The sequence below is a fragment of the Halodurantibacterium daqingense genome, from assembly GCF_042666235.1.
Taxonomy (GTDB): domain Bacteria; phylum Pseudomonadota; class Alphaproteobacteria; order Rhodobacterales; family Rhodobacteraceae; genus Halodurantibacterium; species Halodurantibacterium daqingensis.
On the sequence record NZ_JBHTFQ010000007.1, the window covers coordinates 164972 to 221961 of the forward strand.

The 56990-nt window shown below is 64.8% G+C and carries 51 protein-coding genes (2 of these 51 running past the window's edge); 25 read left to right on the plus strand and 26 right to left on the minus strand.

Features of this window, described 5'->3' with window-relative positions:
• The 5 genes from parE to ACFQXB_RS14110 form a co-directional block, all read left to right on the plus strand.
• Positions 1 to 476: the 3' end of a DNA topoisomerase IV subunit B gene (gene parE, locus ACFQXB_RS14090; protein ID WP_377405043.1), read on the plus strand. 1486 nt of this gene lie to the left of the window's left edge; the window shows 476 of its 1962 coding nt (coding positions 1487-1962); the start codon falls outside the window, past its left edge; its stop codon occupies positions 474 to 476.
• 152 nt (positions 477 to 628) lie between these two features.
• Positions 629 to 1249 (plus strand): 30S ribosomal protein S4, encoded by a 621-nt coding sequence (gene rpsD, locus ACFQXB_RS14095; protein WP_377405045.1) that lies wholly within the window; start codon positions 629 to 631, stop codon positions 1247 to 1249.
• A 125-nt stretch (positions 1250 to 1374) separates the two neighbouring features.
• The gene (gene hisC, locus ACFQXB_RS14100) at positions 1375 to 2460 is read left to right on the plus strand and encodes a histidinol-phosphate transaminase (RefSeq protein ID WP_377405048.1); all 1086 of its coding nucleotides are present in this window, start codon (positions 1375 to 1377) and stop codon (positions 2458 to 2460) included.
• The gene (locus ACFQXB_RS14105) at positions 2460 to 3380 is read left to right on the plus strand and encodes a prephenate/arogenate dehydrogenase family protein (RefSeq protein WP_377405051.1); all 921 of its coding nucleotides are present in this window, start codon (positions 2460 to 2462) and stop codon (positions 3378 to 3380) included. Before hisC ends, ACFQXB_RS14105 begins: the two co-directional genes overlap by 1 nt.
• Positions 3377 to 4309, plus strand: coding sequence for an extensin-like domain-containing protein (locus tag ACFQXB_RS14110; protein ID WP_377405054.1), 933 nt, complete (start codon positions 3377 to 3379; stop codon positions 4307 to 4309). The genes ACFQXB_RS14105 and ACFQXB_RS14110 overlap by 4 nt, the downstream gene beginning before the upstream one ends.
• 3 nt (positions 4310 to 4312) lie before the next feature.
• Here ACFQXB_RS14110 and ACFQXB_RS14115 read toward each other — a convergent pair whose 3' ends face one another.
• Positions 4313 to 5233, minus strand: coding sequence for a DUF2125 domain-containing protein (locus ACFQXB_RS14115; RefSeq protein WP_377405057.1), 921 nt, complete (start codon positions 5231 to 5233; stop codon positions 4313 to 4315).
• Positions 5234 to 5321: 88 nt separating this feature from the next.
• On the opposite strand from ACFQXB_RS14115, the gene ACFQXB_RS14120 reads away from it, so the two are divergent.
• The 3 genes from ACFQXB_RS14120 to ACFQXB_RS14130 all read left to right on the plus strand — a co-directional run bounded on the left by ACFQXB_RS14120 (position 5322) and on the right by ACFQXB_RS14130 (position 8595).
• Positions 5322 to 5864: a gamma-glutamylcyclotransferase gene (locus ACFQXB_RS14120; RefSeq protein ID WP_377405243.1), complete on the plus strand. Its 543-nt coding sequence runs from the start codon at positions 5322 to 5324 to the stop codon at positions 5862 to 5864.
• Positions 5865 to 5947: 83 nt separating this feature from the next.
• Positions 5948 to 7138, plus strand: coding sequence for a biopolymer transporter ExbB (locus ACFQXB_RS14125; protein WP_377405060.1), 1191 nt, complete (start codon positions 5948 to 5950; stop codon positions 7136 to 7138).
• A 2-nt stretch (positions 7139 to 7140) separates the two neighbouring features.
• Positions 7141 to 8595, plus strand: a complete 1455-nt coding sequence (locus ACFQXB_RS14130) for a peptidoglycan -binding protein (protein ID WP_377405063.1) — start codon at positions 7141 to 7143, stop codon at positions 8593 to 8595.
• Between the two features lie 258 nt (positions 8596 to 8853).
• Here ACFQXB_RS14130 and clpA read toward each other — a convergent pair whose 3' ends face one another.
• Together clpA and gloB are read right to left on the minus strand one after the other, a co-directional pair.
• Positions 8854 to 11175 carry an ATP-dependent Clp protease ATP-binding subunit ClpA gene (gene clpA / locus ACFQXB_RS14135; protein WP_377405066.1) on the minus strand — a complete coding sequence of 774 codons (2322 nt, stop codon included), beginning with the start codon at positions 11173 to 11175 and terminating at the stop codon, positions 8854 to 8856.
• A gap of 202 nt (positions 11176 to 11377) precedes the next feature.
• Positions 11378 to 12145 (minus strand): hydroxyacylglutathione hydrolase, encoded by a 768-nt coding sequence (gloB, locus tag ACFQXB_RS14140; protein ID WP_377405069.1) that lies wholly within the window; start codon positions 12143 to 12145, stop codon positions 11378 to 11380.
• 61 nt (positions 12146 to 12206) lie between these two features.
• Between gloB and ACFQXB_RS14145 the strand changes: the two genes are divergently transcribed.
• From ACFQXB_RS14145 to ACFQXB_RS14175, 7 genes are all read left to right on the plus strand, one after another.
• The gene (locus ACFQXB_RS14145) at positions 12207 to 12953 is read left to right on the plus strand and encodes a class I SAM-dependent methyltransferase (RefSeq protein ID WP_377405072.1); all 747 of its coding nucleotides are present in this window, start codon (positions 12207 to 12209) and stop codon (positions 12951 to 12953) included.
• A gap of 245 nt (positions 12954 to 13198) precedes the next feature.
• Positions 13199 to 13759: a F0F1 ATP synthase subunit delta gene (locus ACFQXB_RS14150; RefSeq protein ID WP_377405246.1), complete on the plus strand. Its 561-nt coding sequence runs from the start codon at positions 13199 to 13201 to the stop codon at positions 13757 to 13759.
• Positions 13760 to 15298: a F0F1 ATP synthase subunit alpha gene (gene atpA / locus ACFQXB_RS14155; protein WP_377405075.1), complete on the plus strand. Its 1539-nt coding sequence runs from the start codon at positions 13760 to 13762 to the stop codon at positions 15296 to 15298.
• A 24-nt stretch (positions 15299 to 15322) separates the two neighbouring features.
• The gene (locus tag ACFQXB_RS14160) at positions 15323 to 16198 is read left to right on the plus strand and encodes a F0F1 ATP synthase subunit gamma (RefSeq protein ID WP_377405078.1); all 876 of its coding nucleotides are present in this window, start codon (positions 15323 to 15325) and stop codon (positions 16196 to 16198) included.
• 17 nt (positions 16199 to 16215) lie between these two features.
• On the plus strand, positions 16216 to 17643 hold the full coding sequence (gene atpD, locus ACFQXB_RS14165; protein WP_377405081.1) for a F0F1 ATP synthase subunit beta: 1428 nt from the start codon (positions 16216 to 16218) through the stop codon (positions 17641 to 17643).
• A 9-nt stretch (positions 17644 to 17652) separates the two neighbouring features.
• On the plus strand, positions 17653 to 18051 hold the full coding sequence (locus ACFQXB_RS14170) for a F0F1 ATP synthase subunit epsilon (protein ID WP_377405084.1): 399 nt from the start codon (positions 17653 to 17655) through the stop codon (positions 18049 to 18051).
• A gap of 95 nt (positions 18052 to 18146) precedes the next feature.
• Complete coding sequence (locus tag ACFQXB_RS14175) at positions 18147 to 18497, plus strand: H-type lectin domain-containing protein (RefSeq protein WP_377405087.1); 351 nt, start codon at positions 18147 to 18149, stop codon at positions 18495 to 18497.
• Between the two features lie 49 nt (positions 18498 to 18546).
• Here ACFQXB_RS14175 and ACFQXB_RS14180 read toward each other — a convergent pair whose 3' ends face one another.
• Positions 18547 to 19563 (minus strand): ribose-phosphate pyrophosphokinase, encoded by a 1017-nt coding sequence (locus tag ACFQXB_RS14180; RefSeq protein WP_377405090.1) that lies wholly within the window; start codon positions 19561 to 19563, stop codon positions 18547 to 18549.
• 101 nt (positions 19564 to 19664) lie between these two features.
• On the opposite strand from ACFQXB_RS14180, the gene ACFQXB_RS14185 reads away from it, so the two are divergent.
• The gene (locus ACFQXB_RS14185; RefSeq protein WP_377405093.1) at positions 19665 to 20261 is read left to right on the plus strand and encodes a 2-hydroxychromene-2-carboxylate isomerase; all 597 of its coding nucleotides are present in this window, start codon (positions 19665 to 19667) and stop codon (positions 20259 to 20261) included.
• On the opposite strand, the gene ACFQXB_RS14190 is transcribed toward ACFQXB_RS14185, so the two are convergent.
• The 5 genes from ACFQXB_RS14190 to ACFQXB_RS14210 form a co-directional block, all read right to left on the minus strand.
• A complete protein-coding gene (locus ACFQXB_RS14190) occupies positions 20258 to 21310 on the minus strand; it encodes a threonine aldolase family protein (protein WP_377405095.1) in 1053 nt (350 codons plus the stop codon). The two genes, ACFQXB_RS14185 and ACFQXB_RS14190, sit on opposite strands and share 4 nt — an antisense overlap.
• On the minus strand, positions 21310 to 21768 hold the full coding sequence (locus ACFQXB_RS14195) for a YcgN family cysteine cluster protein (protein ID WP_377405098.1): 459 nt from the start codon (positions 21766 to 21768) through the stop codon (positions 21310 to 21312). Before ACFQXB_RS14195 ends, ACFQXB_RS14190 begins: the two co-directional genes overlap by 1 nt.
• A 48-nt stretch (positions 21769 to 21816) precedes the next feature.
• On the minus strand, positions 21817 to 22746 hold the full coding sequence (locus ACFQXB_RS14200) for a bifunctional riboflavin kinase/FAD synthetase (RefSeq protein WP_377405101.1): 930 nt from the start codon (positions 22744 to 22746) through the stop codon (positions 21817 to 21819).
• 268 nt (positions 22747 to 23014) lie between these two features.
• Positions 23015 to 23896: a TIGR01459 family HAD-type hydrolase gene (locus ACFQXB_RS14205; RefSeq protein ID WP_377405105.1), complete on the minus strand. Its 882-nt coding sequence runs from the start codon at positions 23894 to 23896 to the stop codon at positions 23015 to 23017.
• A gap of 95 nt (positions 23897 to 23991) precedes the next feature.
• Positions 23992 to 24909: a manganese-dependent inorganic pyrophosphatase gene (locus tag ACFQXB_RS14210; protein WP_377405108.1), complete on the minus strand. Its 918-nt coding sequence runs from the start codon at positions 24907 to 24909 to the stop codon at positions 23992 to 23994.
• A 212-nt stretch (positions 24910 to 25121) separates the two neighbouring features.
• Between ACFQXB_RS14210 and groES the strand changes: the two genes are divergently transcribed.
• The 4 genes from groES to parA all read left to right on the plus strand — a co-directional run bounded on the left by groES (position 25122) and on the right by parA (position 30234).
• A complete protein-coding gene (groES, locus tag ACFQXB_RS14215) occupies positions 25122 to 25409 on the plus strand; it encodes a co-chaperone GroES (RefSeq protein WP_377405111.1) in 288 nt (95 codons plus the stop codon).
• A gap of 42 nt (positions 25410 to 25451) precedes the next feature.
• On the plus strand, positions 25452 to 27089 hold the full coding sequence (groL, locus tag ACFQXB_RS14220; protein ID WP_377405114.1) for a chaperonin GroEL: 1638 nt from the start codon (positions 25452 to 25454) through the stop codon (positions 27087 to 27089).
• A gap of 1071 nt (positions 27090 to 28160) precedes the next feature.
• On the plus strand, positions 28161 to 29405 hold the full coding sequence (locus ACFQXB_RS14225) for a PRC-barrel domain-containing protein (RefSeq protein WP_377405117.1): 1245 nt from the start codon (positions 28161 to 28163) through the stop codon (positions 29403 to 29405).
• Positions 29406 to 29589: 184 nt separating this feature from the next.
• A complete protein-coding gene (gene parA, locus ACFQXB_RS14230; protein WP_377405121.1) occupies positions 29590 to 30234 on the plus strand; it encodes a ParA family partition ATPase in 645 nt (214 codons plus the stop codon).
• Here the strand turns inward: parA and ACFQXB_RS14235 are convergent.
• Both ACFQXB_RS14235 and ACFQXB_RS14240 read right to left on the minus strand, forming a co-directional pair.
• The gene (locus ACFQXB_RS14235; RefSeq protein WP_377405124.1) at positions 30219 to 30404 is read right to left on the minus strand and encodes a hypothetical protein; all 186 of its coding nucleotides are present in this window, start codon (positions 30402 to 30404) and stop codon (positions 30219 to 30221) included. The two genes, parA and ACFQXB_RS14235, sit on opposite strands and share 16 nt — an antisense overlap.
• 448 nt (positions 30405 to 30852) lie before the next feature.
• Positions 30853 to 31164, minus strand: coding sequence for an ETC complex I subunit (locus tag ACFQXB_RS14240; RefSeq protein WP_377405127.1), 312 nt, complete (start codon positions 31162 to 31164; stop codon positions 30853 to 30855).
• 169 nt (positions 31165 to 31333) lie between these two features.
• Between ACFQXB_RS14240 and uvrB the strand changes: the two genes are divergently transcribed.
• Entirely contained in the window at positions 31334 to 33499 is a 2166-nt protein-coding gene (gene uvrB / locus ACFQXB_RS14245) for an excinuclease ABC subunit UvrB (RefSeq protein WP_377405130.1), read from the plus strand.
• 281 nt (positions 33500 to 33780) lie between these two features.
• Here the strand turns inward: uvrB and ACFQXB_RS14250 are convergent, their stop codons facing one another.
• From ACFQXB_RS14250 to ACFQXB_RS14285, 8 genes are all read right to left on the minus strand, one after another.
• The gene (locus tag ACFQXB_RS14250) at positions 33781 to 34854 is read right to left on the minus strand and encodes an NAD(P)/FAD-dependent oxidoreductase (protein ID WP_377405132.1); all 1074 of its coding nucleotides are present in this window, start codon (positions 34852 to 34854) and stop codon (positions 33781 to 33783) included.
• 125 nt (positions 34855 to 34979) lie between these two features.
• Entirely contained in the window at positions 34980 to 36056 is a 1077-nt protein-coding gene (locus ACFQXB_RS14255; protein ID WP_377405135.1) for a BMP family ABC transporter substrate-binding protein, read from the minus strand.
• 47 nt (positions 36057 to 36103) lie between these two features.
• Entirely contained in the window at positions 36104 to 37036 is a 933-nt protein-coding gene (locus tag ACFQXB_RS14260) for an ABC transporter permease (protein WP_377405138.1), read from the minus strand.
• The gene (locus ACFQXB_RS14265; RefSeq protein WP_377405141.1) at positions 37036 to 38121 is read right to left on the minus strand and encodes an ABC transporter permease; all 1086 of its coding nucleotides are present in this window, start codon (positions 38119 to 38121) and stop codon (positions 37036 to 37038) included. Before ACFQXB_RS14265 ends, ACFQXB_RS14260 begins: the two co-directional genes overlap by 1 nt.
• Before the next feature lie 9 nt (positions 38122 to 38130).
• The gene (locus ACFQXB_RS14270) at positions 38131 to 39648 is read right to left on the minus strand and encodes an ABC transporter ATP-binding protein (RefSeq protein WP_377405144.1); all 1518 of its coding nucleotides are present in this window, start codon (positions 39646 to 39648) and stop codon (positions 38131 to 38133) included.
• A complete protein-coding gene (gene xdhC, locus ACFQXB_RS14275) occupies positions 39645 to 40616 on the minus strand; it encodes a xanthine dehydrogenase accessory protein XdhC (RefSeq protein WP_377405147.1) in 972 nt (323 codons plus the stop codon). Before xdhC ends, ACFQXB_RS14270 begins: the two co-directional genes overlap by 4 nt.
• Positions 40613 to 42892, minus strand: coding sequence for a xanthine dehydrogenase molybdopterin binding subunit (gene xdhB / locus ACFQXB_RS14280; RefSeq protein ID WP_377405150.1), 2280 nt, complete (start codon positions 42890 to 42892; stop codon positions 40613 to 40615). Before xdhB ends, xdhC begins: the two co-directional genes overlap by 4 nt.
• Positions 42889 to 44238 carry a xanthine dehydrogenase small subunit gene (locus ACFQXB_RS14285; protein WP_377405153.1) on the minus strand — a complete coding sequence of 450 codons (1350 nt, stop codon included), beginning with the start codon at positions 44236 to 44238 and terminating at the stop codon, positions 42889 to 42891. Before ACFQXB_RS14285 ends, xdhB begins: the two co-directional genes overlap by 4 nt.
• A 162-nt stretch (positions 44239 to 44400) precedes the next feature.
• Here ACFQXB_RS14285 and dnaE point away from each other — a divergent pair, with 162 nt between their 5' ends.
• Positions 44401 to 47841, plus strand: a complete 3441-nt coding sequence (dnaE, locus tag ACFQXB_RS14290) for a DNA polymerase III subunit alpha (RefSeq protein ID WP_377405156.1) — start codon at positions 44401 to 44403, stop codon at positions 47839 to 47841.
• On the opposite strand, the gene ACFQXB_RS14295 is transcribed toward dnaE, so the two are convergent.
• Positions 47838 to 48914 carry an AbrB family transcriptional regulator gene (locus ACFQXB_RS14295; protein WP_377405159.1) on the minus strand — a complete coding sequence of 359 codons (1077 nt, stop codon included), beginning with the start codon at positions 48912 to 48914 and terminating at the stop codon, positions 47838 to 47840. The two genes, dnaE and ACFQXB_RS14295, sit on opposite strands and share 4 nt — an antisense overlap.
• Positions 48915 to 49078: 164 nt before the next feature.
• Positions 49079 to 49285: a SlyX family protein gene (locus ACFQXB_RS14300; RefSeq protein ID WP_377405162.1), complete on the minus strand. Its 207-nt coding sequence runs from the start codon at positions 49283 to 49285 to the stop codon at positions 49079 to 49081.
• Between the two features lie 86 nt (positions 49286 to 49371).
• Between ACFQXB_RS14300 and hisS the strand changes: the two genes are divergently transcribed.
• From hisS to hisG, 3 genes are read left to right on the plus strand one after another with little or no spacing between them, the layout of a single operon-like run.
• On the plus strand, positions 49372 to 50997 hold the full coding sequence (gene hisS / locus ACFQXB_RS14305) for a histidine--tRNA ligase (RefSeq protein WP_377405165.1): 1626 nt from the start codon (positions 49372 to 49374) through the stop codon (positions 50995 to 50997).
• 4 nt (positions 50998 to 51001) lie between these two features.
• Positions 51002 to 52126 carry an ATP phosphoribosyltransferase regulatory subunit gene (locus ACFQXB_RS14310; RefSeq protein WP_377405168.1) on the plus strand — a complete coding sequence of 375 codons (1125 nt, stop codon included), beginning with the start codon at positions 51002 to 51004 and terminating at the stop codon, positions 52124 to 52126.
• A complete protein-coding gene (hisG, locus tag ACFQXB_RS14315) occupies positions 52120 to 52839 on the plus strand; it encodes an ATP phosphoribosyltransferase (RefSeq protein WP_377405170.1) in 720 nt (239 codons plus the stop codon). The genes ACFQXB_RS14310 and hisG overlap by 7 nt, the downstream gene beginning before the upstream one ends.
• A 455-nt stretch (positions 52840 to 53294) precedes the next feature.
• Here the strand turns inward: hisG and ACFQXB_RS14320 are convergent, their stop codons facing one another.
• The 5 genes from ACFQXB_RS14320 to pcaG all read right to left on the minus strand — a co-directional run.
• Entirely contained in the window at positions 53295 to 53726 is a 432-nt protein-coding gene (locus ACFQXB_RS14320; RefSeq protein ID WP_377405173.1) for a DUF1489 family protein, read from the minus strand.
• Positions 53727 to 53808: 82 nt separating this feature from the next.
• Entirely contained in the window at positions 53809 to 55140 is a 1332-nt protein-coding gene (locus ACFQXB_RS14325) for a lyase family protein (protein WP_377405175.1), read from the minus strand.
• Positions 55140 to 55970 (minus strand): BKACE family enzyme, encoded by an 831-nt coding sequence (locus tag ACFQXB_RS14330; RefSeq protein WP_377405178.1) that lies wholly within the window; start codon positions 55968 to 55970, stop codon positions 55140 to 55142. Before ACFQXB_RS14330 ends, ACFQXB_RS14325 begins: the two co-directional genes overlap by 1 nt.
• Positions 55967 to 56677: an alpha/beta fold hydrolase gene (locus ACFQXB_RS14335; RefSeq protein WP_377405181.1), complete on the minus strand. Its 711-nt coding sequence runs from the start codon at positions 56675 to 56677 to the stop codon at positions 55967 to 55969. The genes ACFQXB_RS14330 and ACFQXB_RS14335 overlap by 4 nt, the downstream gene beginning before the upstream one ends.
• Positions 56677 to 56990: the 3' portion of a protocatechuate 3,4-dioxygenase subunit alpha gene (pcaG, locus tag ACFQXB_RS14340; protein ID WP_377405183.1), read on the minus strand. The gene runs 301 nt beyond the window's last position; 314 of the gene's 615 nt are visible here — the last part of the coding sequence; the start codon falls outside the window, past its right edge; it ends in the stop codon at positions 56677 to 56679. The genes ACFQXB_RS14335 and pcaG overlap by 1 nt, the downstream gene beginning before the upstream one ends.

Genomic DNA, 56990 nt, shown 5'->3' on the forward strand with positions numbered 1-56990 from the left:
CGAAGTTCAACATCGACGACCTGCGCTACGAAAAGGTCATCATCATGACCGACGCCGATGTGGACGGGGCCCATATTGCCGCGCTGTTGATGACCTTCTTCTACACCTACATGCGCCCGATGATCGACAAGGGGCATCTTTACCTTGCCTGTCCGCCGCTGTTCCGTCTGACCCAGGGCGCGCATCGCGTCTATGCGCTGGACGAGGTGGAGAAGAACATCCACCTTGCCAAGGGTCTTGGCGGACGCGGCAAGATCGACGTGAGCCGCTTCAAGGGGCTGGGCGAGATGGACGCCAAGGATCTGCGCGAAACCACGATGAACCCGGCGACGCGCAAGCTGATCCGCGTCAGCATCGACGAGGACGAGCCCGGCGAAACCGGCGATCTGGTCGAGCGCCTGATGGGCAAGCGCCCCGAGATGCGGTTCCAGTACATCCAGGAAAACGCCCGTTTCGTCGAGGAACTGGACGTCTGACGTTGACACCGGGGCAGGGCGGTATATAAGCCCCCGGTCCGGGGATTCCCCCGGTTTGGTGTTGGTGGCCCCCGCAAGGGGATGCCTGTCGGCCGAAGGCACATGCCGGGTGCAAAGGACAACGCCCTTCACATGAACGAAGGAGATCAGCCGTGACGAAACGCACGTCTGCCAAGTACAAGATCGACCGCCGCATGGGCGAAAACATCTGGGGCCGCGCCAAGTCCCCGGTGAACAAGCGTGAATACGGTCCCGGCCAGCACGGCCAGCGCCGCAAGAACAAGCTGTCCGACTTCGGCACGCAGCTGCGCGCCAAGCAGAAGCTCAAGGGCTACTATGGCGACCTGACCGAGAAGCAGTTCCGCCGCATCTATGCGGAAGCCGAGCGGATCAAGGGCGACACCGGTGAAAACCTGATCGGCCTTCTGGAGCGTCGTCTGGATGCGGTCGTGTTCCGCGCCAAGTTCGTGCCGACCATCTGGGCCGCACGTCAGTTCGTGAACCACGGTCACGTGACCGTGAACGGCAAGCGCGTCAACATCGGTTCCTACCGCGTCAAGGAAGGCGATGTGATCGCTGTTCGTGACCGGTCCCGGCAGCTCGCGATCGTGCTGGAAGCCGTTGCGCTGACCGAGCGTGACGTTCCGGACTACATCGAGGCCGATCATTCGAAAATGACGGCGACCTTCGTTCGCACCCCGAAACTGGGTGATGTGCCCTATGCGGTGCAGATGGAACCGAACCTCGTGGTCGAATACTACGCGAAGAACTGATCTTCGCGACATCCGTCCGGAAGGCCCGCCACTGGCGGGCCTTTTCCATTCGGCCGGTCGCAGATGTTGCTGGCAAAGCGTCTTCCGGCCCGCTAGAACCGGCGCGAAGTCTTGGGAGTAGCGCCATGAGTGACATGATCCGTCCGCAGCCGGGCATTCTGGACATCGACCTGTATGTCGGTGGCCAGTCGCATGTGGAGGGTGTGGCCGAAGTCGTGAAACTGTCTTCGAACGAGAACCCGTTCGGGCCCAGTACCAAGGCCGTCGAGGCATTCCGCCGCACCGCACATACGTTGCATCGCTATCCCAATACCGACCACGCCAGCCTGCGCCGCGCCATCGGCGAGGTGCACGGGCTGGACCCGGACCGCATCATCTGCGGCGTCGGCTCGGACGAGCTGATCACCTTCCTTTGTCAGGCCTATGCCGGGCCCGGCGACGAGGTGCTGTTCACCGAACACGGCTTTCTGATGTATCGCATCTCGGCGCTTGCCGCAGGGGCAAAGCCGGTCGAGGTGGCGGAATGCGATCGTGTTGCCGATGTCGACGCGCTTCTTGCCGGCTGCACGGACCGCACGCGGCTGGTCTTCATTGCCAATCCCAACAATCCGACCGGAACGATGCTGGGCGGGAACGAGATTGCGCGGCTGGCCGATGGGCTTCCGCCCCAGGCAATACTGGTTCTGGACGGGGCCTATGCCGAATATGTCGAAGGGTTCGACGGCGGCGCCTCGCTTGTCGGGAGCCGCAGCAATGTCTTCATGACGCGGACCTTCTCCAAGATCTACGGTCTTGGCGGACTCCGGATCGGCTGGGGCTACGGGCCGCGCCACATCATTGACGTGCTGAACCGCGTGCGGGGCCCGTTCAACCTGTCCACCACGCAGCTTGAGGTGGCCGAAGCGGCAGTGCGCGATCAGGATCACGTCGCAAAATGCCGGGCAGAGAACGCGCGCCTGCGCGTCTGGCTGGCCGAGGCGCTGGCCGAACACGGCGTGTCCTGCGACACATCGCTTGCGAATTTCGTGCTGGCGCGGTTCCACGACGCCGACGAGGCGTCGGCCTGTGATGATTTTCTCAAGTCGCAGGGGATCATCGTGCGCCGGGTGGCTGGCTACAAGCTGCCGGATTGCCTTCGGATCACCGTCGGCGACGAGGCATCCTGCCGCCGCGTTGCCCATTGCATAGGCCAGTTCAAGGGCGCGCGCTGATGCCGCAGATCTATGACCGTGTGGCCTTGATCGGGCTGGGGCTGATCGCGTCCTCGATGGCCCATGCCATGCGGGCTGCGGGCCTGGCGGGTGAAATCGTCGGCCATGCGCGCACCGAAGAAACCCGCCGCACGGCGCTCGAAATCGGTCTATGCGACCAGGTTTACGAAACTGCGGCCGAGGCTGTTCGGGGGGCCGACCTTGTAGTTCTGTGCGTGCCCGTCGGTGCAATGGGCGAGGTAGCGCGGGACATCGCCCCCTTCCTCGAGCCGGGGGCGACACTGACCGATGTCGGATCGGTCAAGCAGGCGGTGATCGAGGCGGTGGCGCCGCATGTGCCCGTGGGCGTTCACTTCGTTCCCGGACATCCATTGGCCGGGACCGAGCATTCGGGGCCGCGCGCAGGCTTCGCCACCTTGTTCCAGAACCGCTGGTGCCTGCTTGTTCCGGTGGATGGCACGCCGCCCGAACCGGTGGCCCGCCTGCGCCGCCTGTGGGAAGGGATGGGCGCCAATGTCGATGAGATGGATGCGGCACATCATGATCTGGTTCTGGCCGTCACCAGCCATACGCCGCACCTGATTGCTTACACAATGGTCGGTGTGGCAGATGATCTGCGGCGCGTCACCGACAGCGAAGTCATCAAGTATTCCGCTGCGGGCTTCCGGGATTTCACCCGGATTGCCGCGTCTGATCCGACCATGTGGCGCGACGTGTTCCTGACCAACAAGGATGCGACGCTGGAAATCCTCGGCCGGTTCACCGAGGAGCTGTTTGCCCTGCAGCGCGCGATCCGTCGCGGGGATGGTGACCACCTGCATGCGTATTTTACCAGGACACGTGCAATCAGACGCGGTATCATCGATGCGGGTCAGGATACTGACGCGCCGGATTTTGGCCGCACGAAGGTTCATCGATGAAGCATGCGCTGGTTCTGACGATCTTGCTGCTGACGGTTTCCCTCCAGGCAGCGCAGGCAGAGCCTCCGTCCACATCCCCCCGGCCGCTGAAGCGCGCGGGCGCAGAGACTGCTGCCCCTGTGGCGACGGTCAATCCCGCGGCGGCCGCAACCATCGCGGTTGCGGCAGTGGCAAGTCGGCCGCGTCTGCGCCCTGCCGCGGCGGCCGAGGCCTTGGCTGCGCCTCTGGCCGCGCCTCTGGCGACGCCGGTTGCGGCCATCGCGGCGGGGCCCGGCCTTGCGCTGTCGCCACGGCCGGTGCGCCGTCCCGCGAATGGCAGACCCGCCAGCAGCACCGAGCTTTATCAGATCGTTTCGGCTGCCGTGCGAACGCAGCCTGTGCCAGAGGCCATCATCGGCCGCCAGGGCAGCGGGCTCTGCGGGGTTCCCGGCATCGAAGGGCAGAGCATTGCGCCGATCAATTCTAACGTGCGGGGCTGTGGCGTTGCGGAACCGGTTCGCATCACATCCGTTGACGGGGTGCGGCTGTCACAGGCTGCGATCATGGATTGCCCAACTGCCCGTGCGCTGAACACCTGGGTGCAGCGCGGGGTGAAGCCCGCGGTCGGGCGAACGGGCGGTGGTGTGGTGCAGTTGCAGGTGGCGGGCCACTACGTCTGTCGTTCGCAGAACAATCGCCGGGGCGCGCCGATATCGGAACACGGGCGTGGCAAGGCGATCGACATATCGGGCCTTCGTCTGGCCAATGGCGAAACCGTCAGCATCCTGCGGGGCTGGAAGGATCAGCGCTACAGCAGCATGCTGCGGCAGATGCACCGGGCTGGCTGCGGGATTTTTGGCACGACGCTTGGTCCAGGTTCAGATGGCCACCACGAAGATCACCTGCACTACGATACCGCAAGCCACCGTAACGGCGCCTATTGCCGCTGAGCATCAGAAACGCGGTGCGGGTCCGATGGGCAGCGGTCCAAGGCTCATCATGCCGCGGTTGAATGCCAGAGGCACCGACAGCGCATCAGGCGTACCCGAGAGTTGCGCCAGCATCCCAAGGGCGTTTTCCCAGGTCGGCGCGACCTCGGGCCGGATCAGTCCCAGTTCGACTGCCTGTGTCAGGAATACCTGCCATTCCGTGGCCCGCAGGTCGATCCTGCCGGTCAGGGTCCCGTCGCCTGCAACCTCAAGCCGGCCTTCACCACGTAGCTCTCCGTCGCCGCTGCGCAGGGTCAGGTTGGTCAGCACGATCTCTTGCGGGCGGTTGGCGGGATCCAGCGCGACGGTCCCGTCCAGCACCAGGGCGCCGGTGTCGGGAAGAAGATCCGATCCGATCTCGGCAGCATTGAACGCAAATTCGTAGCTGTTGCGCCGTGCGGCCATGGAGCGCAGCGATAGCTGGGCCTCCGCAAGGCCAAGCGCCCAGTCGCGGGCCACGACCTGCAGCGCTTCGGCAACCAGCGTCGCGCGATCAAGCCTGCTGCCCATGCCGGCAAAGACGGCACTCGCCTGCATTCTTGCGCTGCTGAGCGCGAGTGTCTCGGCCCCCAGAACGACTTCCTGTTCATTCGGCCAGGTGATGATGACGTGGTTCGGGCGGTAGCTGAGGGCAAAGACCTGGATGAAGGGGGCGCGCCAGCCCAGCTGGCTGTGCAGATCGATGATCTCGGGCGCAGTCACCGTCAGGTCGAACCGGTTGGGGAAGCCGGCAACGGCAACGCCCTCATGTGTGGCCCTCTGGCCCCGGTCGGACGCCTGGGCAAACCATGCCACCGCTTCATCCTCAAGCCGCGAGGCGCCGTAAAACCAGTATCCACCCCAGACCAGCGCCAGAACGGCAAAAATCGGCAGAATGAAACGCATCGCGGCCCCTTTTCTGTCACACGCGGCTTGTGTTTATAGTGCGCCACCTGCAAGGACCAGTCACATGAGCAAGAGCGTCGGGGATGAAATGTGGGTTTTCGGCTATGGCTCGCTGATCTGGAATCCGGGCTTTGTCTGGGTTGAACGTCGCCTTGCGCGGGTCGAAGGCTTTCGCCGCTCGTTCTGCATGCGATCGATTCACCATCGTGGCACGCCCGAGATGCCCGGCCTTGTCCTCGCGCTTGATCCGGCCGAAGGCACGGCCTGCGAGGGCGTGGCCTTCGCCGTGGCGCCTGCTGCGGCCGATGTCACCCTGTCCTACCTGCGCGAGCGCGAGCTGATCTCGTCGGCCTATCTGGAGCAACATTTGCCGGTGGCACTTGACGACGGGCGCCTTGTTGAGGCGGTGACCTATGTGGTTGATCCGGGTCACGTTCAGTACTGCGGCGGCCTTGGTCTGGAGGAACAGGCGCAGATCATCGCCCGTGCCCGAGGGGGGCGGGGGCCGAACAGCGAGTATCTTCGGAACACCACTTGCCATCTTGAGGAACTGGGCATCGCCGACGCCGAACTGCGTTGGCTCTCGCAGCGGGTGAACTGCCTCTTGAACGGGCATCAGCCAGAGGCCTGAGCGGCGGCAACGATTTGGCGGTTGGCAGGCAGGACGGCCCGCCCTATTGTCGGGCCAAGATAACAGGGGTCAGGATCGTCCAGATGGACAAGCCCATAAAAAAGGCCGAGCCGTTCTTTTCGCAGCCCGTCCGTCAGATCGTCATGATGTTGATCGTCGTGGCGTTGACCGTTATCGGCGGTTACCTCGCGCTGCCCAGGGTCGCCTCGGTGTTTCTGGCGAATGTCTGGCTGAACGGGTTCATCTTCTTCGTTTTCCTGTTGGGGGTCCTGACCTGTTTCTGGCAGGTCACGATGCTGATCTTTGCCGTGGGCTGGATCGAGGGCTTTGCCGCTGAACGCCCCGGCCATCAGTTCACGCAGGCGCCCAGTCTGCTCGCGCCGCTGGCGGCGCTGCTGCGGTCGCGGGGCGCGCGACATCAGCTTTCGGCAAGTTCCTCGCGTTCGATCCTCGACAGCGTCGCGACCCGGATCGATGAAGAACGCGATATCACGCGCTACATCGTCAACCTGCTGATCTTCCTCGGCCTTCTCGGCACATTCTACGGGCTTGCCACCACGGTTCCCGCGGTGGTGGAAACCATCCGGTCCTTATCGCCGGGTTCGGACGAGGGCGGGCTTGCGGTCTTCGACCGGTTGATGAGCGGCCTTGAATCGCAGCTTGGCGGTATGGGAACGGCATTTTCCTCGTCGCTTCTGGGGCTGGCGGGCTCGCTTGTCGTGGGCCTGCTGGAGCTGTTCGCCGGCCACGGCCAGAATCGTTTCTACCGCGAGCTTGAAGAATGGCTGTCGTCGATCACGCGTCTCAGCCTCGCAGGCAGCGATGGTGAGGGGGTGGATCAGGCGGCCCTTGCGGGCGTGATCGACCATATGGCCGAGCAGATGGAGATCCTTCAGACCATTCACTCCCAATCCCATGCCGAACGCGCGCAGCTGGACGAACGGCTGGTCGGCCTGGCGACGGCGCTGGACCGGCTGACCCAGCGGATGGAGGCCGAAGCTGGCACGACATCGGCGATCGAGCGCATGATCGAGGGGCAGGAGAGGCTGATCGCGGCACTGCAGGGTGGTGCGGCGGGTGACGGGCTGGATGCCGAGGCGCGGATGCGCCTGCGCTCGATCGATGTGCAGTTGCTGCGGATCTTCGAGGAGATGGCCGCCGGCCGACAGGAAACCGTTGCTGACCTGCGCAGCGATATCTCGGTGCTTACCAAGTCGGTGCGTCAGCTGTCGCGAACCACCGCACGGTTCGCGGCCGGGCCGGACGGAGGCTGAGAATGGCGCTGATGCGGCGCAGCGGCCAGAGGTTCGCCGGCTCGATCTGGCCGGGCTTCGTCGATGCCATGACCGCGCTGCTTCTGGTGCTGATGTTCGTGCTGTCGATCTTCATGATCGTGCAGTTCGTCCTGCGGGAAACAATCACCAATCAGGGAAGCGAGCTGGATTCGCTGTCGCTTCAGCTTGCCGGCCTGGCAGATGCCCTGGGGATGGAGCGCCAGGAGGCCGAGCGCCTGCGCGGCGTGATCAGCGAAAGCGAGGCGCGTGTGACCGCCTTCGAAGCGCAGGTGGCAGCACTTCTGGCGGAACGGGATGCGGCGCTGGATGAACAGACGGCGCTTCGCACCTTGCTCGCCCAGACGCGGGATGAGCTGGACGCAGAGGCCGAAGCGGCGCGGCTGGCGGCTGCGCAACGCGAGGCGATCGAAGCCATGCTGGCCGAGATGCGCGACCGCGCCGAAGGGCTGGAAGAGCAGTTGTCCGAGCAGGAAGCTGCGCGGCTTGCGGAATCGGCCGCCGCTGCGGCGCTGCGGACCCGCCTTGAAAACGCCGAGGCGGAACTGACCGCCATGACGCTTGCCCTGGAGCAGCAGCGCCGCGAGGCCGAGGAGACGCTGACGCTTCTGGCGGCCGCACAGGCGGCGCGGCGCGATGCGGAACAGCTCGCCGAACGTCAGCTGTCCGAGGCCGAGCGTCAGGCGGCGCTGCTTGCCATTGCAAATGAGACACTTGCGGCCGAACAGGCACAGTCGACCGAAAGCCAGCGTCGGCTTGCCGTCCTGAACGAACAGATCGTGGCGCTTCGGGCGCAGCTTTCGGGACTGCAGGGGTTGCTGGATGCGGCAGCCGAGCGCGACACGGCTGCGCAGGTGCAGATCGAGTCCCTGGGCAGCCAGTTGAACACGGCTCTGGCTCAGGTTGCTGTCGAACAGCGCCGCCGGGCCGAGCTGGAAGAGGCGGAGCGTCGGCGGCTGGAAGAAGAGGCGCGGCAGCTTGAGCGCTTTCGTTCGGACTTCTTCGGCAAGCTGCGAGACGTGCTGGATGGGCGGGAAGGCGTGCGCGTCGTCGGAGATCGCTTTGTCTTTTCGTCGGAGGTTCTTTTCGAGCTGGGCTCTGCGAATATGGCCGCCGAGGGCAGGGCACAGATCGCCCGCGTTGTGGATATCCTGACCGAGATCGCCGATGACATTCCGCCCGAGATCGACTGGATCATCCGCGTTGATGGCCATACCGACAACCTGCCGCTTTCGGGGATCGGTGAGTTCCGGGATAACTGGGAACTGAGCCAGGCGCGCGCCCTGTCGGTCGTGCGCTACATGACCGAGGCGCTTGGCTTTCCACCTGAACGGCTCGCCGCCACGGGATTTGGTGAGTACCGACCCGTGAACCCTGGAAATACGCCAGACGCCCGCGCGCAGAACCGCCGGATCGAGCTCAAGTTGACCGAACGCTGACCGGGCGCTGCCTTGGCCCTCTCAGGGCAAGGCGGCGGAAACGGAAAGGCGCGCGAGGGGGGAGGCGGCTTTGTGCCGAAGCAAGAGCGGCGAAAACGCCTTCGAGCGGCGCGCGATGCTGAAGCCCGTTTGTCGGAAGTTCAAGGCAACCGTCGTGTGGAAGGCCTTGCCGTTCAGTCGGTCTCGAGGGCGGCCGGTCGCGCCCAAGAAAAGAACCCGCGCGGGGCGCGCGGGTTCTTCCGGATCATGGCATGATTGTCATTCGGCCGTCAGAAGCGGCGGTTTGTTCCCGGTGAGACGGGGCTTGTGCGCGTCGATCTGCAGGTCGATCGCTCCGTCCTTCAGCCCGACGCGGACCAGACCGCCCTTGGCCAGCCGCCCAAACAGCAGCTCTTCCGCCAGGGGTTTCTTGATGTGTTCCTGGATCACCCGGCCCAGCGGCCGCGCGCCCATCTTGTCATCATAACCCTTCTCGGCAAGCCATTCGGCGGCATCCGGGGAAAGCTCGATATGGACACCGCGATCCATGAGTTGGGCCTCCAGTTGCAGCACGAACTTTTCGACCACCTGCAGGATGACCTCTTTCGGCAGCGGGCCGAAGCTGATCACTGCATCCAGCCGGTTGCGGAACTCGGGCGTGAAGGTTCGCTCGATCGCGGCGGTATCCTCGCCCGTGCGACGTTCGCGTCCAAAGCCGATCGCGGATTTGGCCAGTTCCGCGGCGCCTGCGTTCGACGTCATGATCAGGATCACGTTACGGAAATCGACTTGCCGGCCATTGTGGTCGGTCAGCTTGCCGTGGTCCATTACTTGCAGCAGGATGTTGTAGACATCCGGATGGGCCTTCTCGATTTCGTCCAGCAGCAGCACGCAATGCGGGTGCTGGTCGACGCCATCAGTCAGCATGCCGCCCTGGTCAAAGCCGACATAGCCCGGAGGTGCGCCGATCAGCCGGCTGACCGCATGTTTCTCCATGTATTCCGACATGTCGAAGCGCAGCAATTCGACGCCGAGCGTGTTGGCAAGCTGCTTGGCGACCTCGGTCTTGCCGACGCCGGTCGGACCCGCGAACAGGTAGTTGCCAATGGGCTTTTCCGGTTCGCGCAGGCCCGCACGGGCCAGCTTGATTGCGGACGACAAAGCCTCGATCGCGGCATCCTGACCGAACACCACCCGCTTGAGCGACTTTTCGAGATCGCGCAGCACCTCGGCATCATCCTTCGAGACGTTCTTGGGCGGGATGCGGGCGATCTTGGCCACCACTGCCTCGATCTCCTTCGGCCCAATTGTCTTCCGGCGCCTGGATTCGGCCACAAGATGCTGGGCTGCACCGGCTTCATCGATCACGTCGATCGCCTTGTCGGGCAGCTTGCGGTCATGGATATAGCGCGCGGCAAGTTCGACGGCCGTGCGGATCGCATCGTTGGTATAGCGGATGTCGTGATGCGTTTCGAAGTAGGGCTTGATGCCCATGAGAATCTTGACCGCGTCTTCCACTGACGGCTCGTTCACGTCGATTTTCTGGAAGCGACGCGACAGCGCGCGATCCTTCTCGAAATGCTGGCGGAACTCCTTGTAGGTGGTGGAGCCCATGCAGCGCAGCTTGCCGCCCTGCAGCGCAGGCTTCAGCAGGTTGGAGGCATCCATGGCCCCGCCCGAGGTGGCGCCGGCCCCGATCACGGTGTGGATCTCGTCGATGAACAGGATCGCATCGGGATGATCCTCCATCTCCTTCATCACCGCCTTCAGCCGCTCCTCGAAATCACCGCGATAGCGGGTTCCGGCCAGAAGCGCGCCCATATCGAGCGAGTAGATGGTGGATTTCGACAGCACCTCGGGCGTGTCGCCCTTGACGATCTTCCAGGCGAGGCCTTCGGCAATCGCGGTCTTGCCCACCCCCGGGTCGCCCACCAGAAGCGGGTTGTTCTTGCGCCGGCGGCACAGGACCTGGATGCAGCGTTCCACCTCCTGATCGCGCCCGATCAGCGGATCGACCTCGCCCTTCCGAGCCTTGGCGTTCAGGTCGATGCAGTATTTCGACAGCGCGGATTCCTTGCCGGCCTCGGCACTGCTGGCGTTCTGGGCGACCTGTTCGGCCTCTTCCGCGCCGGTCACGGGACGGGTTTCGCCAAAGCTCGGATCCTTGGCGACACCATGGGCGATGAAGTTCACCGCGTCATAGCGCGTCATGTCCTGTTCCTGCAGGAAATAGGCGGCGTTCGACTCCCGCTCGGCGAAGATCGCGACCAGAACGTTCGCGCCCGTCACCTCGGTCCGGCCCGAGCTTTGCACATGGATGGCCGCGCGCTGGATCACGCGCTGGAAGGCGGCCGTCGGAACCGCTTCCGAACCCTCGATATCGGTGACGAGGGTCGAAAGGTCGTCGTCAATGAAATCTCCGAGGGTCTTGCGAAGCTCATCCAGATCCACGCCGCAGGCGCGCATCACCTTGGCTGCGTCAGGCTCGTCGATCAGAGACAGGAGCAGGTGTTCGAGTGTCGCAAGCTCGTGCCGGCGCGCGTTGGCCAGTGCCAGTGCGCCATGGATCGCCTGCTCAAGAGTGTTCGAGAACGATGGCACGATGAGTGCTCCTTTCCTAAGGGTCGGAGGCGGCAGCGCCTGTCTCCAACCGTGACCCCTTACCGTTAAAGTTCGGTTTTATCCGCCCGCCTTCAAGTTATATTTTGCCCGGCGTCACAGGATTTCATTCAGCTGCGTCAAATGTGATCGAAATCCCGTCGGTTCGTCCTGCGTCACGGTCGGAAAGGCCCGGAGGGCGGGCTCAGAACCTGTCCTTGCGAGACCGGATCTCGGTGAAAACTGCATCGTCTGATGCATGCGTCATGCCAAGAGCAGCCTTGACGGATGGCTGATCGGCCCTGAGGAACGGGTTGGTGGCAATCTCGTCGGACAGGAGCGTGGGCACGGTGGCCCGTCCTTGCGCACGCGCTGCCTCCACCGCGTCGCACCGAGAGATAAGCGCTTGATTGTCGGGTTCAATGGTGCGGGCGAACTTTGCGTTCGACAAAGTGTATTCATGTCCGGAACAGACCAGCGTTTCAGGGGGCAGGGCGGACAGCTTGCGCAGACTTGCCCACATCTGCGGCCCCGTGCCCTCGAACAGCCGGCCGCAGCCGAACGCCATCAGACTGTCTGCTGTAAAGACGACCCGCGACCGGGGGAAGTGGAAGGCGATGTGGCCGTTCGTATGTCCGGAGACATCGATCACCCGTCCCTCTTCGGCCCCTACGCGCACGATGTCCCCTTCCGAAAGGGCATGATCGAGGCGGGGCAGGCGGTGGGCATCCGCTGCAGCGCCGAGAACGCGGGCGCCCGTGGCAGCGCGCAGTTCCTCGACGCCGCCGATGTGATCGGGGTGGTGGTGGGTGACGAGGATGTCGGTCAGCCTCCAGCCGCGAAGGGTCAGGACCTCGCGGATCGGCCCCGCCTCGGGCACATCAATGACCGCCGTGTCGCCCGTAGCCGGATCATGGGCGAGATAGGCATAGTTGTCCTGCAAGCAGGGGATGGTCACAACCTCAAGGGGCATGGTCTTTCCCTTCGTGTTTTGTATGCTGCTGTCAGTCTTGACGATGGCAGGGCCGGGGGCAATGCACCTTGACGTGCTCGATCTGCGAAATTTCTATTACCGCACGGGTCTTGGCCGTGCGGCGCAGAAGGCTGTCCGCGACCAGGTTGTCGCGCTGTGGCCGGTTCAGAAGGGGCAGACCGTCGCGGGCTTCGGTTTCGCCGTTCCCCTGTTGCGCCCGTATCTGGCCGAGTCCCGTCGCGTGATCGGCCTGATGCCGGGTCCGCAGGGGGTGATGGCCTGGCCGGCGGGAATGCCCAATGTTTCGGTCCTGTGCGAGGAAGCGGCCTGGCCGGTGGCGACGGGCACGATCGATCGGTTGATCATAATGCACGGGCTGGAAACATCGGAACAACCGACGCGCTTGCTTGAGGAATGCTGGCGCGCCCTTGGGCCGGGGGGCAAGGCCATGTTCATCGTGCCCAACCGGTCGGGGCTGTGGTCGCGGCGGGAAGGCACGCCCTTTGGATTCGGGCGGCCCTATACGCTTGGCCAGCTGGAAACCCAGTTGCGCCGCCACTCCTTCGTGCCCGAACGCACGCTCGCCGCGTTGTTTCTGCCGCCTTCGCACCAGCGCTTCTGGCTGCGCACGGCGCAGATGTGGGAAAGCATCGGCCAGCGCCTGCCAACCCGCATTGCCGGGGGGGTGCTGATGGTCGAGGCATCGAAACAGGTTTATGCGCCCACGCGCCCCGGTCTCAAGGCGGCGATCGGGCGCCCGTTACGGGTGCTGGACGGACTGCCCCAGCCCGGCGCGCAGCCGGCGTGAATCACCTGTTCATGCTGCACCGCGGCGCCAAGGGCCGCGTCGTTTTCTGGATGGTCCGGGGCTGGTAGCGGTAAACGTGAAGAATTAGGTGTCCAAATGGTGAATTTGATCTGACCTCCGCAGTTGCGAGGGGTGCGGTCCTCTGCTACACCCACGCCGAATTCGGGTGGATGCCGTCGCATCCTCTATTGGCAGCCTTGTGCCGGCAGATGCCGGGGCGGGCGTAAGACATCGAAAGGGTGGACGTGTCCGAACCAGCTTCGATCTCCTTCGGCATTGCAGCACGCTATGCCACGGCCCTGTTTGAGTTGGCCAAAGAAGAAAACCAGATTGCCGCGCTGGAAAGCGATGTCGAAGGACTGGCCTCGGCCCTCGCCGACAGCGCCGATCTGCGCGAGCTGATCATCTCGCCGGTCTATTCGCGTGAAGACCAGGCCCGTGCCATCGCTGCTGTCGGGCAGGCGATGGGCCTTTCGGGCCTGACGCGCAACACCCTGGCGCTGATGGCCTCCAAGCGGCGGCTGTTCGTGCTGCGGCAGTTTGTCGCGGCCCTGCGCGAACGTATCGCCGCGGAAAAAGGCGAAGTGACGGCCGAGGTCGCAAGCGCCAAGGCGCTGACCAAGGCGCAATCGGACAAGCTTTCCAAGTCCCTGTCGGCCACCTTCGGCAAGCAGGTCAAACTCCACACCACCGTTGATGAAAGCCTCATTGGCGGTCTCGTTGTCAAAGTGGGCTCGAAGATGATCGACACCTCGATCCGCTCCAAGCTCGCAGCCCTCCAGAATGTCATGAAAGAGGTCGGATAAATGGGTATCCAAGCAGCTGAGATCTCTGCGATCCTCAAGGAGCAGATCAAGAACTTCGGTCAGGAAGCCGAAGTCGCCGAAGTGGGCCGCGTGCTCTCGGTCGGTGACGGGATCGCCCGTGTCCACGGCCTCGACAACGTCCAGGCCGGCGAGATGGTCGAGTTCCCCGGTGGTATCCGCGGCATGGCGCTGAACCTCGAAGTCGACAATGTCGGTATCGTGATCTTCGGTGACGACCGGACCATCAAGGAAGGTGACGTCGTCAAGCGGACCAAATCGATCGTGGACGTCCCGGCCGGCGACGCCCTGCTGGGCCGCGTCGTCGATGCGCTTGGCAACCCGATCGACGGCAAGGGCCCGATCGCGGCAACCGAACGTCGCGTGGCCGACGTCAAGGCTCCCGGGATCATTCCGCGGAAATCGGTGCACGAGCCGATGGCGACCGGCCTCAAGTCGGTTGACGCGATGATCCCCGTGGGCCGTGGCCAGCGCGAACTGATCATCGGCGACCGTCAGACCGGCAAGTCGGCGATCGCGATGGACACCATCCTGAACCAGAAGTCCTATAACGAGGCTGCTGGCGACGACGAGTACAAGAAGCTCTATTGTGTCTATGTCGCCATCGGTCAGAAGCGTTCGACCGTTGCGCAGCTGGTGAAGAAGCTCGAGGAAACCGGTGCGATCGAATATACGATCGTCGTAGCTGCGACCGCTTCGGACCCGGCGCCGATGCAGTTCCTTGCCCCCTATGCCGCGACCGCCATGGCGGAATACTTCCGCGACAACGGCCGCCATGCGCTGATCATCTATGATGACCTGTCGAAACAGGCTGTCGCCTACCGTCAGATGTCGCTGCTGCTGCGCCGTCCGCCGGGGCGTGAAGCTTACCCGGGCGATGTGTTCTACCTCCATTCCCGCCTGCTGGAGCGTTCGGCCAAGCTGAACGAGGATTTTGGCGCAGGATCGCTTACCGCGCTGCCGATCATCGAGACCCAGGCAGGTGACGTGTCGGCCTACATCCCGACCAACGTGATCTCGATCACCGACGGCCAGATCTTCCTGGAAACCGAACTGTTCTATCAGGGCATCCGCCCGGCCGTGAACACCGGTCTGTCGGTGTCGCGCGTGGGGTCTTCGGCCCAGACGGATGCGATGAAGTCGGTCGCCGGCCCGGTGAAGCTGGAACTGGCGCAGTATCGCGAAATGGCGGCCTTCGCCCAGTTCGGTTCGGACCTCGACGCCTCGACCCAGCGCCTGCTGAACCGCGGCGCGCGTCTGACGGAACTGATGAAGCAGCCGCAGTATTCGCCGCTCACCAACGCCGAGATCGTCTGCGTGATCTATGCGGGGACCAAGGGCTATCTTGATGCCGTGCCGGTCAAGGATGTCGGCCGGTTCGAGCAGGCGCTTCTGAACCACCTGCGCAACAACCACCGCGCCCTGCTGGACGACATCACCTTCAACGATCGCAAGGTGAAGGGCGAACTGGAAGACAAGATCAAGGCGGCGCTCGACGAGTTCGCGAAAGACTTCGCCTGAGGGCGGGACAAGAGGACAAGGTAGATGCCTAGCCTTAAGGACCTGAAAAACCGTATCGGAAGCGTGAAGAACACGCGGAAGATCACGAAGGCGATGCAGATGGTCGCGGCAGCCAAGTTGCGCCGCGCCCAGGATTCTGCCGAAGCGGCCCGGCCCTATGCCGAGCGGCTGAACGCGGTCATGGCCGGGCTGTCTGCCTCGGTCGGCAACTCGGACGGCGCGCCCCGGCTTCTGACGGGAACGGGCGCGGACCAGGTGCACCTGCTGGTGGTGATGACGGCCGAGCGTGGCCTCGCCGGGGCTTTCAACTCGTCAATCGCGCGGCTTGCGCGGTTGCGTGTGCAAGAGCTTCTGGCGCAGGGCAAGCAGGTCAAGATCCTGACCGTCGGCAAGAAGGGGCGCGAGATCCTCAAGCGGGACTTCGCGAACCTGTTCGTCGGCCATGTCGATCTCTCGGAGGTCAAGCGCATCGGTTATGTCAATGCGCATGAAATCGCACAGGACGTTCTGGCGCGGTTCGAGGCTGGCGAATTCGACGTCGCGACGATCTTCTACAACCGTTTCCAGTCGGTGATCAGCCAGATTCCGACGGCGCAGCAGATCATTCCGGCGCAGTTCGAGGCGGCGGAAGGCCAGGCGGCGTCGGCGCTTTACGACTATGAGCCGGGTGAAGAGGCCATTCTTGCCGACCTTCTGCCCCGTGGGGTTGCGACGCAGATCTTCACGGCGCTGCTCGAGAACGCGGCCTCGGAGCAGGGCGCACGGATGAGCGCGATGGACAACGCGACGCGCAACGCGGGCGACATGATCGACCGGCTGACCATCGAGTATAACCGCTCGCGTCAGGCCGCGATCACCAAAGAGCTTATCGAAATCATTTCGGGCGCCGAGGCGCTCTGACGAACCGGAGAAACGACATGGCAACAGCAGCTCAAGGCAAGGTGACGCAGGTCATCGGCGCCGTCGTCGATGTGCAGTTCGAGAACAGCCTCCCGGCGATTCTGAACGCGCTCGAAACCGAAAACAACGGCAAGCGGCTTGTTCTCGAAGTCGCTCAGCATCTGGGCGAAAACACTGTTCGCACCATCGCGATGGATTCGACCGAAGGTCTGGTCCGCGGCGCGAAAGTGACCGATCTGGGCGAGCCCATCTCGGTTCCGGTAGGCGATGCCACGCTGGGCCGGATTCTCAACGTGATCGGCGAGCCCATCGACGAGAAGGGCCCCGTGGCCGCGATCGAGACCCGCGCCATCCACCAGACGGCCCCCGATTTCGCCGCGCAGTCGACCGAGTCCGAGATCCTGGTCACCGGGATCAAGGTGATCGACCTGCTCGCGCCCTATTCGAAGGGCGGCAAGATCGGCCTCTTTGGCGGTGCCGGCGTGGGCAAGACCGTTCTCATCATGGAACTCATCAACAACATCGCCAAGGTGCACTCGGGCTACTCCGTGTTCGCGGGCGTGGGTGAGCGGACCCGTGAGGGCAACGACCTTTACCACGAGATGATCGAGTCGGGCGTTATCAACGTCGACAATCTGGGCGAATCCAAAGTGGCCCTTGTCTACGGCCAGATGAACGAGCCTCCGGGCGCACGTGCCCGCGTGGCGCTGACCGGCCTGACGCTGGCCGAGCAGTTCCGTGACCAGTCGGGAACGGACGTTCTGTTCTTCGTGGACAACATCTTCCGCTTTACCCAGGCGGGTTCGGAAGTGTCGGCGCTTCTGGGTCGTATCCCTTCGGCCGTGGGCTACCAGCCGACGCTGGCCACCGATATGGGCGCGCTGCAGGAACGTATCACCTCGACGAAGTCGGGCTCGATCACCTCGGTGCAGGCGATCTACGTGCCGGCCGATGACCTTACCGACCCGGCGCCTGCGACCTCGTTCGCCCACCTCGACGCCACGACGGTTCTGTCGCGCGCGATCTCCGAGCTTGGCATCTACCCGGCGGTGGACCCGCTCGACTCCAACAGCCGGATCCTTGACCCGGTCATCGTGGGCGAAGAGCACTATCAGGTGGCGCGCGACGTGCAGGGTATCCTTCAGCGTTACAAGTCGCTGCAGGACATCATCGCCATCCTCGGCATGGACGAACTGTCGGAAGAGGACAAGCTGACCGTGTCGCGTGCGCGGAAGATCCAGCGCTTCCTGTCGCAGCCGTTCGACGTGGCAAAGGTCTTCACCGGTGCCGACGGCATTCAGGTGCCGCTGGAAAAGACCATCGCGTCGTTCAAGGCAGTCGTGGCTGGTGAATACGACCACCTGCCCGAAGCGGCCTTCTACATGGTCGGTGACATCGACGACGTGATCGCCAAGGCAGAGCGTCTCGCCGCAGCAGCGGCCTAAGGGGGCATCATGGCCAAGACCATGCAGTTTGACCTCGTTTCCCCTGAACGGCGGCTGACCTCCGTTCAGGCGATCGAGGTGCAGATCCCCGCGGCCGAAGGCTACATGACCGCGATGCCGGATCATTCGCCCACCATCACGACGCTCCGTCCGGGTGTGCTGCGCGTGCGCAGCAACGAAGGCACGGTCGAATTTGCCGTGACGGGCGGCTTTGCCGAGATCACGCCCGAAGGGACCTCGGTTCTTGCCGAGCGTGCCCTGCCGGTTGCCGAGGTCACCGCCGAAGTCATGGACGGGTTCATTGCGGAAGCGCAGGCCGCAGCCGATCGCGCCGCACCCGAGGCCCGCGCCGAGGCCGAGCTTCTGGTGTCGGATTACCGCGCCCTGCGGGTTGCCGTCGGCGTTTGACGAGCGGAACCAGCCAAAGCGCGGCCCCGGGTTCATCCCGGGGCCGTTGTCATTCCTGAAGGCCCGTCTGGAGCGGGCAGAGGCCAAGAGACGGCATGAAACGTTTTAGCACGAACCGCGTCGGCGTGGATCAGGGCTCGCTGATGATGTTCTCGCATTATGACAGCGGGGGAGTCATGTGGACGGCAAAGGGCGCACGGGAGGTGCGGCGCATCATCACCTTTGCCGAGCCGTTCCTTGCTCCGCCTGCCGTCCATGTGGGCATGACGCTGTGGGATATCGACCAGTCGACCAACCCGCGGGCCGATCTGACGGCCGACAAGGTCAGCGAATCCGGATTCGAGCTTGTATTCCGCACCTGGGCCGATACCCGCATTGCGCGGATCCGGGCGGATTGGATGGCAATCGGCGCGCTGCGCGATGATGACATGTGGGACGTGGACTGAGAGCACGTTCCGGGATGCCCCGCAGCCGTGGCCGCGGGGCGCCCTTCTTCTAGCGGGAATACATCCCCTCATAGATCGGCCAGAGCGTATCGGTCTCGAAAAGCGACGAGACGGAGGTGCCGCTCCAGATGTTCAGAATCGCCTGGGCGAACATTGGTGCCGTCGGCACGATACGGATGTTTGGCGCGGCCTTCACGGCCTCGGTGGGTTCGATGGAGTCGGTGATGACGAGGCTTTTCATCACCGATTTGGTAATTCGCTCCACCGCCGGCCCCGACAGCACCCCGTGGGTGATATAGGAATGAACCTCGGTGGCGCCATTCTCGATCAACACCTCGGCCGCCTTGCACAGGGTGCCGGCCGTGTCGCAGATGTCGTCCACGATGATGCAGGTCTTGCCCTTGACGTCACCGATCACGGTCATTTCCGCAACCTCGCCGGGCTTTTCGCGGCGCTTGTCAACGATGGCCAGCGCGCAGCCGATCCGCTTGGCGAGTTCCCGCGCCCGCGCCACGCCCCCGACATCGGGTGAGACGATGGTGACATCCTGCAGGCGGCCGCGGAAGTTGTGTTCCACGTCGAGCGCGAAGACCGGTGCGGCATAAAGATTGTCCACCGGGATGTCGAAGAAACCCTGGATCTGCGTCGCGTGCAGATCAAGGGTCAGCACGCGCTCGATCCCCGCTTCGGTCAGAAGGTTGGCAACCAGCTTGGCGGAAATCGGCGTGCGGGCCTTGGTGCGGCGGTCCTGGCGGGCATAGCCGAAATATGGAATGACCGCGGTGATCCTGGCTGCCGAAGACCGGCGCAGCGCATCGGCGATGATCAGCAGCTCCATCAGGTTGTCATTCGCGGGGTTCGACGTCGGCTGGATGATGAACATGTCCTCGCCGCGCACGTTCTCATAGACCTCGACGAAGATTTCCTGGTCGTTGAACCGTTCGACGCGGGCATCCACCAGGCTGACCGACATGCCGCGATGCATCGACATCCTGCGGGCGATGGCATTGGCAAGCGTCCGGTTGGCATTGCCGGCAATCAGCTTGGGTTCGTTCATGGCGGGCATGGGAGGGTCCTTGGCAGCAGCTTGTAAGGGATTCGCGACGTTGACACCGCTTATCACCCGACTACGCTCTTGCAAACCTCGGCGGGCAAGGAGCGGCCTTCATGGCGCATATCGACTACTATCTCACCACCCTCTCTCCCTACGTCTATCTGGCCGGAACCCGGCTGGAGGAGATTGCGGCCAGGCATGGGGCGACGATCCGTTTCATTCCGCTGGATGCCGGCGCGCTTTTCGCGCGAACGGGCGGCACGGCCCTCGCTGACCGCCACGAAAGCCGGAAGGAATACCGCCTGCAAGAGCTGCGTCGTCAGTCGCGCAAGGCGGGGCTGCCGCTTGAGCTGCGGCCACCCTTCTGGCCCACCAATGGCGCACCCTCGAACTATGCTGTCATTGCGGCGCAGGCCGCGGGCGAGGGCGACGTGGGCGCGCTGGTGCATGGTTTCGGGCGTGCCTGCTGGGCCGAGGGCCGCGATATTGCCGAGGACGGCGTGATCCGCGATGTGCTGGTTCAGGCAGGCTTTGATCCGGGTGTGGCCGATCGCGGCCTGCTGATGGCGGCCGACACCTACGCGTCGAATCTTGAGGCTGCGGTGACCGCAGGTGTGTTCGGTGTGCCGTTCTACGTGGTAGGCGAGGAACGTTTCTGGGGTCAAGATCGCCTGGACGATCTTGACGCCCACCTGTCGGAGCAGCTTTAGCCCGCGATCAGATCGAGAAAGTGGTCGACATCCGCATCTGTCGTGGACCAGCTGCAGACCAGCCGCGCGGCGATTGGCGTTGTTGCGTCGCCTTCAAGCGACTGGTTGCCGGGCCAGAGGTAATAGGCGGCCCCCGCCGCTTCGGCGCGGCGGTGCCCTTCCCGTGGCCAGGCGGCAAAGACCGCATTGGCCTCGGTCGGATGGACAAGCCGCGCCCCTGGCACCCGGAGAATGCCCTCAGACAACCGTTGCGCGGCCGCGTTGGCCTGACGGGCAAGGCGCAGCCACAGATCGTCGGTCAGATAGGCGTCCATCTGGGCCGACAGGTAGCGGTGCTTGGAAAACAGGTGTCCGCCTCGCTTGCGGCGCAGCTCAAACTCCCAGGCTTTTGCAGGGTCGAATATCACAACCGCTTCGACACCCATCAGGCCGTTCTTCGTCCCGCCGAAGGACAGGACGTCGATTCCTGCCTTCCAGGTCATTTCGGCCGGGGTGCAGCCGGCGCTGGCGATGGCATTGGCAAAGCGCGCGCCATCCATGTGGCTGGGCAGGCCATGGGCCTTGGCGATTGTGGTCAGGCGCGCGACGTCGGCCGGACGATAGATGGTGCCGTTTTCGGTGGCGTTGGTCAGGCTCAGCATGCCCTTCTGCATGTTGTGCACGCCGGCGCGGGCGGTGAAGTCGATCGCGGTTTCAAGCCCCTCGGGCGTCATGCGAGCGTGTTCGCCATCAATCAGCACCAGCTTGCCACCACCGATGAAGAACTCGGGCGCACCGCATTCGTCTTCCTCGATATGTGCGTTCCGATGGCAGTAGACGCTGCCCCAGGGCGGGGTGAAGATGGCAAGCGACAGCGAATTTGCCGCTGTGCCGGTGGCGACCAGATAAACCGCGGCTTCGGGCGCCTCGAACAGATCGCGGATCCGGGCGCGGACCCGCTCCATGATCGCATCGTTTCCGTAGGGCATCGCATAGCCCTCGTTCGCATGGCCGAGGGCGGCAAGCACCTCCGGTGCCACGGGCGAGCTGTTGTCAGAGGCAAAGAACATCAGGGCTCCTCATCGATGATATAATCTTCCCATTCGTCCTCCGAGATTTCGAACTCGGGCACGGTCATGCCGCGCACGGAAGCGCCGGCGTCGTGGACCGAGTCCGGATCGCCGGTCAGAAGGGGATGCCAGTCGGGCAGGGGGCGGCCTTCGTGAAGAAGCCGATAGGCGCAGGTGCGGGGCATCCAGTAGGCGATATCGGCAATGTTCTTCGGGCTGAGCACCACGCATTCGGGAACGAACTGCTTGCGGTTTTCGTATTGGGCGCAGCGGCAGGTGGCGTCATCCAGAAGTCGGCAGCCGATGCGAGTAAAGGCGACCTCTCCGGTATCGGGATCTTCCAGCTTGTTCAGACAGCATTTGCCGCAGCCGTCACAGAGCGCCTCCCATTCGGGCGGCGTCAGCTTGTTCAGCGCATGGCGTTCCCAGAAACGGGGGCGGAGGCGGCTCTGGCTCATGCGCGCGACAGTGGCTGGGTTTCTTGGCAAAGGAAAGGTCCCGCGGCGTCACGCCCGCGCGAGGATGTCGCGCGCGCGCACGCAATCGGCATCCATCTGCGCGATCAGCGCCGGCAGCCCGTCAAAGGTCATTTCCGGGCGCAGGAACTCCACCAGCGCGACCGAAAGGTGTTCTCCATAAAGATCACCATCAAAGTCGAACAGGAAGGTTTCGAGGTTGGGAAGGTTCTGGCCGAACATCGGTCGGACCCCCATCGACGCCGCGCCGCCATAGCTACCCCGGTGCGGCCCGGTCAGCACATCGACATGGACGGCATAGACGCCGAAACGGGGCGGGTGCAGCCCCGCGATCGACATGTTCGCCGTGGGATAGCCCAGTTCGCGGCCGCGCTTGTGGCCATGCACCACCTCGCCTTCGATCCGGTGCCAGTGGCCCAGCATCGCGCGGGCCTCGCGGGTATGGCCCAGGCTCAGCGCGTCACGGATCGCGGTCGACGAGATCGACCTGCCTTCGGTCTCCAGAAGCTCGGCAATGGTCAGTCCAAAGCCGAAGGCGGCGCCGAAAGTGCGCAGATCCTCGGTCGTGCCCCGACGGCCCTTGCCGAAGCAGAAATCCGCCCCCACTGTCACATGCGCGGCGCCGATCCCCTCGGCCAGCACCTGCTGTGCGAATTCCCGCGCCGAGAGCGCAGCCAGCGCCGCGTTGAAAGGGAGTTCGTAGAGGACGCTGACCCCCAGCTTCGCCAGGCGGTTGGCGCGTGCCTCGGCGTTCATCAGGCGGAACGGAGGCGCGTCGGGGGCAAAGAACTCACGCGGGTGGGGCTCGAAGGTCAGAACGCCCAGCGGAGCATCGGCACCCCGGCGTGCAAGATTCAGAACCGACTGATGCCCCCGGTGCACCCCGTCGAAATTGCCGATGGCAATGCTCGCGCCGCGATCCTGCGGTCCAAGACCGGCCCAGTGCCTGATGATCCGCATCGTCCCCCTGGGCGGGGAACCCGCCGCTTTGCAGTCCGTGTCACTCGTGATCCGGATACGGGCAGAGCTGCCGCATCCCTCTGAACGCTGGTATCGCCTACGGCCGGGCGGGTTTCAAGGGCAAGGCCGCTGCGTAAGCATCCTGCCGCGAGGCGATGCGTCAGCCAGCCAGAGGGTCTCGCGCTGAATGCCCGCAGCATCCGCGGCGCCGTGACCGCAGGGGCCCGGTCCGCGTCTGCGCTAATCCGTCCGGCTCTGCCGAAAAGGGCTAGCGCAGACGGCCGATTACAGCCGAGGGCGAAAGCTGCCGTTCCTGCAGCCAGGGTAGCAGCAAGGCTTCTTGCGGATGTTCGGGGTCCTCGCCCAGTTCGTTCGCAGCCAGACCGCCGGTGATGAAAAGGGTGTCGATCCCTTCGCTGACGCCGCCCTGCACATCGGTGAAGATTCCGTCTCCGACGGCAAGGATGCGGCGGTCGTCGATGACCTTGTCCATCGCCGTCAGGCGTCGCCGCGCCAGATCATAGATCGGCGGATGGGGTTTGCCGAAATAGAGGCTCTGCCCGCCCATCTCGGTGTAAAGCTCGGCCAGCGCGCCGGCGCAGAAGATCCGGTCCTCGCCCAGATCGACGACGATATCGGGGTTGGCGCACAGAAGCTTCATGCCGGCATATTTTGCGCGCAGAAGCGTCCCGCGGTATTCTTCCGGTGTTTCCGACATCTCGTCAAAGAGGCCGGTGCAGACGATGCCTTCGGCTTCCTCCAGCGGCACACGTTCGACACTGCCGAGGGCGCGCAGATCGTCCGGAATCTCGGTGAAGAACGGCTCGTCCTTGGGGGGGCCAAGGTGCCAGACCTTGCGACCGACTGCACCCATGATCATGCCCGCTTGCGCGGCATCGCCCGAGGTGACGATCGCGTCCCAGGCGTCGCGGGGGATGCCCAGCCTGTCGAAGGTGGCGGAAACTGCAGGCCCCGGGCGCGGTGCGTTGGTCATCAGGATCACGCTGCCACCCTTGCTGCGAAAGGCCTGCAATGCGGCGATTGCAGCCGGATAGGCCTGCTGGCCATTATGCACGCAGCCCCAGAGGTCGCAAAAAAGCGCGTCATACTGTTCCGAAATGTCGCTCAGCGACTGGATGATCCGCGTCATGATCTGCCCCTGGATTGGCTTGCCGGGGATGTAGACCTGATCCCCGTGGAAAAGAAAAGGGGCGCCGGCGCCCCTTTCATGTGGCGACGGATGCCTTACAGCGCCAGGGCCGGGATGATCTGCTTCTTCCGGCTCATGATGCCCGGCAGGACGACCGTATCGCTGACGACCGTGGCGCCGAAGCTCTTTTCGGCAACGCTTTTCACCAGGTCATTCGGCACCAGCAGCGTTGCCTCCTCGCGCAGGATATCGACGACGAACAGCAGAACCTGATCGGCGCCGTCCTCGGCCGCGACCAGGGGCATTGTGGCCATCAGGCTGTCCTTGCGGTCCAGAATGAGTTTCGGTGCTGTGGTTTCCAGAACCGAAACCCGGAACTGCTTGCCCGCAACTTCATATTCCTTGGAATCCATCCGCAGAAGCTCCGCATCGGAAAAGGCGGACACGTCGGATTTCGCCTCGAACAGCTCTGCAGCATAGGACGGGATGTCGATGCCCAGCTGTGCGGCGAGCTGAAGTGCCACGTCACGGTCGTGGTCGGTCGTGGTCGGGCTGCGGAATTCGAGCGTATCGGACAGGATGCAGGACAGCATGGCACCCCGGATCGCCGGCGGCATCTTGTCGGTGTCGTCGCCCATCAGGTCATGCATGATGGTTGCGGTGCAGGCGAGCGGCCGGACGGTGATGTTGATCGGCGTCCGGGTCTTCAGCCCGCCCTGAAGGAGGTGGTGATCGATGATCTCGAGCACCTTCGCCTCGTTGATCGAAGGGGGAAGTTCGGCGAGGTTGTTGGTGTCAACGATGACGCAGCTGTCCTCGGCGGTGACATCGGCGATGATCTCGGGTTTCTCGAGGCCCCAGCGCTTCAGGACAAAGGCTGCCTCGGTGTTCGGCTCACCCAGAAGCACCGCCTTGGCAGGGGTGCCCTTCACTTCGGACAGGTACCACGCCCAGATGATGGGCGATCCGGTCGAATCGGTATCGGGGGCCTTGTGGCCGAAAACTTTGATCATGGAAGGGTTCATCCGGTTAGGGTCATCACGTGGGCCTTATAGGACGGTGCCAGTGCCTTGTCACCAGCCCCCGACCGTTCGGGCAGATGCCACGGATTTTCATCCTCCCCGTTGACAGGGCCGCGACGATTGCCTAGCTACGGGTCGTTAGCACTCACCATGTACGAGTGCTAACGGGATTATAACCTGGAACCTTTAGGGAGCGTTCTCAGATGGCATTCAAACCGTTGCACGACCGTGTTCTGGTTCGCCGCGTTGAAGGCGACGAAAAAACCAAGGGCGGTCTGATCATCCCCGACACCGCCAAGGAAAAGCCGGCCGAGGGCGAGGTGGTCGCGGTTGGCGAAGGCGCGCGCAAGGATTCGGGCGAGCTGATCGCACCGGCCGTGAAGGCCGGCGATCGCGTGCTGTTCGGCAAGTGGTCGGGCACCGAGGTCACGATCGATGGCCAGGAACTGCTGATCATGAAAGAAAGCGACATCCTCGGCATCATCGCCTGAGCCGTCGCATATCCGTAATTCAGACAACCAGGAGCAAGCACAATGGCTGCTAAGGACGTCAAGTTCGATACCGATGCCCGCGACCGCATGCTGCGCGGCGTCAACATCCTCGCCGATGCCGTGAAAGTGACGCTGGGCCCCAAGGGCCGCAACGTCGTGATCGAGAAATCCTTCGGCGCTCCGCGCATCACCAAGGACGGTGTGTCGGTTGCCAAGGAAATCGAGCTTTCCGACAAGTTCGAGAACATGGGCGCGCAGATGGTGAAAGAAGTCGCCTCGCGCACCAATGACGAGGCCGGCGACGGCACCACCACCGCGACCGTTCTGGCGCAGGCGATTGTCAAGGGCGGTCTCAAGGCAGTTGCCGCCGGCATGAACCCGATGGACCTGAAGCGCGGCATCGATCTGGCCACCGCCAAGGTCGTCGAAGCGATCAAGGCTGCGTCGCGCCCCGTGAGCGACAGTGCCGAAGTTGCGCAGGTTGGCACCATCTCGGCCAACGGCGAAGCTGAAATCGGCCGTCAGATCGCCGATGCGATGCAGAAGGTCGGCAACGAGGGTGTCATCACCGTCGAAGAGAACAAGGGCCTGGAGACCGAGACCGAGGTCGTCGAAGGCATGCAGTTCGACCGCGGCTATCTCTCGCCCTACTTCGTCACCAACCCCGACAAGATGGTGGCCGAGCTTGAGGACGCGCTGATCCTGCTGCACGAGAAGAAACTCTCGTCGCTGCAGCCGATGGTTCCGCTGCTCGAAGCCGTTATCCAGTCGCAGAAGCCGCTGCTGATCATCGCTGAAGACGTCGAAGGCGAAGCGCTGGCGACCCTCGTGGTCAACAAGCTGCGTGGCGGCCTGAAGATCGCTGCCGTGAAGGCTCCGGGCTTCGGCGATCGCCGCAAGGCCATGCTGCAGGACATCGCGATCCTGACCGGCGGCCAGGTGATTTCGGACGATCTCGGCATGAAGCTGGAAAACGTTACCATCGACATGCTGGGTCGCGCCAAGAAAGTGTCGATCACCAAGGACGCGACCACCGTTGTTGACGGTGCCGGCGACAAGGCGGAAATCGCAGCCCGTGTGGCCCAGATCCGCACGCAGATCGAGGAAACCACCTCGGACTACGACCGCGAAAAGCTGCAAGAGCGCGTCGCGAAGCTCGCCGGTGGCGTTGCTGTCATCCGCGTGGGCGGCATGACCGAAGTCGAAGTGAAAGAGCGCAAGGACCGCGTCGATGACGCCCTGAACGCGACTCGCGCAGCTGTGCAGGAAGGTATCGTCGTTGGCGGCGGTGTTGCCCTGATCCAGGCTGGCAAGACGCTGGAAGGTCTGGAAGGCGCGAACTCGGACCAGAACGCCGGGATCGCCATCGTGCGCAAGGCGCTGGAAGCGCCGCTGCGTCAGATCGCGCAGAACGCGGGCGTGGACGGCTCGGTTGTTGCCGGCAAGATCCGCGAAAGCGAAGACAAGTCCTTCGGCTTCAACGCGCAGACCGAAGAATATGGCGACATGTTCAAGTTCGGCGTGATCGACCCGGCCAAGGTTGTCCGCACCGCGCTCGAGGATGCTGCTTCGGTGGCGTCGCTGCTCATCACCACCGAGGCGATGATCGCAGAAAAGCCGCAGGACAAGGCTCCGGCCGGCGGTATGCCCGACATGGGCGGCATGGGCGGCATGATGTAATCCTGCCCATCAGGAACGGGAAACGGGGCCTTCGGGCCCCGTTTTTCTTTTGCGGTGCGATGGTCTGCAAGCCTGCCCGCAGAGGGGCGGAGGGTTCACCAGGTGTCTCGTGATCCTGTTCCGCTCGCGCAGGATGCCGCGTGATCCTGTAACAGCCTGTCGCTCGGGCAGGGGGCCGGGCCAGGTGCCTGTCATGGCAGTTGAGGGCTGAACTGGCGACGCTTGGACCGACGACGGGGGATGATCGTGACAATCCGGGCCTTTCGGATCACGCCGCTAGAATCGTGCGCCGCAGACTGCCGTCGTTGCCACTGGCCCATGCCGGAGAGGCTTCCGATCGCGGCGGCGGCGCCGGAAGAGGCGCTGGCGTGGCGGTCTTGGTGCGGAGCGCCGCTCAAACTGGCGGGGCCTGGCGATGCCGCCTGATCCCGAGGCAGGAGCCATCGCCAGATCCGGGGCTGTGACGCGATCGGCCTTCGCTTTCACGCGGGCGGTCGCCGTCAAGTGTCTCGCCCGCGCCGTGCCGCGCATTCACGAAACGGGCCGAAGCCAGGATCCGGAACGTGACGATATCCTCGCGCAGGTCCTGGACATGACCTTCGCGCAATAGGCAGTGCTCTTCCATGCCTGGCCGAAGGAGGAACTGCGCCGCGGGTCTGAAACTGCCTGGCCGGACTTTCGCCGACCCTCTCTTGAACATGACGCATTTGTCGGGTGATTGAACCGGCAGGAGACGGGGCGGCTGCTGCATGGAGGCGCTTCGGCCGTGTCCCGGCTTCAGGATCGCGCACAGCCGGACCGCAAGGCAGATGCCGTTGCGACTGACGCAGTCTCGGCGCGTCATTGGTTCGGTCCCGAGCATGGGCAAGAACCGGATCGCCGCCCTTCGATCACTCTGGTCGAAGCGGTCGTTCTGCCCCTCGACAGCAGCCGGAAGCGGTCAACCTTCCGTGCCCGCAAATGTTCCGTCGCTCGCGCAGCTTTATTTTCCTCGATTTGCGGAACGGTTGCCCGTGCCTTTTGGTTCTACCGGCATAGCCCCCGCTTGGGGCACCAATGAAAGGATCTGACATGAAACGCTTTATGCTCAGCACGGCCCTCGTGGCCTTGACGATGACTCCGGCGCTGGCTCAGACCGCGGGTGATACTGCTGGCGGTACCATGACGGGCACCTCTGCCGGTGTCGGAGCTGCCGGTTCGACCTTCTATCAGGGCGCGGGGATGAACGACATCTTTGCGTCGGACTTCATCGGCAAGTCGGTTTATGTGACTCAGACCGAAGTGCAGGGCACCCGCATGGGCCGCACCGGCGCTGGTATGGGCACCGGAACGGGCGCCGGCGGAATGGGCGCCGATACGGGCATGGCTGCCGACACCGGCACGGGTGCCGGGACCGGAATGGGTGCCACCGGCACTACGGCCACTGATGGAACGACCGCCCTCGGAACCGATACCACCGATCTGACGAACGATCCGGCGGCCGGCACCGCCGCTCCGGGCGCGGCGACCGACACGACCGGCGCGGCCGGGACGGGTGCAGCCGGCACGGGTGATACCGGCGCAGTCGGTACGGGCGCGACCGGCACGGGCGCAGCCGATACCGGGGCGACCGGCGGCATGACCGGCACTGCCGCAGGCGTGCAGGGTGTCCAGGAGGACTGGGAAGACATCGGAACGATCGATGATGTGGTGATGACCCGCGAAGGCGAGATTCAAGCCGTTCTGGTCGATGTCGGTGGTTTCCTCGGCATGGGTGCGCGCACCGTCGCCGTTGACATCGATTCGCTGAACATCGTCGATGATGCGGATGGCAATGACTTCTATGTCGTCTTCACCTCGAGCCGCGAAGAGCTGGAGAACGCTCCGGAATACGACCGCGACGCTGCGAACCAAGGCGCGATGGACGGCACTGCAACCGGTGCGGCCGGAACGGCTGGTGGCGTTCAGGGTCAGGATCAGCCCCTCCAGGGTCAGGCCCAGGGCCAGGGCCAGGGCTGGATGACCCCCGATGAAGGTTACGGGATGGTCGATCGCGCGGCGATCTCGGTCGATGAGCTGACCAACGCCAACCTTTATGACGCCAACAACGACAATGTGGCCAACGTCAGCGACGTTGTCGTCGGCACCGACGGTCAGATCCAGGCGCTTGTGGCGGATGTCGGCGGTTTCCTTGGCATCGGCACCCACACCGTTGCCCTTGACTTCAACGAAGTCGAGATTCACCGCGACGAAGGCGGCATGGGCACCGACCTGCGGGTTTATGTGCCGATGACCCGGGAAGAGCTTGAGGCGATGCCGGAATACCAGCAGAACTGATCTGGCTTCAGCCCATCTGGAAGAGCCCGCCCCTGGCGGGCTCTTTTCGGTTTGGATGGCCCGTGAAGCCAGCGCAGAAACGCGCTCCTGCTCCGGCATCCCGCTGGTGCGTTGCGCAGAAAGAAGGTGCAAATCCTGCCCTTCCGTGCGATGCTGCAGCGCAGAAACTGCGCGGGAGGTGACGGTGACGGGACGAGTTATCACGGTAGCGCAACAGAAGGGCGGATCGGGCAAGACGACGCTCGCCGTAAATCTCGCGGTTGTGCTTTCGGCGCGTGGCTTCCGCGTGGCGGTTCTGGACACCGATCCGCAGGGCAGTCTTGGTCGCTGGTTCATGACGCGGCGTGAACGGCTGGGCGACGCGGGCCTTGCGTTTTCCACGGCTTCGGCCTGGGGCGTTTCCTATGAATGCGACAAGTTGCGGCGCGACGCGGATTTCGTCATCGTTGACACGCCACCCAAGGTGGATGCGGATCTGCGCCCCGCCCTGCGCGAGGCGGATCTGATCCTCGTGCCCGTTGCATCGAGCCATGTCGATCTTTGGGCGACCGAGGGGGTGCTTGATCTTGCACAGCGCGAAAGGCGGCGGGCCAGCGTGATCCTGAACCGGGCCAAGGCCGGCACACGTCTGGGCGAAGAGGTGGCCACGGCAGCTGCGGCGATGGATGCCGAACTTCTGGCGGCGCGGCTTGGCAATCGCATCGTCTATGCCGAGACGTTGGGCATGGGCCTTGGCGCGCTTGAAGGCGCGCGCCCCGGACCTGCGCGCGACGAGGTCAACGCCCTGACCGACGAAGTTCTGGATCTGCTGGGTTATTCCGAGGGATAGGTCAGGATCAGGACGTAACCCGCATAGGCGGCGGCCGCCCCGAACAGGCCGGCCCAAAGCAGCTGACCAGAACTGACTTCGACCAGTGCCCAGGCCGCCGGCACCACAACGGTTGCCCAGCGACGCCAGCGGGGGCGGAAGAACGGATGGCGCGGATCAATCAGTTTCATGGTGCGCCCGTGCCCGGGATTGATCGTGATGTCAATGGTGTCGCTCGCCACTTGCCCAGCCGCATTCTTTGCCCCGTGGCCGTGCCGACCGCCGTCCTGATCGAGGCGCTGTGCCGAGCCGGAACGGCCCCGCGCCGGGGCGGGCGCGGCACAAGGGCGGGAACCGGTGCGTGGGCCAGCTGACCTGCATCCCTGCGACAGGCGGCGGCGATCCTCATCCCGCCACGACCGGCAGGCTCGCCTCGCAACTCGGATCGAAGCCGTAGCTGCGCCCGGGTTTTCGGATCGCTTCCTTGCCGCCGGATCGGACAAACTTGAAGACAGACATCGTGCCGAGCGCACACGTTCCCTGGCGCCATCATCGGCGTGGCAGGCGGACAGAACGGACGTTCTCGGGTTTCATCGCCTCGGGCCGGCGCGGCGGGGATAGGGGCCCTCGCTGTCGGGTTCAGTGTGTCCAGACCATCCGCCGCGAGGTGGCGAAGTTCTCGCCATAGCCATTGGGGCGGATATTCGGGCGGCGCGGTTTGGGCTGAAGCACGGTGTATTCGATCCCGTGTTCCCGCGCATAGGCCTCGGCGGCCTCCTGGGTGGCGAAACGCAGTGTCACCTGCGACTGCGTATCGGTTGAGCTGGTCCAGCCCATGAGCGGATCCACGCCCCGCGGCTTGGCCGGCGAAAATGCCAGAACCCAGGCCTTGTTCTTTGCAGTGCCGGATTGCATCGCGGTCTTTGCGGGTTTGTAGATACGTGCACGCATGGCCCACCTCAGTGTCGAACTTTGCCTTTATCAGGTAAGGGGCGTTCGGGATCAAGCAAGATCGCGCGACAGGCGCCGCTGCGGGTGCGGCGAAGACAAAGAATGACGCCTGTCGGCTTGATCTGGAACAAAGTATGATCATCTTTGTCGCATGCCAGAGGAATCGCCCATGCCCGTCCTGACCGCACCTGCCCGGGTGGCGCCGCCCCGCACAAAGCTGGAAGGCGGCCGCCGCTTCGTTATGAAATCCGACTTCCAGGCCGCGGGGGACCAGCCCACGGCGATTGCCGAACTTTCGGCCGGGATTCTTGCTGGCGAGCAGAATCAGGTTCTGCTGGGGGCAACCGGCACCGGCAAGACCTTCACCATGGCAAAGGTGATCGAGGAAACCCAGCGCCCCGCCATCATCCTTGCGCCGAACAAGACCCTGGCGGCCCAGCTTTACGGCGAGTTCAAGGGGTTCTTTCCCGACAATGCGGTCGAGTATTTCGTCAGCTACTATGACTACTACCAGCCCGAGGCCTATGTGCCGCGCTCGGACACCTATATCGAGAAGGAATCGCAGATCAACGAGCAGATCGACCGGATGCGCCACTCGGCCACCCGGGCCCTGCTGGAGCGGGATGATGTGATCATCGTGGCTTCGGTGTCGTGTATCTATGGTATCGGTTCGGTCGAGACCTATTCGGCCATGACGCAGGATCTGGTCACCGGCGGCACCTATGACCAGCGTCAGGTGATCGCGGAGCTCGTGGCACAGCAGTATCGCCGCAACGACGTGGGTTTTGCGCGCGGTTCGTTCCGGGTGCGGGGCGATGTGGTCGAGCTTTGGCCAGCGCACCTTGATGATCGTGCCTGGCGGCTGTCGTTCTTCGGTGAGGAACTGGAGTCGATCACCGAATTCGACCCGTTGACAGGGCAGAAAACCGACACGTTCGACAAGATCCGGGTTTATGCCAACAGCCACTATGTCACGCCGCGCCCGACGATGCAGCAGGCGATCCAGGGCATCAAGCGCGAGCTACGCCAGCGGCTTGACCAGCTTGTTGCCGAGGGCAAGCTCTTGGAGGCGCAGCGGCTGGAGCAGCGCACGAATTTCGATCTCGAGATGCTGGAGGCCACGGGTGTCTGCAACGGGATCGAGAACTATTCCCGCTACCTGACCGGCCGGGCGCCTGGCGAACCGCCACCGACGCTGTTCGAGTTCATTCCCGACAACGCCATTGTCTTTGCCGACGAATCCCATGTCAGCGTGCCCCAGATCGGCGGCATGTATCGCGGCGACTACCGGCGCAAGTTCACCCTCGCCGAACACGGGTTCCGCCTGCCAAGCTGCATGGACAACCGCCCGCTCAAGTTCGAGGAATGGGACGCGATGCGCCCGCAGTCGGTATTTGTTTCGGCCACCCCCGCGGCATGGGAGCTGGAGCAGGCGGGCGGCGTGTTCACCGAACAGGTGATCCGTCCCACCGGCCTGATCGACCCCGAGGTGGAGATTCGCCCCGTCCACATGCAGGTCGATGATCTTCTTGACGAAATTCGCAGGGTCGCGGCCCGTGGCATGCGCACGCTGGCCACCGTTCTGACCAAGCGTATGGCCGAGGATCTGACGGAATACCTGCACGAACAGGGCATCCGCGTCCGCTACATGCACAGCGACATCGACACGATCGAGCGGATCGAGATCCTGCGCGATCTGCGGCTTGGGGCCTTCGATGTATTGGTGGGCATCAACCTGCTGCGCGAGGGGCTGGATATTCCCGAATGCGGTCTGGTGGCCATTCTTGACGCCGACAAGGAGGGCTTCCTGCGCTCCGAGACCTCGCTGATCCAGACGATCGGCCGCGCCGCCCGGAACGCCGAGGGCAAGGTGATCATGTATGCCGACCGCATGACCGGCAGCATGGAACGTGCCATCGCCGAAACGAACCGGCGCCGCGAAAAGCAGATTGCCTACAACGTTGAACATGGCATCACGCCGCAGACCGTCCGCAAGAACGTCGAGGATGTGCTGGCGGGCCTGTGGCAGGGCGACACCGATCAGGCCCGCGTCACCGCAAAGGTGGACAAGCCGCTCGTCGGATCGAACCTTGCCGCGCATCTTGACGCCCTGCGGCTTCAGATGCGCAAGGCGGCCGAGAATCTGGAGTTCGAGGAAGCCGCGCGCCTGCGCGATGAGGTCAAGCGACTGGAAGCGGTCGAGCTTGCGGTTGCCGATGATCCCCTTGGCCGGCAATCGGCAGTGGATGAGGCAGTCGAAACGGCGCTGGCAGGCACGGGACGTTCGACAGCGGGACGCGCCGGCCAGCGCGGTGGCAACAAACGGCGTCGCTGACCGCGCGCCCGGGCGGCCAGAGGCCCCGGGGGATCAGGTCGCCCTGCCGTCAGGTTCATCGGCCAGAGCCGGACCGGCATCGTCACATGATCCACATCCACGCTCCGAGCGCGGCGGGTGATTGCGCCCGTCGTTCCGGGTCAAGCCGGATACCGGCGTCACGACGGGCCCGGGTCTCTCGAGATCCTGTTCGGGGACTGCCGGCGCACGCCCGGTTACGGCATGTTGCCGGCTGCCCGGCCCAGGTTGATGCAGTGTTGCAGGTTCAGCAGGTTCCGGCCCTAGCGGAAGCGGGCGGGGGACAATGCCGCGACCATGTCCGCGCCAAGCTCGCTCGTCCGCCCCGCGATCAGATCCGCGGCAAGCCGGCTTGCTGCAGGTGACGTCTGCATCCCGTAGCCGCCCTGACCGGCCAACCAGAAGAAGGCGGGCTGGGCGGCATCAAAGCCGATGACCAGCGTCCGGTCGGGTGCAAAGGTGCGCAGTCCGGCCCAACTGCTGTCAAGGCGGGTTACCGGCTCGGTCACCATTTCCTCGTAACGGGCAAGGCCCTCGGCAAGCACCATGTCGTCGGGCCAGGCGTCATGCGGTTCTGCAGGGTCTTCCTCGGCCGGAGAGACAAGAAGCTTGCCCGCATCGGGTTTGGCGTACCAGCCTTCGCCGGCGCCGAAGATCATCGGCCAATGCCGCAGGTCATGCCCTCCCGGGGCGGGGATCCGGGCCATGGAGCGACGCAACGGGGTGAAGCCCAGGGGAGCCACGCCGGCCATCGTGGCGATCCGGTCCACCCAGGCGCCTGCCGCATTGATCAGAACGCGGCCTTCGTGCATGCCTTCGGGGGTTTCAACCTCCCAGCCGTTTCTGGTGCGCGTGATCCCGATCGCAGGTGCTCGGGTCAGGATCCGGGCGCCCCGGGCCCGCGCCTCACGCGCGAAACCCTGCAGAAGAAGGTCGGTGTCGATGTCCCAGGCCGCGTCATGATGCGCGGCAAAGGCCACGGTTTCGGGGTTCAGTACCGGGACAAGGGCGTGGGCTTCCTCGAACGTCATCTCGTTCAGGGACATGGCCGCAACGTCCTGCCGATAGGCATCGCGCTGATCGGCGCGGGCCAGCACCATCAGTCCGCGCGGCGAGAGCACACCTGCGGCACGATGGTGGTCATAGCTTGCAACGTTCAGGGCCACGGTGGGGGGCAGCCCATAGGCGGCCTCATAGAGCGCGGCCGATCGTCCCGAAGCGTGATATCCAAGCGCCTCTTCCGCCTCAAGCAGGGTGACGGACCCCAGTTCGGACAATCGTGCCGCTGCGGAAAGCCCGGCGATGCCGCCGCCGATGATGATGAAATCGCCTGTCATTCGGAAACCGATCTTCGCTGCTCATGCTGTCCTGCAAGCTTGGCCAGGATCGGACGGGGTGCAAGCGAAAAGGCTGTGCCGGCACCCCGAGAAAAGGAAGCCCGCGGTGCGGGCTTCCCAATGCCTTACTGCGGGATATCGCCCTGGATCCCCTCGACATAGAAGTTCATGCCAAGCAGTGTCTCGTCATCGGCAACCTCACCCTCGGCAAGCCATTCGGTGCCGTCCTGATAGTTCAGCGGCCCGGTGAAGGGATGGTATTCGCCGGCGGCGATCGCGGCGATCATGGCCTCGGCCTCGGCGCGCACGTCCTCGGGCACCCGGTCGGTGATCGGGGTCAGCTCGACCATGCCTTCGGGGATGCCGTGCCATATGTTCTGGCTTTCCCAGGTGCCGTCAAGCACCGCCTGCACCCGCTCGATGTAATAGGGCGCCCAGTTGTCGATGATCGCGGTCAACTGCGCGTTCGGGCCGAAGTTCGACATGTCGGAAGCCTGGCCGAAGGCAAAGATCCCGGCCTCTTCGGCAATGGTCATCGGCGCGGTGGAATCGGTGTGCTGCATGATCACGTCGACGCCCTGTTCGATCAGCGCGTTGGCAGCGTCAGCCTCTTTCGCCGGATCGAACCAGCTATAGACCCAGACCACCCGGAACTCGACGTCGGGGTTCGCCTTCTTGGCGTGGATATAAGCCGAGTTGATGCCCTGGATCACCTCGGGGATCGGGTAGGAGCCGATATAGCCGATACGGTTCGTCTCGGTCATCTTGCCGGCGATATGGCCGATCACGGCCCGCCCTTCATAGAAGCGCGCGTTGTAGGCGGCCACGTTGTCGGCCGTCTTGTAACCGGTGGCGTGTTCGAACTTCACATCAGGAAAGCGCGCCGCCACGTTGATCGTGGGATCCATGAAGCCGAAGGAGGTGGTGAAGATCAGATCATGCCCCGAAAGCGCCATCTGCGTCAGAACCCGTTCGGCATCCGCGCCTTCCGGCACGCTTTCGACATAGGTGGTTTCCACCGCGTCGCCGAAATGCTCCTCGACGGCAAGGCGGCCGACATTGTGCTCATGCGACCAGCCGAAGTCGCCGATCGGACCCACATAGATGAAGCCGACCTTGAGCGGATCGTCCTGCGCCTGGGCCGCGCCTGCGGCAAGGCCCAGAACCATCGCGGCACTTGCGAGATAGTGTCTGAGTTTCATGCGTATCTCCCTCGGAGTATTGGGGCCCTGGGCCCGGATGACCGCCGCTATTGTGCGGCGTGAAAGGTTTTGCCAAGCGAGGCCGGCGCATTCAGCGATGCACGGCCGCGCCCGGAGGATATGACGACCAGAACCAGAATCGTGATGATGTAGGGGCTCATTGACAGGTATTCGACCGGGATCTTCACGCCCGCTGCCTGAAGGTTCAGCTGCAGCACGGCGATGCCGCCGAACAGATAGGCGCCAAGCAGAACCCGCCAGGGCCGCCAACTGGCAAAGACGACGATCGCCAGCGCGATCCAGCCGGCCCCGGCTGTCATGCCCTCGGTCCACTGCGGCACGCGGATAAGCGAAAGATAGGCGCCGCCCAGTCCTGCGCAGGCGCCTCCGAACATGATGGCAAGGATGCGGATGCGCACCACCTTGTATCCCAGCGCATGGGCTGCATCATGGCTTTCGCCGACAGCGCGCAGGATCAGTCCGGCGCGGCTGTATTTCAGCATTGCCCAGACCCCTGCCACCAGAAGGATCGACAGATAGACGATCACGTCGTGGCGAAAGAGCACGCGCCCGACCACCGGCAGATCCGACAGCCACGGGATTGGCATCCGGCCCAGCGCGGGCGGGCGCACACCGATATAACCCTGTCCGATCAGCGCCGAGAGGCCCAGCCCGAACAGCGTCAGCGCAAGGCCGGTCGCCACCTGATTGGCCAGCAACACCTGCGTCAGCACCCCGAAGATCAGCGACAATGCTGCCGCCCCGAGCGCCGCGGCCACAAAGCCCGCCACAGGGCTGCCGGTTTCCACGGCAATCGCAAAGCCGCAGATCGCCCCGGTGATCATCATCCCCTCGACACCGAGGTTCAGCACGCCGGCTTTTTCAACCACCAACTCGCCGATCGCGGCGAGCATGATCGGGGTCGCCGCCACCATAAGCGAGGCAAGCAACACCAGAACGTTGATCGACCCCAGATCCATCAGGCCACCTCTGCCCGGCCGAACCGGATGCGATAGTTGGAAAGCATGTCCACCGCGAGAAGGAAGAACAGAAGCATCCCCTGAAACGCCTGGATCGCCGCCGAGGGGATGCCCAGCATGAACTGGGCGAGTTCGCCCCCGATATAGGTCAGTGCCATCAATAGCCCCGCCAGCAGGATGCCCACGGGATGCAACCGGCCCAGGAAGGCCACGATGATTGCGGTGAAGCCGTAGCCGGAATTGAAGTCGATCGTGATCTGGCCAGCGGGGCCGGCAACCTCGAACAGGCCCGCCATGCCGGCCAGCGCGCCGGAAATGCCAAGGCAGATCAGCACCAGCCGCGCCGTGTTGACGCCTGCAAATCGGGCCGCACGCGGCGCCTGACCTGCCAGACGGATCTGAAAGCCCAGCATGTGCCGCTGCAGAAGGATGTAGGCAAGGATCACGGCGATGAAGGCCGCGACCACCCCCCAGTGCATTCCTGTCCCGGCGATCAGCTCGGGGTTCGAGGCGGCCGGATATTGCGACAGGTTGCGCGAGCCCGGAAAGCCGCCGCCCTGCGGGTTGCGCATCCGTCCCAGCGCCATCGCCGCCAGAAGCGACTGCGCCACATAGACCAGCAGCAGCGACACCAGAATCTCATTCGTGTTGAACCGGGTCTTGAGGATCGCAGGGATCATCGCCCAGGCCCAGCCGCCGAAGGCCCCCGCAAGCACCATCAGCGGGAAGATGTACCAGCCCGCCGCAGGATAGAAGGCAAGGGCCACGCCCGCGCCGCAAAGCGCGCCCAGAATGTATTGCCCTTCGGCACCGATGTTCCAGATCCCGGCGCGAAAGCCCAGCGACAGGCCCACCGCAATCAGCACCAGCGGCCCCGCCTTCACCAGAAGCTGCGGACGCGAATAGCTGGCGAAGGTGGGATCGAACAGCGGAGCGTAGAAGATCGTGCGGATCGCAGCGACCGGATCCTTGCCAAGCAGCGCGAACATCATGCCCCCGGCAAGCATGGTCAGCACCACCGCCAGCACAGGCGTCGTCGCTGTCCAGAACCGGGACGGTGTGGCGCGTTTTTCCAGCCGGATCATGCCACGCCCTCAGACATGCGCAACTTCCATGTCATGTGCTCCGCCCATCATCAGGCCGATCTCCTCCATCGTCAGGCCCCGGGTGGGGCGGGGGGCGCTCAGCCGGCCCTCGTTCAGTGCGGCGAAGCGGTCCGCGATTTCCATCAACTCGTCCAGGTCCTGGCTGATGACCACCACTGCCGCGCCGCCCGCCGCAAGGTCCAGCAGCGCCTGCCGGATCGCGGAAGCCGCCGCGGCATCCACGCCCCATGTGGGTTGATTGACCACCAGAACCTCGGGCTGTTGCAGGATCTCGCGGCCGATCACGAATTTCTGCAGATTGCCCCCTGAAAGCGCACGTGCCGCCACGCCGGGCCCCGGCGTGCGCACATCAAAGGCCGCAATGATCCGTTCCGCAAAACTGCGGCTTTTGCCCCAGTTCAGGAAGCCGCGGCTTTGCAGCCCCTGCCGTCGCGCCGCCGTCAGAACAGCGTTCTCGGTCAGGCTCATGTCCGGGGCGGCGGCGTGACCCAGCCGTTCCTCGGGGGCCGACAGCACCGCAAGCGCGCGGCGTTCGGTGGGCCCCAGCCGTCCGATCGGGCGGCCCTTGAGCCGCACCGCGTCGCCCACGCCCCGTGCCTCGCCCGAGAGGGCGGCCAGAAGCTCGTCCTGGCCATTGCCGGCGACGCCCCCAATCCCCAGGATCTCGCCTGCGCGAACCGTGAAGCTGATATCCTTCAGAACGGTGCCGAAGGCGCGCGCGGGCGGAAGGGTAAGATGCGTTACCTCGAGCAGGGGGGCGCCCGGCTCGGCCGGCTGGCGCTTGGGTGTCTGCAGGGCGGTGCCCACCATCATCTCGGCCATGGCGCGGGCCGACACACTGCGTGGATCGCAGCGCCCGACCACCTTGCCCAACCGCAGGATCGTGGCCGCATCGCAGAGGCTGCGGATTTCCTCGAGCTTGTGCGAGATGTAAAGGATCGCCGTGCCTTCCGTCGAAAGCTTGCGTAGCGTCTGAAACAGGATCTCGACTTCCTGCGGGGTGAGGACGCTGGTCGGTTCGTCCATGATCAGAAGCTTGGGGTCCTGCAGCAGGCAGCGGATGATTTCGACCCGCTGCCGTTCTCCCGCCGAAAGGTCGCCCACCAGCCGCGTCGGATCAAGCGGCAGCCCGTAGGTTTCCGAAACCTCGCGGATGCGCCGCGCAAGCTGGCGCTGCGGGGGCGGATCCTCCATGCCCAGCGCGACGTTTTCGGCGACGTTCAGCGCCTCGAAAAGCGAAAAGTGCTGAAAGACCATTGCCACCCCTGCGGCGCGCGCTGCATGGGGGCTTTCCGGGCCATAGGGCATCCCGCGCAGCGCCATGCGGCCGGCATCCGGGCGCACGAGGCCGTAGATCATCTTGACCAGCGTGGATTTTCCGGCGCCGTTCTCGCCCAGAAGCGCGTGGATTTCTCCGGGCTGGATGGCAAAGGATACGTCGTCATTGGCGACAACGCCCGGATAGACCTTGGTCAGTCCCTCGATGCTCAGAAGCGGTTCTGTCACCCGGTGCGTTCCCTTGTGGCGGATGTGGCGTGTCGCGGCGTTAGTAGCGCGGCAGCAACCCCCACGGCAATGGCCTGCGGGTGCTTTCCGAGGGCCGGATCGCCTATCGGGCAGGCAATGCGCATAATTGAGGCATCGGCATGTCCCAGACTCGCCAACCGGTTGCGGAAGCGGGCCCATTTCGTCGCAGATCCGATCAGCCCGGCCCCCTTGAACCCGTGCACCAGGAGCCGGTGGCACAGATCGAGGTCAAGTGCGTGCGAATAGGTCAGGATCAGATGCTCGGCGTCAAGGGGGGCCTCGGCCACCAGATCACCGGGATTGGGCGCGATGCGGGCGGTCACCCCCGCGGGAACCGGAGGAAAGCGATCGGCCGCTGTATCGATCCAGGTGATCGCCACATCGGGAAGGGGTGTCAGCACCGTCACAAGCGCGCGCCCCACATGGCCCGCGCCCCAGATCCAGATCCTCCGCGTCGGGCGGGCGACCGGTTCGATCACCCAGCCCTGGACCAGCCGTGCCGAAGGGGCGTTGCCACCGCGGGCAGCCGCGATCAGCTTGCGCACCGCAAGCGGCGGGGCGGCGCCGGTCGCTGCATCCTGTCCCGCAGCACGCCCCGCCACCGGCCGCGCGATCACCGGCGGTTCGCCGAGTGCGGCCAGTTGTTCCGCATCCCAACGTTCCGACACAAGCGTGACCGCCCCGCCGCAGCACTGGCCCAGCCCCGGGCCAAGCGGGACACGATCCAGCCGCAGCGGCGTCGCGCTGGCCAGCATCGCGCGGGCGCGCCCGACGGCCTCGTATTCCAAGGCGCCGCCGCCGATGGTGCCGTCCTGTCCCCGCGCCCAGACGACGACGGCCGCCCCTGCCTCGCGCGGGGCCGAGCCTGCCACCTCGGCCAGAACCACCCGGACGACGGGGCCGTGCTGCGCGACCAGCGCCTGAAGGGCATGGATGTCAAAGCTCATGGCGCGGCCCGGTTTCGCACCGCCCAGAGCAGCCGCTCGGCCGTGGCGGGGGCATCGAGGGCGGGATAGTCCGGCCCGCAGGCCGCCACCGCGGCCGACAGCGCCATCAGTACCGAGATACCATGCATGAACGGCGGCTCCCCCACGGCCTTGGATCTGTAGATCGTGTCGGCGCGGTTCGGCCCGTTCCACAGTGCCACATTGAAGATGCGGGGTCGGTCACCGCAGGCCGGGATCTTGTAGGTCGAGGGCGCATGGGTGCGCAGCCGGCCCTTGTCGTCCCAGACCAGTTCCTCGGTCGTGAGCCATCCTGCCCCCTGGACAAAGCCGCCCTCGACCTGGCCCTTGTCCAGCGCGGGGTTCAGGCTGGCGCCTGCGTCATGCAGGATGTCGGTCCGCAGGATGCGGTTTTCGCCGGTCAGCGTGTCAAGCACGACCTCGCTGACGGCCGCGCCGTAGGCGAAGTAGAAGAACGGCCGCCCCTCGCCGCGGATGCGGTCCCAGTTGAGGCCGGGCGTCTGGTAGAACCCCGTGGCCGACAGGCTGATCCGTTGGGTATAGGCGCGGTGCACCACCTCCTCAAAGGCATAGTCGGCGCCGCCCACCTGCACGCGGTCATCGGCAAAGCGCACATCCCCCGGCGCGCATTGATGTTCCTGCGCCAGCATCTCGGCCAGCCGCGTGCGGATGGTGTCGACCGCCGCCTTGACGGCCATCCCGTTCAGGTCCGACCCCGAGGAGGCCGCCGTGGCCGAGGTGTTGGGCACCTTTCCCGTGTCCGTCGCGGTGATCCGCACGCGCGACACGTCGACGCCGAACCCGGCCGCCGCGACCTGCGCGACCTTCTGGAACAGGCCCTGGCCCATCTCTGTCCCGCCGTGGTTCAGGTGGATCGACCCGTCCTGATAGACATGCACCAAGGCCCCCGCCTGATTGAGATGCGAAAGCGTGAAGGAAATCCCGAACTTCACCGGCGTCAGGGCGATGCCCTTTTTCAGCACGGGGTTTGCTGCGTTCCATTCGGCAATGGCCCTGCGTCGGGCATGGTAGTCCGAGGTTTCCGCCAGACGCGCCGCCAGATCGCCAATGATGCTGTCGGTCACCTGCATGCCATAGGGCGTGCTCTGGCTGCCATCCGGGGCGTAGAAGTTGGCTTGCCGCACCTCCAGCGGGTCACGGCCCAGGCTGTGGGCGATGTGATCCATCACCCGTTCGACAGCCACGATCCCCTGCGGCCCGCCAAAGCCGCGGAAGGCGGTGGCGCTTTGGGTGTTGGTGCGCAGGCGGTGGCTTTCAATCCGGACATGGGGCAGGAAATAGGCGTTGTCGGCATGCAGCATCGCCCGGTCGGCCACCGGCAGCGACAGGTCCATCGCCCAACCGCAGCGGACAAGGTGCAGGAACTCGATCCCCTGCACGCACCCCTGATCGTCGAACCCCACGCGGTAGCTGATGCGGAAATCGTGGCGCTTGCCGGTGATGACCATGTCGTCGTCGCGGTCATAGCGCATCTTGCAGGGCCGCCCCGTCAGGCGCGCGGCCACCGCGCAGGCGACGGCGAGCGCATTGCCCTGGCTTTCCTTTCCGCCAAAGCCGCCGCCCATCCGCCGCACCTCGACCCGGACGCCCGACATCGGCAGGCCCAGCGCCTCGGCCACCTTGTGCTGGATCTCGGTCGGATGCTGGGTCGAGGAATGGACGACGGTATCGCCGTTTTCCTGGGGCAGGGCAAAGGCCGCCTGACCTTCAAGATAGAAATGCTCCTGCCCGCCGATCTCCATCGTGCCCTCGATCACGCGCGGCGCGGCGGCGATGGCCGCGGCGGCATCGCCCCGGGACCAGATGCGGGGGCCGTCCTCGAACCGGCTGTCGGCGGCAAGCGCCTGGTCGATGGTCAGAAGGGCCGGCAGCTCCTGATAAGTGATCCGGCCCAGCCGCGCGGCCTTGCGGGCGGCCAGATGGCTTTCGGCAACGACCAGAAAGATCGGCTGGCCCAGATAATGCGCAATACCATCGGCCAGCAGGGGTTCGTCATGCGCTCCGGGGGAGACATCGTTGGCGAAGGGCAGATCCTCTGCCGTCAGCACCGCAACCACGCCGTGCGCGGCGCGAACGGCATCCAGATCCATACCGGTGATGCGGCCATGCGCGATGCCGGAAAGGCCAAAGGCCAGATGCAGCGTCCCGGCGGGCGCCGGAATGTCGTCGACATAGCGCGCCTGCCCGGTCACATGCAAAAGCGCCGCGTCATGCGGCAGGGGTTTCGCGACGCTCATGCGTCCACCTCCAGCACCGGCCGGGGTTGCAGGAAACAGCGCATCAGCATGGCTTTTGCGGCCTCCATCCGATAGGCGGCGCTGGCGCGCATGTCCGACATCGGGGTGAAATCCCGTTCCAGCGCGGTCTGGGCGGCGGAAATCGTGGCCTCGGACCACGGCTGGCCGATCAGCGCCGCCTCGGTCGCAGCGGCGCGCTTCGGGATGCCGGCCATGCCGCCGAACGCAATACGGGCGGCCGTGACGACCCCGTTCGCGACCGTCACGTTGAAGCAGCCGCAGACGGCCGAGATATCCTGGTCGAACCGCTTGGACAGCTTGTAGCAGGCCAGCCGGTCCGGCTGACGCGGGATCGTCACCGCCTCGACGAATTCGCCGGGCTGGCGGTCCTGCTTGCGATAGTCGAGGAAAAATTCCTCCAGCGGCAGCGACCGGCGCTCGTCCCCCCGCCGCAGATGCAGCACCGCCCCCAGCGCGATCAGTGCCGGCGGGCTGTCCCCGATGGGGGAGCCGTTCGCGATGTTGCCGCCGATCGTCGCCGCATTGCGCACCTGCACCGACCCATAGCGGCGGATCAGTTCCGCAAAGCCGCCGAAATGCGGCGAGATCACCCGCCCGAGCTCGGAAATCGTCACGCAGGCGCCGATCCGGATCGCATCCTCCGTCACCGCCACCCCGCGCAGATCGCGCACGCCGTTCAGGAAGGCGACCGGCGCGAGGTCGCGCAACTCCTTTGTTACCCAAAGGCCCACGTCGGTGGCGCCGGCGATCAGCGTCGCCTCGGGGTGCGCCAGATACCAGTCCGCCAGTTCATCGGCGCTTTCGGGGCGGAAGGGCAGGGGCGCCACATCGGGCAGCGGATCGTCGAGCCATCCGGGGACGGGCGCATCGGCTGCCGCCTCGGCGGCGCGGATGATGGGCGCATAGCCGGTGCAGCGGCACAGGTTTCCGGCAAGCTGATCATCGAAATCCTGCCGCCCCAGCTTGTGCGCGACCGCCATCGACACGACAAATCCCGGCGTGCAGAACCCGCACTGGCTACCGTGATGGGCGATCATCGCCTCTTGCACGGGGTGAAGCTGACCTTCGGGACCGGTGATCCCTTCGACCGTGCGGACGGCCTTGCCGTGCAACTGCGGCAGCAGCAGGATGCAGGCGTTGAGGGTTTTTGCCCCGTCCTCATCTGTCACCATGACCGTGCAGGCGCCGCAATCGCCTTCGTTGCAGCCTTCCTTGGTGCCGGTCAGGCGGCGTTCCTCGCGCAGCCAGTCCAGCAGCGCGCGCGTGGGGGCGCCGCTCGGAATGCGAACTGGCGTCCCGTTCAGAAGAAACGCGATCTGCGTCATGTGAAAACCTGCCGCTTTCTGTGGCCTTCGGGCCGTGGCCCCCCGCCCGATGCGGCGTAAAGCGGGGATGCGCCCATTGCTGTCAGCAAAGCCGCGCCTGCGCCCTTTGGCAAGCCTTTTCGCCGCTTTCGCCTTCCGGGGCCAGGCGATAAGCTGACCGGCATGACAGCCCCCCGATTCATCCATCTTCGTGTGCATACGGAATACTCGCTTCTGGAAGGCGCGGTTCCGGTCAAGAAGCTCGTCAAGCTGTGCGAGGCGCAGGGGATGCCTGCCGTCGCAGTGACGGATACGAACAACCTGTTCGCGGCACTCGAATTTTCAGTGATTGCCAGCGGCGCGGGGGTGCAGCCCATCATCGGCTGTCAGGTGGCGGTGGACTATGACCCGGCCCAGCCCGGCGAGCGGCCGCGCCCGCCCGCGCCGGTCGTGCTGCTGGCGCAGTCCGAACAGGGCTACATGAATCTGATGAAGCTGAACTCCTGCCTCTATCTTGATGCGGGCGGGCAGCTTCCGGCGGTGACGGTGGATGAGCTTGCGCAATATTCCCAGGGGCTGATCTGCCTGACCGGTGGCCCGGATGGTCCGATAGGGCGGCAGCTGCAGGCGGGGCAGACGGCCAAGGCGCAGGCGCTGATGGAGCGGCTGGCCGCGATCTACCGCGACCGGCTTTATGTCGAGCTTCAGCGCCACCCCGGCGAAGGCGGGCAGACGCCTGACGCCGAACGCGCGACCGAACAGGGGTTTGTGGAAATGGCCTATGCCATGGACCTGCCGCTGGTCGCCACCAACGACGTCTATTTCCCCAAGCCCGAGATGTATGAGGCGCATGACGCGCTGATCTGCATCGCCGATGGCGCCTATGTCGATCAGCAGGAACCGCGCCGCCGCCTGACGCCGCAGCATTATTTCAAGACGGCCGAGGAAATGGTGGCGCTCTTCGCCGACCTGCCGGAAGCCATCGAGAACACGGTCGAAATCGCCCGCCGCTGCGCCTTCAAGGCCTATAAGCGTGATCCGATCCTGCCGAAATTCGCCGATGACGAGGTCGAGGAACTGCGCCGGCAGGCAAAGGAGGGGCTTGCCGCACGGCTGGCCGTCATCCCCCATGCTGCGCCGGTGGAGGATTACGAAAAGCGGCTGGAATTCGAACTTGGCATCATCGAGGGGATGGGCTTTCCGGGCTACTTCCTGATCGTTGCCGACTTCATCAAATGGGCCAAGGAACAGGACATTCCCGTCGGCCCGGGCCGGGGTTCCGGGGCGGGCAGCCTTGTCGCCTATGCCCTGACGATCACCGACCTTGATCCCTTGCGCTACAGCCTGCTCTTTGAACGCTTCCTGAATCCGGAACGGGTGTCGATGCCCGACTTCGACATCGACTTCTGCATGGACCGGCGGGAAGAGGTCATCAACTACGTCCAGCAACGCTATGGGCGCGAAAAGGTGGGCCAGATCATCACCTTCGGCGCGCTTCTGTCCAAGGCAGCGGTGCGCGACGTGGGCCGGGTGCTGCAGATGCCCTACGGGCAGGTGGACCGCCTGTCCAAGATGATCCCGGTCGAAGGGGTCAAGCCGGTCTCGATCGAAAAGGCGCTGGCCGATGAACCCCGCCTGCGCGAGGCCGCCAAGGCCGAAGAGGTCGTGCAACGCCTGCTGACCTATGGCCAGCAGATCGAGGGGCTGTTGCGCAACGCCTCGACCCACGCCGCGGGCGTCGTCATCGGTGACCGGCCGCTGGATGAACTGGTGCCGCTTTACCAGGACCCACGGTCGGACATGCCCGCCACCCAGTTCAACATGAAATGGGTCGAGGCCGCGGGGCTGGTCAAGTTCGACTTCCTCGGCCTCAAGACGCTGACGGTGATCCAGAACGCGGTCGATCTGCTGAAACTGCGGGGGGTCGAGGTCGATATCTCGATGATCCCGCTGGACGACGCCCCGACCTATGACCTTTACGCCAGTGCCAGGACCGTGGCGGTGTTTCAGGTCGAAAGCTCCGGCATGATGGACGCGCTGCGGCGGATGAAGCCCACCTGCATCGAGGATATCGTGGCGCTTGTGGCGCTGTATCGTCCCGGCCCGATGGAAAACATCCCGACCTATTGCGAGGTCAAGAACGGCTTGCGCGAACGGGAATCCGTGCATCCGCTCATCGACCATATCCTTGAGGAAACGCAGGGCATCATCGTCTATCAGGAACAGGTGATGCAGATCGCGCAGGTCATGGCGGGCTACAGTCTCGGCGGCGCCGACCTTCTGCGCCGCGCCATGGGCAAGAAGATCAAGGAGGCGATGGACGCCGAACGGCCCAAGTTCGTGAACGGCGCCAAGGCCAACGGGGTGGAGGCGAAAAAGGCGTCCGAGGTCTTTGACTTGCTGGAGAAATTCGCCAACTACGGCTTCAACAAGTCCCACGCCGCCGCCTATGCGGTGGTGAGCTATCAGACAGCCTGGCTCAAGGCCAATCACCCGGTGGAGTTCATGGCCGCGGTGATGAACTGCGATATCCACCTGACCGACAAGCTGAACGTCTATAAACGCGAGGTTGACCGGCTGGGAATCGAGACGATCCCGCCCTGCGTCAACCGTTCGCAGGCGATGTTCAGCGTGAAGGAGGGGCGCGTGGTCTATGCGCTGGGCGCGCTCAAGAACGTCGGTGTCGATGCGATGCGCCTGATCGTCGAAGGACGGGGCGACAAGCCCTTCGCGACGCTCTTTGACCTTGCGCGGCGGGTCGATCTGAAGCGCGTCGGCAAGCGCCCGATGGAAATGCTGGCCCGGGCCGGAGCCTTTGACGTGCTGGACCGAAACCGCAAGCGCGTGTTTGACAGTCTGGACGCGCTTTGTGCCTATTCCGCCGCGGTGCACGAGGCGCGGGCCTCGGCGCAGGTGTCGCTGTTCGGCGAGGCGGGCGAGGATCTGCCCGAGCCGCGTCTGCCCAATGGTGACGACTGGCTGCCGATCGAGCGGTTGGCACAGGAACATCAGGCGATTGGCTTCTACCTCTCCGGTCACCCTCTGGACGATTACATCGCGCCCCTGAAGCGCAAGGGTGTCCTGACCCTGGACGAAATCGCGCACAAGGCGCAGGGCGGGCCGGTGGTGGCCAAGCTGGCGGGCTCGGTCTCGTCCCGCCAGGAGCGCAAATCGGCGCGCGGCAACCGCTTTGCCTTCGTCCAGCTGTCCGATCCGACCGGCCTTTACGAGGTGACGGTATTCTCCGACACGCTCGAGGCCGCGCGGCAGTATCTCGAACCGGGGCAGAATGTCGTGCTGACGGTCGAGGCGACGATGGAGGGTGACACGCTCAAGCTGCTGGCGCGGGCCGCACAGCCGATTGACGGGGTGGTTGCGGATGCGGGCAGCAGCGGGCTGCGCATCCATCTGGAAAACGAAGGCGCGGTGGGCTCGATCGCCGCCTTGCTGTCCAAACTGGCGGGCGAGGGCGGGCGCAGCCGCGGGCTCATCACCTTCTGCGTCGCCGATCGGGCGACGGGGCGCGAATATGACCTGACCTTGCCCGATCCGCTGCCGGTCAATCCGCAGATCAAGGGCGCGATCAAGTCGATGGGCGGCGTCGCGTTGGTCGAGGAGCTTTAGCGCACCCGATGCGCGAAAAGCTGCGCAATCAGCACCGACAACAGGATGCGCAACACATGATGGGTGGTGACATAGATCACGCTGACCTGCAGTGACAGCGCGACCAGCGACATCTCGGCCACGCCGCCGGGGGCAAATGCCAGAAAGACGGTGCCGGTTTTTTCGCCCACGGCGGAATGCAGGGCCAAGGCGAACAGGAACCCGATGCAGAGCGTCATGACCGCGTTCAGCAGCGCCAGCCGGAAGGCCTTGCCGAACGTCCCGCGCGGCAGGCCAAGAAAGCGCACGCCAAGGCTGACGCCAACGATCAGCTGCGTCAGCGCGATCATCCAGCCGGGTGGCACCGCATGGGTCAGCCCGGCAAGATGGGCAAGACCGCTGAAGATGATCGGCCCGGTGATGGCACCGCCCGGCAGGCGCAGCCAGTTGCCGACGAAGTAACCCACCACCCCCGCTGCCACCAGAAGCGCGACATCGGACAGTGAAAGCCCCGCCGCCCCGTTGGTCAGCTGCGCGCCCGAGGCGCTGCCCACGGCCGCGCCGGTCAGGATCGTGAAAATCAAGGGCACCAGCACGATCGAGAGGATCAGCCGCAGGAACTGCAGCATGGTCAGCATCTGCATGTCGGCGCCGGCATCCTCGCCCATGGCGATCGCCTCGATCAGCCCGCCCGGCACCGCGGCATAGAAGGACGTCTGTGGCGAAAGCCCACCGACCTGCAGAAACAGCTGATAGCTGCACCAGTGCGCGACCGGGATGAACACCACCAGCCCCAGAACCGAGGGCCACCATCCACCGACCCCGGCCAGAAGGTCGGGGGTGAAGGTGCCGCCGATTGCCACGCCGATGATCGGAATGAACCACATCCGCAGCTTTTGCGGCATCCCCGGGCTCCGCCCGAAGGGCCGCGCGCCCGAGGCGGCGATGCCAGCCACCGCCAGCAGCGATCCGAGCAGGAACGGAAGGGGAAGGCGGAGGCCCCATGCGACAAGGGCGCCGACAGCACCGATGGCACAGGTCAGGATCACTGTCGTCAGGGGAACGCCGAACAGGCTCAGGCGCAGGTTGGGCATCGGGCCGCCATCCTGATGAAACTTGATCCGTCTTGTCAGGATGTCGCAGCAAGGGCAAGGGCATGCGCGTCCTTTTTCCCGCCATTGGCCGGGGTGACGGGGCGGGACCAGGACGGCATGAGGTCAGCCGGCGACACGGACGGTGCCTCCGACCGCGTTGTCTCTTACCAGTGCGGCGGGCGCTGATCGGCCAGCGGGACGGTGCCGCCGGTATCCATTTCGCGCTCGGCCTCGCGCTCCAGGAGTAGCGTGACGCGGCGGTTCAGGCGCTCCAGCTCCTGCGATTGGGCGGCAACGACATCGGAAAGATCTTCGATCATCCGGGTCAGATGGGCGATCTGTTCTTCGGCTTCAGTCAGTCTTTCGGTCATCGGCTTCTCCTGATGCTGGCCCCGCCTTGCCCCGAGGTTCCCCATCCGCTAGACGGTCGGCAACCAACCCAGCCGAGGACAGGCAGATGGCCAAGGACAAATCCACCCGCAGACCGAAGGCGGAAACGCCCAAGGGCTTTCGCGACTATTTCGGCGCGGACGTGACCGAACGCAAGGCCATGCTGGACCGGATTGCCGAGGTCTATCATCTCTACGGCTTCGATCCGCTGGAAACGAGTGCGGTTGAAACGGTCGAGGCGCTGGGGAAATTCCTGCCCGACGTGGATCGCCCGAACGAAGGTGTCTTTGCCTGGCAAGAGGACAGCGACTGGCTTGCCCTGCGCTATGACCTGACGGCGCCCTTGGCGCGGGTGGCGGCGCAGTATCGCAACGACCTGCCCAGCCCCTATCGCCGCTATGCGATGGGCCCGGTCTGGCGGAACGAGAAGCCGGGGCCGGGGCGGTTCCGGCAGTTCTATCAATGCGATGCCGACACGGTCGGCGCGCCCTCGGTCGCGGCGGATGCCGAAATCTGCGCCATGCTCGCCGACACGCTGGAGGCCGTGGGCATTCCGCGCGGCGACTACATTATCAGGGTGAACAACCGCAAGGTGCTGAACGGGGTGATGGAGGTTGCGGGTATCCTCGATCCGAATGACCCTGAGAAATTCGCTGCCGAGCGCGGCATCGTCCTGCGGGCCATCGACAAGCTGGACCGGCTGGGCGAGGACGGCGTGCGCGCGCTGCTGGGCGCGGGCCGCAAGGATGAAAGCGGCGATTTCACCAAGGGCGCGGGGTTGTCGGATGCGCAGGCCGAAGTCGTGATGCTCTTTGTAAATGCGCCTTCTGAAATCCAGCGAAGACTTCAGGATGTTGCCCTTGTTGAGGTTTCGTCAGAGCACCTACCTTGGGACGCGTATGAGGCTCTCGGCGCATCGTCCGCAGCAGGCGCAAACTCATTGCCAAACTCAGCAAGCGTGACGAGGAACGAGTTCACCTGCCGCTATCTCCGGGAGATCGTGCAACAATCGGTGACGGGCATAGAGGGTGTCGACGAACTCGAAATGATCTCTGAACTACTCGACCGCCAAGGTTACGACGCGAGAAAGGTCCGAATCGACCCTTCCGTCGTTCGCGGCCTCGGCTATTACACCGGGCCGGTGTTCGAGGCCGAACTGACCTTCGAGATCCTTGACGAAAAGGGGCGCCCGCGCCAGTTCGGCTCGGTCGCCGGGGGCGGGCGCTATGACGATCTGGTCAAGCGGTTCACCGGGCAGGCGGTGCCCGCGACGGGCGTCAGCATCGGGGTGGACCGGCTGCTGGCCGCGCTGCGTGAAAAGCGGAAACAGGCCGGCACCGAAAGGAAGGAGTCCGGCCCCGTCATCGTGACCGTCATGGACCGCGACCGCATGGCAGAATATCAGGCCATGGTGGGCGAATTGCGCGCCGCCGGCATCCGGGCCGAGGTCTATCTGGGCAACCCCAAGAACTTTGGCAACCAGTTGAAATATGCCGACAAGCGCAACTCGCCCGTTGCCATCATCCAGGGCGGGGACGAGGCCGCGAAGGGCGTGGTCCAGATCAAGGACCTGATCCTTGGCGCCAGAATCGCCTCCGAGGCGAGCCTTGAGGAGTGGAAATCGCAGCCCGCGCAGTTCGAGGCCCCGCGCGCCGATCTGGTCGCGGCCGTCCGTCGCATTCTGGAGGGCTGACGCCATGTCGCCCGTTCAGGCAAGCCTTGCCAAGGCGCGTGTCCGTGCCGAGGCCGAGGCGCTTCTTGCCGCCTTCCGGGGTGCCGGGGCCGAACCGGTCGAGGCCGATATCCTGCAACCGGCAGAAACCTTGCTTGATCTTTACGGCGAGGACATTCGCAGCCGTGCCTATGTCACCAGCGATCCGCTGCGCGGCGAGATGATGCTGCGCCCGGATTTCACCGTGCCGGTGGTGCAGATGCACATGGCCGAAGGCGCCGATCCGGCGCGCTACTGCTATCTGGGCGAAGTGTTCCGCAAGCAGGAGCACCGTGGCACGCGCCCCGCCGAGTTCCTGCAGGTGGGCTATGAGGTCTTTGACCGTGCCGCGCCTTCGGCCGCGGATGCCGAGGTGTTTGCGCTTTTCTCGGATCTGCTTGCCCCGCTGGGGCTGCGTGCTTCGACCGGGGACATCGGCATCCTGATGGCTGCGGTCGAAGGGCTGCGCACCTCTGCCCCGCGCAAGGCCGCGCTGATGCGCCACATCTGGCGGCCCCGCCGGTTCCGCACGCTGCTGGACCGGTTTGGCGGCCGGGTTCCCTTGCCCGAGGCGCGGGCACGAATGCTTGCCCATGTCGGCAGCGCCCCGGTCGAGGTTCTGCTGGATCAGGCTGGCCCCTTCATCGGCCTGCGCAGCGCAGGCGAGATCTCGGCCCGTGTGGCCCAGCTTCTGGACGACGCGTTGACGCCTCCGCTGGCGCAGGGCGAGGTCGATCTGCTTGATGATCTTCTGGATCTCCGCGACAGGTCGCCCGCCGCGCTGGAACGGCTGCGCGACCTTGCCGTGGACATGCCAAGCCTCTCGCCGGCGGTCGAGCGGATGGAGATGCGCCTTGCCGCGCTTGATGCGCGCGGGGTTGATGTGGACGAGCTTGATTTCGAGGCGAGCTATGGCCGCACCACGCTGGAGTATTACGACGGCTTCGTCTTTGGCTTCTACGCCGAGACCCGGCCCGATCTGCCGCCGGTTGCAACGGGCGGACGCTATGATGCGCTGACCCGGGTGCTGGGGCAGGGGCGGTCGATCCCCGCCGTGGGCGGCATCATCCGTCCGGCCATCACGGCCATGCTGAGGGAAAACGGATGCTGAAGCTTGGCGTGCCGTCCAAGGGACGGTTGATGGAAAAGACCTTCGAATGGTTCGGCGCGCGGGGCATCGAGATGCGGCGGGCGGGGTCCGAGCGCGAATATTCCGGCGCGGTCGACGGGGTGGAGGGTGTGGAGCTTGTGCTGCTTTCCGCCGGTGAGATCCCCCGCGAATTGGCAGCCGGGCGGATCCACCTGGGGGTGACCGGCTCGGACCTCGTTCGCGAAAAGCTGGCGGATTGGCCCGAACAGGTGGCCGAACTTGCGGCGATGGGCTTTGGCCATGCCGATCTCATCATCGCCGTGCCGACGGCCTGGATCGATGTCGAAACGCTGGATGATCTTGATGCCGCCGCTGCGGCCTTCCGGGCGCAGCACGGCTTCCGGCTGCGGATCGCCACCAAGTATCACCGGCTGGTGCGGGAGTACCTGCGCGACAACGGCGTTGCGGATTATCAGCTTGTCGACAGCCAAGGCGCGACGGAGGGGACGGTGAAGAACCTCACCGCCGAGGCGATCGCCGACATCACCTCGACTGGAGAGACGTTGCGCGCGAACCACCTGAAAATCCTGCAAGCTGCGCCGGTGCACCGTTCGCAGGCGATGCTGTTCGCCGCGCGTGCTGCAAGCTGGGATGGCGCACCCCTGATCGCGCTGGAGGAGGTTCTGGCCAAGCTGGGTCTTCCCCTCCCACAGGGGTTCGAGCCCGAGGCCTGATCCGTAGAGGCGATGTTGCGCAAGGCGTGTGCGGTGCGCGATGATCACCAATCCGACGAAAGAAGGCCTGCCCTTGTCGGCAGGGATTGAAGAGCGCGGGCTCGGGCATGCTTCGGCCGCAGGTCCGGGCGCGTGGATTCGTGATCTGAAAGCACGCGCGGCAAGAGTTCAGTAACCACGCCTGTTGCCTGCGCGAAAAACCTGACGCTATCCCGTCCTGATGGCGCTCCGCCCAAGCGGGGGGGGGTATGAGGTTCCTGCCCGGCAAGGGTCATCGGCCGGACGTTTCGTCCCGAGAGCATGCTGCCACTGCTCAATGCGGAAACAGCATCGTTTTCTATCGGTGCGGTTCGTCCCGATCCCTTGCCGAGCGAATGGCTGCGCCGGCGGTTGCGCAGGTTCCCGCACTCGATCGCAATGACCAAGAGATACCGGCGCCATGCCTGCGCGGCCGGTCAGCGGACACCGATTTCAGCGAGTGCTGCCGAAAGCTCGGGTGGCAGGGCTTCTTCATGCGCGCGGCCCGCGGCAAGGTCGCGCGGGCTGTCCTTGGGATCAAGATAGCGCCAGCCCTGGAAGGGGCGGCGGGGCGCGGCTTCGGTCCGCACCACTTCGGGGTCAAGCTGCAGGCCACAGCGCAGGATACCGTCGGCGCCGGTGATCTCCTCCAGGCCAATGATGCGCTGCCGGGCCAGGATCACACCCTTGAACACCCAGAAGATAGAGCCTCCCGCCAGCACCTCGGCGGCGCGCTTCGGCCACATCCGGGTGATGTGCAGGGCGTGGTCCCGGCCAAGCTGCGCGCGGCGCTCGGCCTGCCATTCGATCAGGTCCTCGACCCGCTCGGCCCCAACGCACAGCTTGAGGATATTTACATGCGTCGCCATCTTGCCCCCGTTTTCGCGGCAACCTAATCGCTGACGCGAAAACGGCAAGGGCCGGTGGATCACGAACGCCTGTAGAAGCGGTTCAGGCCGTATCCCGCGCCCGTGCGGCAAAGGCCCGCGCCTCGGCCGGGGCGACGCCCATCTGATGCGCGGGCTGCAAACGCTCGGCCAGTCCCGCGCCGGGCCAGCGTGCCTCGGCCAGCACGACCAGCGATGCTCCGGTTGTCATTGCTTCCGCGCACAGGGCCTTGACGGCGGCGGCGGCCTCGGGGCGGCTCATGCGATCCGTCAGGGCGAAGGTCAGCGCCTCGGCATGGATCAGGCCCAGCCCGTCGTCGATCCCGGCCAGCATCCGGTCAGGCAGCGGCGCAAGCGTCTGCGCCTGCTGCAGGGCGAGTGTCAGCGCACGGCCGGTTGCGTGGCACATCTGCGGCAAGGTGAGCCATTCGACAAACCATGCAGCGCCATCGCGTTGCTGGCGGTGGATTGCCGCGCCCTGCATGTTCACATTCAACCCGCCCATCATCCGCCCCAGCGCAAGCAGCACCGAGGGAACCACCGGGTTCGATTTCTGCGGCATGGTCGAGGAGGCGCCGCCGCCGCCGAGGCTGACCTCTCCGAAGCCCGATTGCGTCAGAAGGATCAGATCCTCACCCATCTTGGCAAGGCTTGCAGTCAGCGCCGTCATCCAGCCGGCGAACTCGGCCAGGCGGTCGCGCGCCGAATGCCAGCTTTCGCCCGGATCTGCCAGACCAAGTGCCGCGGCAAGCGCCGCACGCACCGCTGGCCCCTTGTCGCCCATGACCGAAAGCGTCCCTGCCGCGCCTGACAGGCTTGCCGTCAGAAGGCGCGGGCGCAGTTCGTGCAGACGGTCACGGTGACGCAGCAGGGGGGCGCCCCAGCCTGCCACCACGGCGCCAAAGCTCGTGGGGGTGGCTACCTGCCCATAGGTGCGCGCGGCCATGGGAAGGTCGGCATGCGTTTCCGCCAGCGCGCCCAGGACCCGTATCAGATCGTCCAGCCGCGCCGCGTAAAGCGCCAGCACCTGTCGCAGACGCAGCATGAGCGCGGTTTCCATGATGTCCTGGCTGGTCGCGCCCCAGTGCAGGTATTGCGCGTGCTCCGGGGCCTCCATCGCCTTGCGGAAGGCCGCGACAAGCGCCGGAACGGGAACGGCATTGCGGCCGGTATCGCCAGCAAGCGCGGCGGGGTCGATCTGCACCTCCATCGCGGCACGATGAATGAAGGCGGCAGCTGTTTCCGGGATCAGCCCTGCCGCCCCCTGCGCCCTGGCCAGGGCCCCTTCCACCAGCAGCATGGCGCGCAGTTCGGCGCTGTCGGAAAAGAGCCGCGCAACGTCAGCGTCGTGAAACAGGTCGCGATAGATCGCAGAGTCGAACCCCGATGTGGCCACTAGCCTGCCCTCAGGCCAAGGATTGCGCGCGCCTGCTGCCAGCTGGCAACAGGGCGTTCGTATTTCTCGCACAGCTCGACCGCCCGGCGCACAAGCGCCGCATTCGACGGCGCAAGGGTGTTGCGATCAAGGCGGACGTTGTCTTCCAGCCCTGTCCGCGTGTGGCCGCCGGCGGCGATCGACCATTCATTCATCAGGATCTGCCCTGCACCAATCCCGGCGCCGCACCATTCCGCGTCCGGGGCAAGGCGATTGAGGGTCCGGATATAGAAATCGAAGATCTCGCGATCCAGGGGCATCGCGTTCTTCACCCCCATCACGAACTGCACGTAAAGCGGGGCGCGCAGCCGCCCGTCCGCCGCCATCCGTGTTGCCTGGACGATATGCGACAGATCGAAGGCCTCGATTTCAGGCTTCACGTCATGGGCCAGCATTTCTGCGGCAAGCCAGTCAACCAGATCGGGCGGGTTCTCATAGACGCGGCTGGGGAAGTTGTTGGACCCGACCGACAGCGACGCCATGTCCGGCCGCAGCGGCAGCATCCCGCCCCGTGCCCGGCCCGCACCTGAACGGCCGCCCGTGGACAGCTGGATGATCATTCCCGGGCAGTGGCGCTTCAGCCCCTCCATCAGGCGGGCGAATCTTTCGGGATCCGACGAGGGCGTCTGGTCTTCGTTGCGCACGTGGCAATGCGCGATGGTGGCGCCGGCCTCGAAGGCTGCGTGTGTGCTTTCGACCTGTTCGTCGATTGCTGTCGGCACGGCAGGGTTGTCGGCCTTGGTGGGCACCGATCCGGTGATGGCGACGCAGATGATGCAGGGTTTGGTCATGGTCCCTCGGCGATCCGGACAAGCCGCGCGGCCAGTTCGGCGGGCGCGGCGAAGAAGGGTGAGTGCGAGGTCTCCATATCGGAAACGGTGTCGCTCGGCCAGCCATGCGTCATCGTCACCTGATAGTCGGGCGGGATGGTGCGATCATCGGTGCATCGGATGTAGTGACGCGGAACCGAAGCATAGGCGGCGCCCAGCGTCAGCGGAGTGTCCTGCGGCAGGATCGGCTGCGGACAGAGGCGTGGCAGGGCGTAGGGGACGGCATGGGCACAATCATGATAGAACTTGGCCTCGGCCATCCGTGGGTCGATCCGGAAGGTCAGCCCATCGTCGGATCGCCGGATCGCCTCGAGCAGGGGTTGGCTGGGCCCGGCGCGGCGCATATCCGCCAGCGACATGCCATTCCGGGGCACATAGGCACAGAGATAGACCAGCTTGTCGATCCTCTGCGGCGCAAGTTCGGCTGCAAGCGAGATCGGATATCCCGCCATGGAATGCCCGACCAGAACGACCGGATCGGTGATCGCGCCCAGGATCGCCCGGGCATAAAGCTCCAGTGTAACCTTCGCCGCAGGCGTCGGGTCGGCCCCGTGCGAGGGCAGGTCGATCGCCCGCGCTTCATGTCCCGCCGCCTGCAAGAGCGGCAGGACATCGCGCCAGCACCAGGCGCCATGGCACGAGCCATGGATCAGCAGGAACTGCGCCATCAGAGGTCGAAGAACACCGTTTCGTCGTCGCCTTGCAGCACGATGTCGAAGCGATAGTGGCCCTCGCCGGTTTTTCGGGCCAGAAGCGTCTGCACCCGTTCGCGGTGTTCGATCCGGTTCAGGATCGGGCAGGCGGCATTGGCCTCCGGCTCATCCTCGAAATAGATGCGGGTCTGCAACCCCATGTTGATGCCGCGCGCGACCACCCACAGGCTGATATGCGGCGCCATCATCCCCTGCACATGCGGAACGCGGCCGGGCTTGACGGTGCGCAACGTCCAGTCGCCGCTGTCGAAATTGGCGGCGAACCGGC

Coding starts and splice junctions, on each gene's coding strand:
- hisC (WP_377405048.1), top strand. CDS start 1,375: ATGAGTGACATGATCCGTCCGCAGCCGGGCATTCTGGACATCGACCTG.
- ACFQXB_RS14105 (WP_377405051.1), top strand. CDS start 2,460: ATGCCGCAGATCTATGACCGTGTGGCCTTGATCGGGCTGGGGCTGATC.
- ACFQXB_RS14110 (WP_377405054.1), top strand. CDS start 3,377: ATGAAGCATGCGCTGGTTCTGACGATCTTGCTGCTGACGGTTTCCCTC.
- ACFQXB_RS14115 (WP_377405057.1), bottom strand. CDS start 5,233: ATGCGTTTCATTCTGCCGATTTTTGCCGTTCTGGCGCTGGTCTGGGGT.
- ACFQXB_RS14120 (WP_377405243.1), top strand. CDS start 5,322: ATGTGGGTTTTCGGCTATGGCTCGCTGATCTGGAATCCGGGCTTTGTC.
- ACFQXB_RS14125 (WP_377405060.1), top strand. CDS start 5,948: ATGGACAAGCCCATAAAAAAGGCCGAGCCGTTCTTTTCGCAGCCCGTC.
- ACFQXB_RS14130 (WP_377405063.1), top strand. CDS start 7,141: ATGGCGCTGATGCGGCGCAGCGGCCAGAGGTTCGCCGGCTCGATCTGG.
- gloB (WP_377405069.1), bottom strand. CDS start 12,145: ATGCCCCTTGAGGTTGTGACCATCCCCTGCTTGCAGGACAACTATGCC.
- ACFQXB_RS14145 (WP_377405072.1), top strand. CDS start 12,207: ATGCACCTTGACGTGCTCGATCTGCGAAATTTCTATTACCGCACGGGT.
- atpA (WP_377405075.1), top strand. CDS start 13,760: ATGGGTATCCAAGCAGCTGAGATCTCTGCGATCCTCAAGGAGCAGATC.
- ACFQXB_RS14160 (WP_377405078.1), top strand. CDS start 15,323: ATGCCTAGCCTTAAGGACCTGAAAAACCGTATCGGAAGCGTGAAGAAC.
- atpD (WP_377405081.1), top strand. CDS start 16,216: ATGGCAACAGCAGCTCAAGGCAAGGTGACGCAGGTCATCGGCGCCGTC.
- ACFQXB_RS14170 (WP_377405084.1), top strand. CDS start 17,653: ATGGCCAAGACCATGCAGTTTGACCTCGTTTCCCCTGAACGGCGGCTG.
- ACFQXB_RS14175 (WP_377405087.1), top strand. CDS start 18,147: ATGAAACGTTTTAGCACGAACCGCGTCGGCGTGGATCAGGGCTCGCTG.
- ACFQXB_RS14180 (WP_377405090.1), bottom strand. CDS start 19,563: ATGCCCGCCATGAACGAACCCAAGCTGATTGCCGGCAATGCCAACCGG.
- ACFQXB_RS14185 (WP_377405093.1), top strand. CDS start 19,665: ATGGCGCATATCGACTACTATCTCACCACCCTCTCTCCCTACGTCTAT.
- ACFQXB_RS14190 (WP_377405095.1), bottom strand. CDS start 21,310: ATGTTCTTTGCCTCTGACAACAGCTCGCCCGTGGCACCGGAGGTGCTT.
- ACFQXB_RS14195 (WP_377405098.1), bottom strand. CDS start 21,768: ATGAGCCAGAGCCGCCTCCGCCCCCGTTTCTGGGAACGCCATGCGCTG.
- ACFQXB_RS14200 (WP_377405101.1), bottom strand. CDS start 22,746: ATGCGGATCATCAGGCACTGGGCCGGTCTTGGACCGCAGGATCGCGGC.
- ACFQXB_RS14205 (WP_377405105.1), bottom strand. CDS start 23,896: ATGACGCGGATCATCCAGTCGCTGAGCGACATTTCGGAACAGTATGAC.
- ACFQXB_RS14210 (WP_377405108.1), bottom strand. CDS start 24,909: ATGATCAAAGTTTTCGGCCACAAGGCCCCCGATACCGATTCGACCGGA.
- groES (WP_377405111.1), top strand. CDS start 25,122: ATGGCATTCAAACCGTTGCACGACCGTGTTCTGGTTCGCCGCGTTGAA.
- groL (WP_377405114.1), top strand. CDS start 25,452: ATGGCTGCTAAGGACGTCAAGTTCGATACCGATGCCCGCGACCGCATG.
- ACFQXB_RS14225 (WP_377405117.1), top strand. CDS start 28,161: ATGAAACGCTTTATGCTCAGCACGGCCCTCGTGGCCTTGACGATGACT.
- ACFQXB_RS14235 (WP_377405124.1), bottom strand. CDS start 30,404: ATGAAACTGATTGATCCGCGCCATCCGTTCTTCCGCCCCCGCTGGCGT.
- ACFQXB_RS14240 (WP_377405127.1), bottom strand. CDS start 31,164: ATGCGTGCACGTATCTACAAACCCGCAAAGACCGCGATGCAATCCGGC.
- uvrB (WP_377405130.1), top strand. CDS start 31,334: ATGCCCGTCCTGACCGCACCTGCCCGGGTGGCGCCGCCCCGCACAAAG.
- ACFQXB_RS14250 (WP_377405132.1), bottom strand. CDS start 34,854: ATGACAGGCGATTTCATCATCATCGGCGGCGGCATCGCCGGGCTTTCC.
- ACFQXB_RS14255 (WP_377405135.1), bottom strand. CDS start 36,056: ATGAAACTCAGACACTATCTCGCAAGTGCCGCGATGGTTCTGGGCCTT.
- ACFQXB_RS14260 (WP_377405138.1), bottom strand. CDS start 37,036: ATGGATCTGGGGTCGATCAACGTTCTGGTGTTGCTTGCCTCGCTTATG.
- ACFQXB_RS14265 (WP_377405141.1), bottom strand. CDS start 38,121: ATGATCCGGCTGGAAAAACGCGCCACACCGTCCCGGTTCTGGACAGCG.
- xdhC (WP_377405147.1), bottom strand. CDS start 40,616: ATGAGCTTTGACATCCATGCCCTTCAGGCGCTGGTCGCGCAGCACGGC.
- xdhB (WP_377405150.1), bottom strand. CDS start 42,892: ATGAGCGTCGCGAAACCCCTGCCGCATGACGCGGCGCTTTTGCATGTG.
- ACFQXB_RS14285 (WP_377405153.1), bottom strand. CDS start 44,238: ATGACGCAGATCGCGTTTCTTCTGAACGGGACGCCAGTTCGCATTCCG.
- dnaE (WP_377405156.1), top strand. CDS start 44,401: ATGACAGCCCCCCGATTCATCCATCTTCGTGTGCATACGGAATACTCG.
- ACFQXB_RS14295 (WP_377405159.1), bottom strand. CDS start 48,914: ATGCCCAACCTGCGCCTGAGCCTGTTCGGCGTTCCCCTGACGACAGTG.
- ACFQXB_RS14300 (WP_377405162.1), bottom strand. CDS start 49,285: ATGACCGAAAGACTGACTGAAGCCGAAGAACAGATCGCCCATCTGACC.
- hisS (WP_377405165.1), top strand. CDS start 49,372: ATGGCCAAGGACAAATCCACCCGCAGACCGAAGGCGGAAACGCCCAAG.
- ACFQXB_RS14310 (WP_377405168.1), top strand. CDS start 51,002: ATGTCGCCCGTTCAGGCAAGCCTTGCCAAGGCGCGTGTCCGTGCCGAG.
- hisG (WP_377405170.1), top strand. CDS start 52,120: ATGCTGAAGCTTGGCGTGCCGTCCAAGGGACGGTTGATGGAAAAGACC.
- ACFQXB_RS14320 (WP_377405173.1), bottom strand. CDS start 53,726: ATGGCGACGCATGTAAATATCCTCAAGCTGTGCGTTGGGGCCGAGCGG.
- ACFQXB_RS14330 (WP_377405178.1), bottom strand. CDS start 55,970: ATGACCAAACCCTGCATCATCTGCGTCGCCATCACCGGATCGGTGCCC.
- ACFQXB_RS14335 (WP_377405181.1), bottom strand. CDS start 56,677: ATGGCGCAGTTCCTGCTGATCCATGGCTCGTGCCATGGCGCCTGGTGC.